This window comes from Pseudoalteromonas sp. BSi20495, assembly GCF_000241185.1.
GTDB lineage: Bacteria > Pseudomonadota > Gammaproteobacteria > Enterobacterales > Alteromonadaceae > Pseudoalteromonas > Pseudoalteromonas fuliginea.
On the sequence record NZ_BADY01000148.1, the window covers coordinates 1 to 57,671 of the forward strand.

At 39.0% G+C, this 57,671-nt stretch carries 46 protein-coding genes and 1 pseudogene (1 of these 47 running past the window's edge); 18 read left to right on the forward strand and 29 right to left on the reverse strand.

All coding sequences use genetic code 11. The features are described 5' to 3' along the window. Positions 1 to 371 precede the first annotated feature (371 nt). Positions 372 to 1,787: an FAD-dependent oxidoreductase gene (locus P20495_RS03880; protein WP_007375839.1), complete on the reverse strand. Its 1,416-nt coding sequence runs from the start codon at positions 1,785 to 1,787 to the stop codon at positions 372 to 374. A 9-nt stretch (positions 1,788 to 1,796) separates the two neighbouring features. Continuing rightward, the gene (gene gltB / locus P20495_RS03875; protein ID WP_008138397.1) at positions 1,797 to 6,254 is read right to left on the reverse strand and encodes a glutamate synthase large subunit; all 4,458 of its coding nucleotides are present in this window, start codon (positions 6,252 to 6,254) and stop codon (positions 1,797 to 1,799) included. Positions 6,255 to 6,950: 696 nt separating this feature from the next. Here gltB and P20495_RS03870 point away from each other — a divergent pair. From P20495_RS03870 to P20495_RS03845, 6 genes are all read left to right on the forward strand, one after another. Next, positions 6,951 to 8,204 (forward strand): efflux RND transporter periplasmic adaptor subunit, encoded by a 1,254-nt coding sequence (locus P20495_RS03870; RefSeq protein ID WP_008138398.1) that lies wholly within the window; start codon positions 6,951 to 6,953, stop codon positions 8,202 to 8,204. Positions 8,205 to 8,246: 42 nt separating this feature from the next. Then, on the forward strand, positions 8,247 to 8,957 hold the full coding sequence (locus P20495_RS03865; RefSeq protein ID WP_008138399.1) for an ABC transporter ATP-binding protein: 711 nt from the start codon (positions 8,247 to 8,249) through the stop codon (positions 8,955 to 8,957). 3 nt (positions 8,958 to 8,960) lie between these two features. Continuing rightward, positions 8,961 to 10,274, forward strand: coding sequence for an ABC transporter permease (locus P20495_RS03860; protein ID WP_008138400.1), 1,314 nt, complete (start codon positions 8,961 to 8,963; stop codon positions 10,272 to 10,274). Between the two features lie 11 nt (positions 10,275 to 10,285). Next, on the forward strand, positions 10,286 to 11,494 hold the full coding sequence (locus tag P20495_RS03855; protein WP_008138401.1) for an ABC transporter permease: 1,209 nt from the start codon (positions 10,286 to 10,288) through the stop codon (positions 11,492 to 11,494). 71 nt (positions 11,495 to 11,565) lie between these two features. Next, entirely contained in the window at positions 11,566 to 12,891 is a 1,326-nt protein-coding gene (locus tag P20495_RS03850) for a sigma-54 dependent transcriptional regulator (protein WP_008138402.1), read from the forward strand. Then, complete coding sequence (locus tag P20495_RS03845) at positions 12,891 to 14,204, forward strand: PAS domain-containing sensor histidine kinase (RefSeq protein WP_008138403.1); 1,314 nt, start codon at positions 12,891 to 12,893, stop codon at positions 14,202 to 14,204. Before P20495_RS03850 ends, P20495_RS03845 begins: the two co-directional genes overlap by 1 nt. 89 nt (positions 14,205 to 14,293) lie before the next feature. On the opposite strand, the gene P20495_RS03840 is transcribed toward P20495_RS03845, so the two are convergent. After that, positions 14,294 to 14,632 (reverse strand): Grx4 family monothiol glutaredoxin, encoded by a 339-nt coding sequence (locus P20495_RS03840; RefSeq protein WP_004335359.1) that lies wholly within the window; start codon positions 14,630 to 14,632, stop codon positions 14,294 to 14,296. 266 nt (positions 14,633 to 14,898) lie between these two features. Here P20495_RS03840 and P20495_RS03835 point away from each other — a divergent pair, with 266 nt between their 5' ends. The 5 genes from P20495_RS03835 (at position 14,899) to P20495_RS03815 (ending at position 21,370) form a co-directional block, all read left to right on the forward strand. Beyond that, positions 14,899 to 15,480 (forward strand): superoxide dismutase, encoded by a 582-nt coding sequence (locus tag P20495_RS03835; protein WP_007375847.1) that lies wholly within the window; start codon positions 14,899 to 14,901, stop codon positions 15,478 to 15,480. 210 nt (positions 15,481 to 15,690) lie between these two features. Beyond that, positions 15,691 to 17,613, forward strand: a complete 1,923-nt coding sequence (locus P20495_RS03830; protein WP_008138405.1) for a PrkA family serine protein kinase — start codon at positions 15,691 to 15,693, stop codon at positions 17,611 to 17,613. A gap of 31 nt (positions 17,614 to 17,644) precedes the next feature. Then, on the forward strand, positions 17,645 to 18,925 hold the full coding sequence (locus P20495_RS03825; RefSeq protein WP_008138407.1) for a YeaH/YhbH family protein: 1,281 nt from the start codon (positions 17,645 to 17,647) through the stop codon (positions 18,923 to 18,925). 19 nt (positions 18,926 to 18,944) lie between these two features. Beyond that, entirely contained in the window at positions 18,945 to 20,459 is a 1,515-nt protein-coding gene (locus P20495_RS03820; protein WP_008138409.1) for a SpoVR family protein, read from the forward strand. 5 nt (positions 20,460 to 20,464) lie between these two features. Further along, entirely contained in the window at positions 20,465 to 21,370 is a 906-nt protein-coding gene (locus P20495_RS03815; protein WP_008138410.1) for a universal stress protein, read from the forward strand. A 213-nt stretch (positions 21,371 to 21,583) separates the two neighbouring features. Here the strand turns inward: P20495_RS03815 and P20495_RS03810 are convergent, their stop codons facing one another. Both P20495_RS03810 and P20495_RS03805 read right to left on the reverse strand, forming a co-directional pair. Next, the gene (locus P20495_RS03810; RefSeq protein WP_007375852.1) at positions 21,584 to 22,555 is read right to left on the reverse strand and encodes a diguanylate cyclase; all 972 of its coding nucleotides are present in this window, start codon (positions 22,553 to 22,555) and stop codon (positions 21,584 to 21,586) included. A 3-nt stretch (positions 22,556 to 22,558) separates the two neighbouring features. After that, the gene (locus P20495_RS03805) at positions 22,559 to 23,563 is read right to left on the reverse strand and encodes a response regulator (protein WP_007375853.1); all 1,005 of its coding nucleotides are present in this window, start codon (positions 23,561 to 23,563) and stop codon (positions 22,559 to 22,561) included. Positions 23,564 to 23,789: 226 nt separating this feature from the next. Here P20495_RS03805 and tpx point away from each other — a divergent pair, with 226 nt between their 5' ends. Beyond that, entirely contained in the window at positions 23,790 to 24,371 is a 582-nt protein-coding gene (gene tpx / locus P20495_RS03800) for a thiol peroxidase (protein ID WP_008138412.1), read from the forward strand. Positions 24,372 to 24,625: 254 nt separating this feature from the next. On the opposite strand, the gene adk is transcribed toward tpx, so the two are convergent. The 12 genes and pseudogenes from adk to P20495_RS03745 form a co-directional block, all read right to left on the reverse strand. Next, positions 24,626 to 25,270 (reverse strand): adenylate kinase, encoded by a 645-nt coding sequence (gene adk, locus P20495_RS03795; RefSeq protein WP_007584076.1) that lies wholly within the window; start codon positions 25,268 to 25,270, stop codon positions 24,626 to 24,628. Between the two features lie 191 nt (positions 25,271 to 25,461). Further along, the gene (htpG, locus tag P20495_RS03790; RefSeq protein WP_008138416.1) at positions 25,462 to 27,375 is read right to left on the reverse strand and encodes a molecular chaperone HtpG; all 1,914 of its coding nucleotides are present in this window, start codon (positions 27,373 to 27,375) and stop codon (positions 25,462 to 25,464) included. Between the two features lie 118 nt (positions 27,376 to 27,493). Next, positions 27,494 to 28,231 carry an RluA family pseudouridine synthase gene (locus tag P20495_RS03785; RefSeq protein WP_008138418.1) on the reverse strand — a complete coding sequence of 246 codons (738 nt, stop codon included), beginning with the start codon at positions 28,229 to 28,231 and terminating at the stop codon, positions 27,494 to 27,496. Between the two features lie 4 nt (positions 28,232 to 28,235). Further along, a complete protein-coding gene (locus P20495_RS03780; RefSeq protein WP_008138420.1) occupies positions 28,236 to 30,137 on the reverse strand; it encodes an MFS transporter in 1,902 nt (633 codons plus the stop codon). A 294-nt stretch (positions 30,138 to 30,431) separates the two neighbouring features. Continuing rightward, positions 30,432 to 31,040 (reverse strand): recombination mediator RecR, encoded by a 609-nt coding sequence (gene recR, locus P20495_RS03775; RefSeq protein WP_008138422.1) that lies wholly within the window; start codon positions 31,038 to 31,040, stop codon positions 30,432 to 30,434. 7 nt (positions 31,041 to 31,047) lie between these two features. Beyond that, a complete protein-coding gene (locus P20495_RS03770) occupies positions 31,048 to 31,374 on the reverse strand; it encodes a YbaB/EbfC family nucleoid-associated protein (RefSeq protein ID WP_002962306.1) in 327 nt (108 codons plus the stop codon). 60 nt (positions 31,375 to 31,434) lie between these two features. Next, complete coding sequence (dnaX, locus tag P20495_RS03765; protein ID WP_008138424.1) at positions 31,435 to 34,023, reverse strand: DNA polymerase III subunit gamma/tau; 2,589 nt, start codon at positions 34,021 to 34,023, stop codon at positions 31,435 to 31,437. Between the two features lie 3 nt (positions 34,024 to 34,026). Beyond that, complete coding sequence (gene apt, locus P20495_RS03760) at positions 34,027 to 34,572, reverse strand: adenine phosphoribosyltransferase (protein WP_007375861.1); 546 nt, start codon at positions 34,570 to 34,572, stop codon at positions 34,027 to 34,029. 159 nt (positions 34,573 to 34,731) lie between these two features. Beyond that, positions 34,732 to 34,854: a hypothetical protein gene (locus tag P20495_RS22705; protein WP_007375862.1), complete on the reverse strand. Its 123-nt coding sequence runs from the start codon at positions 34,852 to 34,854 to the stop codon at positions 34,732 to 34,734. 72 nt (positions 34,855 to 34,926) lie between these two features. Continuing rightward, entirely contained in the window at positions 34,927 to 35,679 is a 753-nt protein-coding gene (locus P20495_RS03755) for a DUF2063 domain-containing protein (protein ID WP_007375863.1), read from the reverse strand. A 36-nt stretch (positions 35,680 to 35,715) separates the two neighbouring features. Continuing rightward, the gene (locus tag P20495_RS03750) at positions 35,716 to 36,543 is read right to left on the reverse strand and encodes a DUF692 domain-containing protein (RefSeq protein ID WP_373462529.1); all 828 of its coding nucleotides are present in this window, start codon (positions 36,541 to 36,543) and stop codon (positions 35,716 to 35,718) included. A 103-nt stretch (positions 36,544 to 36,646) separates the two neighbouring features. Beyond that, positions 36,647 to 36,973: pseudogene (locus P20495_RS03745) on the reverse strand (hypothetical protein); the annotation flags it as partial. Between the two features lie 225 nt (positions 36,974 to 37,198). On the opposite strand from P20495_RS03745, the gene P20495_RS03740 reads away from it, so the two are divergent. Together P20495_RS03740 and P20495_RS03735 are read left to right on the forward strand one after the other, a co-directional pair. Beyond that, complete coding sequence (locus P20495_RS03740; protein WP_008138430.1) at positions 37,199 to 38,179, forward strand: tRNA-dihydrouridine synthase; 981 nt, start codon at positions 37,199 to 37,201, stop codon at positions 38,177 to 38,179. 61 nt (positions 38,180 to 38,240) lie between these two features. Then, positions 38,241 to 38,567, forward strand: coding sequence for a TraR/DksA C4-type zinc finger protein (locus P20495_RS03735; protein ID WP_007375867.1), 327 nt, complete (start codon positions 38,241 to 38,243; stop codon positions 38,565 to 38,567). A gap of 16 nt (positions 38,568 to 38,583) precedes the next feature. On the opposite strand, the gene P20495_RS03730 is transcribed toward P20495_RS03735, so the two are convergent. From P20495_RS03730 to pyrC, 9 genes are all read right to left on the reverse strand, one after another. Then, the gene (locus P20495_RS03730) at positions 38,584 to 39,627 is read right to left on the reverse strand and encodes a hypothetical protein (protein ID WP_007375868.1); all 1,044 of its coding nucleotides are present in this window, start codon (positions 39,625 to 39,627) and stop codon (positions 38,584 to 38,586) included. 61 nt (positions 39,628 to 39,688) lie between these two features. Further along, entirely contained in the window at positions 39,689 to 40,948 is a 1,260-nt protein-coding gene (locus P20495_RS03725) for a tetratricopeptide repeat protein (protein WP_007375869.1), read from the reverse strand. 11 nt (positions 40,949 to 40,959) lie between these two features. Further along, on the reverse strand, positions 40,960 to 41,577 hold the full coding sequence (locus P20495_RS03720; RefSeq protein ID WP_033016273.1) for an energy transducer TonB: 618 nt from the start codon (positions 41,575 to 41,577) through the stop codon (positions 40,960 to 40,962). After that, on the reverse strand, positions 41,577 to 41,981 hold the full coding sequence (locus tag P20495_RS03715) for a biopolymer transporter ExbD (protein ID WP_002961710.1): 405 nt from the start codon (positions 41,979 to 41,981) through the stop codon (positions 41,577 to 41,579). Before P20495_RS03715 ends, P20495_RS03720 begins: the two co-directional genes overlap by 1 nt. A gap of 14 nt (positions 41,982 to 41,995) precedes the next feature. Further along, positions 41,996 to 42,520, reverse strand: a complete 525-nt coding sequence (locus P20495_RS20975; RefSeq protein ID WP_002961709.1) for a MotA/TolQ/ExbB proton channel family protein — start codon at positions 42,518 to 42,520, stop codon at positions 41,996 to 41,998. Then, complete coding sequence (locus tag P20495_RS03710; protein WP_008138436.1) at positions 42,520 to 43,884, reverse strand: MotA/TolQ/ExbB proton channel family protein; 1,365 nt, start codon at positions 43,882 to 43,884, stop codon at positions 42,520 to 42,522. Before P20495_RS03710 ends, P20495_RS20975 begins: the two co-directional genes overlap by 1 nt. A gap of 6 nt (positions 43,885 to 43,890) precedes the next feature. After that, complete coding sequence (locus tag P20495_RS03705) at positions 43,891 to 44,661, reverse strand: DUF3450 domain-containing protein (RefSeq protein ID WP_033016274.1); 771 nt, start codon at positions 44,659 to 44,661, stop codon at positions 43,891 to 43,893. A gap of 1,642 nt (positions 44,662 to 46,303) precedes the next feature. Then, positions 46,304 to 46,507 carry a cold-shock protein gene (locus P20495_RS03700; protein ID WP_002961702.1) on the reverse strand — a complete coding sequence of 68 codons (204 nt, stop codon included), beginning with the start codon at positions 46,505 to 46,507 and terminating at the stop codon, positions 46,304 to 46,306. A gap of 423 nt (positions 46,508 to 46,930) precedes the next feature. Then, positions 46,931 to 47,983: a dihydroorotase gene (gene pyrC / locus P20495_RS03695; protein ID WP_008138439.1), complete on the reverse strand. Its 1,053-nt coding sequence runs from the start codon at positions 47,981 to 47,983 to the stop codon at positions 46,931 to 46,933. 207 nt (positions 47,984 to 48,190) lie between these two features. Between pyrC and P20495_RS03690 the strand changes: the two genes are divergently transcribed. From P20495_RS03690 to P20495_RS03680, 3 genes are all read left to right on the forward strand, one after another. Then, entirely contained in the window at positions 48,191 to 50,560 is a 2,370-nt protein-coding gene (locus P20495_RS03690) for an EAL domain-containing protein (RefSeq protein WP_008138441.1), read from the forward strand. 422 nt (positions 50,561 to 50,982) lie between these two features. After that, positions 50,983 to 51,870: a LysR family transcriptional regulator gene (locus P20495_RS03685; protein ID WP_008138443.1), complete on the forward strand. Its 888-nt coding sequence runs from the start codon at positions 50,983 to 50,985 to the stop codon at positions 51,868 to 51,870. 54 nt (positions 51,871 to 51,924) lie between these two features. Next, complete coding sequence (locus P20495_RS03680; protein WP_193371861.1) at positions 51,925 to 52,689, forward strand: YdcF family protein; 765 nt, start codon at positions 51,925 to 51,927, stop codon at positions 52,687 to 52,689. 78 nt (positions 52,690 to 52,767) lie between these two features. On the opposite strand, the gene P20495_RS03675 is transcribed toward P20495_RS03680, so the two are convergent. Next, positions 52,768 to 53,520 (reverse strand): Nif3-like dinuclear metal center hexameric protein, encoded by a 753-nt coding sequence (locus tag P20495_RS03675; RefSeq protein ID WP_008138447.1) that lies wholly within the window; start codon positions 53,518 to 53,520, stop codon positions 52,768 to 52,770. A 150-nt stretch (positions 53,521 to 53,670) separates the two neighbouring features. Here P20495_RS03675 and P20495_RS03670 point away from each other — a divergent pair, with 150 nt between their 5' ends. Next, a complete protein-coding gene (locus P20495_RS03670) occupies positions 53,671 to 54,027 on the forward strand; it encodes a hypothetical protein (protein WP_007375880.1) in 357 nt (118 codons plus the stop codon). Between the two features lie 196 nt (positions 54,028 to 54,223). Here the strand turns inward: P20495_RS03670 and P20495_RS03665 are convergent, their stop codons facing one another. Then, positions 54,224 to 57,403 carry an amidohydrolase family protein gene (locus P20495_RS03665; protein ID WP_008138449.1) on the reverse strand — a complete coding sequence of 1,060 codons (3,180 nt, stop codon included), beginning with the start codon at positions 57,401 to 57,403 and terminating at the stop codon, positions 54,224 to 54,226. A 104-nt stretch (positions 57,404 to 57,507) separates the two neighbouring features. Then, positions 57,508 to 57,671, reverse strand: the end of a protein-coding gene (locus P20495_RS03660) for a M90 family metallopeptidase (RefSeq protein ID WP_008138451.1). Its footprint extends 661 nt past the window's final position; 164 of the gene's 825 nt are visible here — the last part of the coding sequence; the start codon falls outside the window, past its right edge — the gene reads right to left on this strand; the stop codon is at positions 57,508 to 57,510.

Consider the following 57,671-nt stretch of genomic DNA (forward strand, 5'->3'; position numbering starts at 1 on the left):
GGACGATTAACTCTTTGTTACCTACATAGATTTAGGTAAGGCGCGTTAGCAGGACGCGGAAGATTTGCTCAATTTTTTATTCTTAAATGAATATAAGCCAGTTGGCTAACGCAGGAGCAGTTACCAACAAGCCCACTAGGTTACAAACCCCGCTCCGCGATTAAATCGCCCCAAAGTTGAACACACTTTAATCCTGAAAGATCAACATACCCTAGTTGTTCTAAATAAAAAATCCTTAACGACGTTACAGTGCAATTTAATTCGTTAAATTTCTCAAAAATTTATGCAGGTTGGTCTAAGGCATCATTACGTATAAAAAAAGCAAGCTCGAAAGCTTGCTTTAACGTATATTTAAAGTAACCAAAAAATAGTTATACTTTAAGGTAGTCCATAATACCTTCTGCGGCATTACGTCCTTCAAAAATAGCAGTTACCACTAAATCTGAACCACGTACAATGTCGCCACCAGCAAATATTTTAGGGTTAGTAGTTTGATGTGTAAACTCACCTTGTTCTGGTGCGTTAATACCGCCCCAGTTGTTTATTTCTACATCGTATTTTTCTAACCAATCCATTTTGTGAGGCTGGAAACCAAACGCCATAATAACTTGGTCTGCTTCAATAACATGTTCTGAACCAGGTACTTCTTCAGCACGGCTTCTGCCTTTTGCGTCAGGTTCGCCTAATTTAGTTTTAACCATTTTAACGCCGGTTACTTTACCTTTATCGTTCAATACAATGCCTTTAGGCTGAACGTTATACGTAAATATAACGCCTTCTTCTTTCGCATTTTTAACTTCACGTTTAGAGCCTGGCATATTTTCTTTGTCACGGCGATAAGCACACGTTACTTTTGCAGCATTTTGACGAATAGACGTACGCACACAGTCCATAGCTGTATCACCACCGCCGAGTACAACTACTTTTTGATTAGCCATATCAATACACGGTTGTTTTGTCTCGTCGTAGCCCATTACACGGTTCGTGTTACCAATCAAAAACGGGAGTGCATCGTGAACACCCGGTGCATCTTCATTTTCAAGACCTGCACGCATACTCTGATACGTACCAACCCCTAAAAACACAGCGTCGTAATCAGCTAAAATTTGATCAAGTGTAATATCAACACCTACCTCAACATTTAACTTAAATTCTACGCCCATTTCAGTGAAAATTTCACGGCGCTTTTGCATTACTGATTTTTCAAGTTTAAAAGAAGGAATACCAAATGTGAGTAGTCCACCTATTTCTGGGTGACGATCAAACACCACTGGCTTAACGCCATTTCGTACTAAAATATCAGCACATCCTAAACCTGCAGGGCCAGCACCAATAATGGCTACTTTTTTGTCGGTCCATGTTACATAAGACATATCAGGCTTCCAGCCCATTTTAAATGCCTCATCAGTAATGTACTTTTCAATATTACCAATTGTAACCGCACCAAACTCTTCATCGAGCGTACACGAACCCTCACACAAGCGGTCTTGTGGACAAACGCGGCCACACACTTCTGGTAAACTATTGGTACGATGAGAAAGCTCAGCCGCCTCTATAATACGGCCCGTGCGTATTAACTTTAACCATTGTGGAATGTAGTTATGTACAGGGCATTTCCACTCACAGTATGGGTTACCACAATCTAAACAACGGTCAGCTTGTGAGTTAACCTGATTCTCTGAAAAGGGTTCGTAAATTTCTACGAAAGATTTTTTACGTGACGAGATTGGTTTTTTGCGTGGGTCTACACGCTGCACGTCTATAAATTGATATACATTTTCGCTCATACTGCCCCCTTATTGCGCCTGAACACGTAGTTCGGCACTACTGCGAGCGCGATGCCCGAGTAAACTTTTTACGTCGCTTGATTTTGGTTTTACTAATTTGAACATCGGTAAGTACAATTCAAAGTTAGCTAGAATACTTTCTGCTCTGCATGAACCCGTAAGCTCTAAATGCTCAGCAATTAAGCCGCGTAAATGTTCTTGATGCGATGCTAATTCTTCAAGTGTAACCACTTCTACTAGCTCGGGATTAATGCGCTTTTCAAAATCATTTCGCTCATCTAAAATATAAGCGAAACCACCTGTCATACCTGCACCAAAGTTAACGCCTACGTTGCCCAGTACACATACAACGCCGCCAGTCATGTATTCACAACCGTTATCACCTACGCCTTCAACAACGGCTTGTACACCTGAGTTACGAACTGCAAAACGCTCTCCGGCACATCCAGCTGCAAACAATTTACCGCCTGTCGCACCATATAAGCATGTGTTGCCTGCAATTGTAGCTTTATGACTTTCGAACGACGAGCCAAGTGGTGGGCGAATAACTAGCTTGCCACCAGCCATGCCCTTCCCTACGTAATCGTTAGCATCGCCAACCAATGTCATTTCAAGGCCACCTGCATTCCACACGCCAAATGATTGACCCGCAGTACCGTGTAATTCAATTACGACTGGATCCGCAGCCATACCTTGGTTGCCATATTTATCTGCAATATAGCCAGAAAGCATTGCACCTACAGAGCGGTCAGTATTACAAACACGACTAACAAGCGAGATACCGCTTGACGTATCAATTGCCTCTTGCGCTTTAGCTAATAAACTTTCGTTTAACTTACCTAGGTAATGCGAACTATTAGGCGCACTACAATAAAGTGTTTCACCAGTTGGGTTATTAGGCTGAGCAACTACAGAAGATAAATCAATTTTCTTCTGTTTTGCTGTTTTACCTTCAATGGCTTCAAGCAAATCTAAACGACCAATTAAGTCAGTTAAGTTTACAACACCCAAGCTTGCCATAATTTCACGGGCTTCTTGCGCTATAAACTTAAAGTAGTTCATCGCCATTTCTGGTAGGCCGTGATAATGCTTTTGGCGAAGTGTTTCGTCTTGTGTTGCAACACCGGTCGCACAGTTATTTAAGTGGCAAATACGCAAGTATTTACAACCAAGGGCAACCATTGGGCCAGTACCAAAGCCAAAGCTTTCAGCACCTAGAATTGCTGCTTTAATAATATCTAAACCTGTTTTTAAGCCACCATCTGTTTGCAGGCGAATGCGATGACGAAGGCCATTTTCAACAAGTGCTTGCTGTGTTTCAGCAAGGCCAAGCTCCCATGGGCTACCGGCATATTTAACTGAAGTAAGTGGGCTTGCACCTGTACCGCCATCATAGCCAGAAATAGTAATTAAATCGGCATAGGCTTTAGCAACACCTGTCGCAATGGTTCCTACGCCTGGTTCTGAAACCAGTTTTACAGAAATAAGTGCTTTAGGGTTTACTTGTTTTAAATCGAAAATTAGCTGTGCTAAATCTTCAATTGAGTAAATATCGTGATGTGGTGGTGGCGAAATTAACGTAACACCTGGCACCGAATAACGAAGTTTAGCAATATATGGGGTTACTTTTTCACCTGGTAATTGCCCGCCTTCACCTGGTTTTGCACCTTGCGCTACTTTAATTTGAATAACGTCAGCACTGCGTAAGTAATGCGGCGTTACGCCAAATCGACCTGAAGCGACTTGCTTAATACGTGAATTTTTTTCGGTACCGTAACGCAGCTTATCTTCGCCGCCTTCACCCGAGTTTGAACACCCACCCAAGCGGTTCATCGCAATTGCTAGCGCCTCATGCGCTTCTGGCGATAAAGCACCAATACTCATTGCGGCCGAATCAAATCGTTTATAAAGATTTTCTGCAGGCTCGACATCATCAATGCTAATGCCGGTTTCCGGCAATTTAAGCGAAAGCATGTCACGTAGCGTAGCAATCGGACGATTATTAACGAGTTTTGCATACTCACTGTAATCGCTGTATTCACCAGAACGAACTGCTTTTTGTAGGGTTTGGATTACATCCGGATTATAAGCATGATATTCGCCACCATGAACATACTTAAACAAACCGCCGTGGCTTAATAATTTACGTTTACTTAAAGCAAGTTTATGTAGGCTCTGTTGATCGTCATCAAAATCGGTAAAACAGGCACCCTGTATACGACTTGCCACACCTTTAAAACACATTTGTACAATGGCATCAGATAAACCAACCGCTTCAAACAACATTGAGCAACGATATGACGCAACCGTACTTATGCCCATTTTAGACATGATTTTATATAAGCCCTTGTTAATGGCTTTACGATAAGCAAGCGTTACTTCGCAATACGACTTATCAATAATTTTATTGTCGCTCATTGCAACTAACGATTCATACGCAAGGTATGGATAAATGGCAGTTGCACCAAAACCTAATAAAACTGCAAATTGGTGTGCATCGCGCACACTACCAGTTTCAATAATAATGTTCGATTCACAACGAAGATTATTATCAACAAGACGATTTTGCACCGCGCCCACAGCCATAGCTGCTGGAATAGGTAAATTCGTTTCATCAAAGTTGCGGTCTGTTAGAACAAGCATAATACAGCCCGATGCTGCTTTTTTCTGCGCAATATCACAAATTCGCGATACTGCTTTTTCCAATCCTTCTTCAACTGTATACGTAATATCAATTTTACAGTAGCTGTAATGTGCTTCATCAGCATTTAATAATTGCTGCATGTCTGCGTACATTAAAATTGGCGTATCAAACTGTAGGCGCTTAGCGTGGCCTGTTGTTTCGTTAAATACATTTTGCTCACTACCAATACATGTCGCAAGTGACATTACATGATTTTCACGCAGTGGATCGATAGGTGGGTTTGTTACTTGCGCAAATTTTTGGCGGAAGTAATCATAAAGAGAACGATGCCCTTCGCTAAGCACAGCAAATGGTGTGTCATCACCCATTGAGCCTGTTGCTTCTTGGCCGTTTTCACCCATTACACGAATAACGCTATCAAGCTCTTCGTTGGTATAACCAAACATTTTTTGATATTTAGCTAGCGTTTCATTATCAAAAGAACGATTACCGGCATCTTGCTCAGTAAGTTCTTCAAATGGAACTAAACGTTTAACATTTTCTTCAAGCCATGACTTGTATGGATGGCGAGATTTTAAATCTTGATCGATTTCATCCGAATGCCAAATTTTGCCAAGCTTAGTATCAATAACTAATAATTCACCTGGACCAACACGACCTTTTTCAACCACTTCATCAGCAGTGTAATCCCAAATACCCACCTCTGATGCAAGCGTAATAAAGCCATCTTGTGTAATTACATAACGCGCAGGGCGAAGTCCATTACGGTCAAGGTTACACGCCGCAAAACGACCATCCGACATTACAATACCTGCCGGACCATCCCATGGTTCCATATGCATAGAGTTAAAGTCGTAAAATGCACGTAGATCATCGTCCATTGCACGGTTTTTTTGCCATGCAGGTGGCACAAGCATGCGCATCGCACGGAATAAATCCATGCCGCCAGCTAAAAATAGCTCAAGCATATTATCTAGGCTTGATGAATCAGAACCAGTTTCGTTTACAAACGGTGCCGCTGTTTGTAAATCAGGAATAAGCGGTGACGCAAACTTATAAGAACGTGCGCGTGCCCATTGGCGGTTACCTTCAATAGTATTAATTTCACCATTGTGTGCTAAATAACGAAAAGGTTGAGCAAGAGGCCAACGCGGCTGAGTATTAGTAGAAAAGCGTTGATGAAAAACACAAATCGCACTGGTCATACGAATATCAGCTAAATCTAGGTAAAAGTTAGGTAAATCCGCAGGCATCATTAAGCCTTTATAGATAGTTACCAAACCAGATAAACTTGCGATATAGAAAGCTTCATCATCAACAATACGCTTTTCAGCACGACGACGCGCTACATATAAGCGTCGCTCTAAATCTTTAGAACGCCAACCTTCAGGTGCGCTAACAAAAATTTGTTCAAACCCAGGTAATTGTTGTACTGCTATAGGACCTAACATTGATGGGTCGGTTGGCACTACGCGCCAACCTAAAATATTTAGCGTTTCTTTTTCTAATTCTTCGCTAAGTATTTGTTTTGCAGCTTGTGCTAAAACAGGATCTGAATTTAAAAAAATCATACCTACGGCATAATTTTTACCTAAGTGCCAATTGTTCTCAGCCGCAATAGCACGAAAAAAGCTGTCTGGTTTTTGTAATAATAAACCACAGCCATCACCTGTTTTACCATCGGCAGATATACCGCCACGATGCTGCATGCGATCAAGCCCCGTAATAGCAGTACGAATAAGCCTATGACTAGCTTGACCATTAACTTGGGCTATTAAGCCAAAGCCACAATTTTCTTTTTCTAATTTTGAGTCGTATAACATAGACCCCTCCCCTTGCTGCACTGTTAGCGTGGATGAACTGCTCGACGATTTGCTAACAGACGGACAAAACTAGCCTCTATCGTAAATAGAGTCAATAGCATTTTGAATACATATTCACATTCTTGAATATTTCTCACTTCATAGCAAGATTTCTTTTTCATCATTATTTTTAACATTTAGTCGTATATTAGGCGTTATTTTTTCATGACACTGGTGTCAAGTTTAACATTTTGTAAAAAAACCAAGTAAAAATCTACAGCTTACGTAAACGTAAAGCCCTTATTCAGTGAATAAATATTCAACATACACCGATAAAGTTAGTTAACATTTAGATAGTTTTGTGCTATTTCCGTAATTTTGAGGCTTAACCTCTCTGCTTTTTACTGGTCATTAGTATAGTTATTAATATTTGTGGCATTTTTAATCTCTTAATAGTGAATTTTTATTTACTAATGCGTCCACTGCGGACACTTTTATGTCCGCGGACATATAAAAAACATATAAAATAAAATTTAATCATCTAATTACAGTGAGTTACGCTTTGGCATGCTAATCGTATAGAGCTATACACATTCGTTAAGTGGAATAATTATGTTTATGCTTAGTTTATTTTTGATATCTCCTATTGTCGCTATTTGCACCGCAGTTTTTTTTCTACTGTGTGAAAAATATATAAAAGCCGTGTAGGAGAGCCTAATGATTAAAGATACCAGCGCACAAGACGTACAAGTAAAGGCACCTATGAACTATAAAAAATACGCGGTCATCACTGCGGTTATTTTCATTGTAGCCTCGACAATTGCTTATATTTTTTTAACGAGTCATAGCGCTAAAAGCTCTATTAGCCGCTCAAAAGTACAGGTTGCCAAAGTACACGTTAAAGCGCTCATTCGAGACATTGCCGCCAGTGGTAAAATTGTTGCTGCTAATGCTCCTAAAATCTACAGCCCAGAACGTGGTTTTATAGATTTAAAAGTAAAGGCTGGCGATACAGTAAAGCAAGGGGGCACACTTGCTCTGCTGCAAAGCCCTGAGTTAACTAACGAATTAAAGCAACAGGAGTCTGTACTTAAACGACTACAAGGCGAGCAGCAAAGGCAGCATTTGCAAGCAAGACGCCAAACACTCACTTTAAATAAAACACTTGATATGGCACAAGTTGAGCTTAACGCCGCTGAGCGCGAAAATCGCCGGGCGCAGTTATCAATTCAAAAGCACTTAATTAGCCAAATTGATCTTGAAAAAGCAGTTGATGATTTATCACGTGCAAGACTCACCTATAAGCATGCACAACAAGAGGTATTGCTAGCCAAAGACACGCTCGCCTTTGAGCTACAAGCAGCTAAAAGTGATGTGACCCGCCAGCAACTTATTGTTGATGATTTAATCAGAAAAGTAAGCAACCTATCTATTAAAGCTACCGTTACTGGGATCGTGGGTAACCTATTAGTGCAACAAAAAGCCGCAGTGACGCAAAGCCAACCTCTTATGACACTCGTCGACTTAAGTAATTTCGAAGCAGAGCTCCAAGTACCTGAAAGTTACGCAAACGAATTAGGACTCGGTATGGAAGTAGAGCTTAAGTTAGGCAATGAAACAGTGATAGGGAATTTATCCGCCATATCACCAGAAGTTAATAACCGTGAAGTAACAGCACGCGTCCGATTTAAAGGCGTTACTAACAACATTCGTCAGAACCAACGCTTAACTGCACGTATTTTACTCGACAACCGAGAAGGTGTAATGCAAGTAAAGCGCGGTGCATTTATGCAGCAAGGCGGAATTGTTGCTTATAAGGTACAAGGCAATATTGCAAAACGCATACCTATTACTATAGGCGCCACAAGCATTAACGCGGTTGAACTTTTAAGCGGTCTTAAAGAAAACGATGAAATTATTATTTCAAGCTACAGCGACTTTAAACAAGCCGACACGATTTTATTAAATTAAACAGACGTTCTCAACCAACGCTAAAAATAATTAGGAACACCCATGTTACAAATGAACAATGTAAGTAAAGTATACCAAACAGAAATGGTACAAACCCATGCACTTCGAGACTTTAACCTGCAAGTAAACGAAGGCGAATTTATTGCTGTTACCGGTCCTAGCGGCTCAGGAAAAACAACCTTTTTAAATATTGCAGGTATGCTCGAGCCTTTTAACGAAGGTGAGTACCTGTTGGATGGTGTTAATGTTGGCAGCTTAAACGACAACCAACGTGCTGATTTACGTAATCAAAAAATTGGCTTTATATTCCAAGGGTTCAATTTAATACCTGACTTAAACTTATATGAAAATATTGAAGTACCGCTACGTTATAGAGGTATTAAAGCCGCAGAGCGTAAACGTCGCATTGAAAAATGCTTAGAACAAGTTGGCCTTGCCTCTCGGGCAAAACATTTGCCACAGCAACTCTCTGGCGGACAGCAACAAAGAGTGGCAATAGCCCGTGCGCTTGCTGGTGAACCTCGTTTTTTACTTGCCGATGAGCCAACAGGTAACCTTGACAGCTTAATGGCTCGCCAAGTTATGGAGTTACTTGAGCAAATAAATCGCGACGGTGCCACTATTGTAATGGTAACGCATGATAGCGAATTAGCCCGCCGTGCTCCGCGTAATATTCAAGTAGTTGATGGGCAACTTGCCGACTTTACGCTTTATCAGGGCGCGCAAACTATAAAAACAGCATCGGGGGTTTAACTAATGTTTATTCATTATTTAGATTTAAGTTGGCGCAGCTTCAAGCGCACCCCACTGGTTAGCTTTTTAATGGTACTTGCCATTGCGATAGGTATAGGCATAACAATGACCAGCCTTAGTGTTTATCATATGATGTCGGCCGATCCTATCCCAGAAAAAAGCAGCCAACTTTACAGTGTGCAATTACAAACAATGGACGATGGTAGTACGTGGTGGACAGAAGATAACATGCCACTGCAACTGACCTATCAAGATGCTGAGAACTTATTAAACGCGCCCACGTCAGAGAAAAAAGTGGCTATGATGCGTACCGGCTTTTCAGTTTATTTAGATTCAGATAAAATAAAACCCTTTATTGGCAGTGCACGGATGACAACGCCTGACTTTTTTAGCATGTTTGATTTGTCATTTTTGTACGGTGGGGCTTGGAGCAAAGAGCAAGAAAACTCAGCTGCACCTGTGGTTGTTATTACCCAAGAGATAAACGATAAACTATTTGCAGGAAAAAACTCTGTCGGAGAACTGATTTACTTAGATGATGCAAGCTACCAAGTAGCTGGTGTTATTAACCATTGGCCTCTCAATATTAAATATTATGATTTAAATAACGGTGCATTTAATCAAGTAGAAGAGTTATTTATGCCCTTTAGCTTAATAAAGGCAAAAGAGCTCGTAAGTTGGGGCAATAGCAATGGATGGAAGCACGAAAACACACCAACCTTTGCAGATAAACTGCAATCTGAGCAAGTATGGATCCAGTTTTGGGCAGAGCTAAATACGCTTGAACAAAAACAAGCCTATCAAAATTACTTATTAGCCTATATGCAGGAACAACAAAAACGTGGGCGATTTAATCGTAAAGAACTTGAGTATAAACTTCGCGATGTAAACCAATGGATGCAATACAATAACGTCGTCACCGAAGACAATAAAATTTTAGTGGGCCTGAGCTTTATGTTTTTAGGTGTCTGCTTAGCCAATATTTTAGGTTTACTTTTAGCCAAGTTTTTACGCAGAGCGCCAGAAGTAGGTGTAAGACGCGCATTAGGTGCGAGTAAAAGGCAAATATTTTTACAGCACTTAGTTGAGGTCGCCATGCTTGGCTTTATAGGTGGCATGCTAGGAATTGCACTAGCACAACTTGGCTTAATGGGCGTAGGGCAAAGCTACGACTACTATGAAAATTTAGCGACAATGGATTTAACCATGCTATTGAGCGCCCCATTGATTGCAATTACAACCTGCATTTTGGCTGGTTTGTACCCTGCTTGGCTAGTGTGTAAAACCAACCCTGCCATTTATCTTAAGAGCCAATAAGGAATGTCACAATGTTAGAAATAAAACCTATATTTAACGCCTTATGCCGCTCAAAGGTGGGCGCTGTATTACTGCTAATTCAAATTGCAATTACCACAGCTATAGTCAGTAATGCTGCATTTATCATTCAAGATAGAATTAGTTATTTAAACCAAGAAACGGGCTACCCTGAGCAAGATATATTTAAGTTTAATGTAATGACCTTTGGTACTGATATTAACTTAAGTCAGCAGTTTGAGCTTGATGAAAGCATGCTTAGAAAAATGCCAGGCGTGGTCGATGCCGCATTAAGCAGTAGTATTCCACTATCAGGGAGTGGCAGCGCTTCGAGCTTTAATTTAAAACCTGCCCCACAAGAAGGCCTAAGTGTCAGGGCCGCTTATATTTTTATAGACGATCATGCTATTAATACCTACGGCGTTAACTTAATTGCAGGGCGAAACTTTACCGAAGATGAAGTGCTCGTTACAAACGAAATTACACAAAAGCGCACCAACGTCACTATAGTCACTAAAGCCCTACTTGATGAGCTCTACCCTGATGGAGATGGTTTAGGGAAAATAGTTTATTTTGGTGACCTACCACTTAAAGTTATTGGCGTGATCGGAAAAATGAAAGGCCCGTGGCTCAAAGACAGTAAACCAGATAATTTTGCGTTTATTCCTTATATTAAAGCAGAAAGTTATACACAAGTTGCCGTTCGTACAGAACCAGGTCAGCGAGCAACTGTAATGAAAGAAATAGAAAATGCTATGCTCGAAAATTACAGCAAACGCGTTATTAATAACATTAAAGGGCTTGATGAATTAAAAAATGAGTATACCGCTCAAGATCGCCTCATGATGCGCATGCTCATAGTATTAATCACTATTTTAGTGCTTATAACCGCTCTCGGTATTTTTGGCTTAACCTTATTTAATATTAGCAAACGTACTAAGCAAATTGGTACACGCAGAGCACTTGGCGCAAGAAAGTCAGCTATTATCAGCTATTTTTTAGTAGAAAACGCACTAATTTGTAGCCTAGGTTTAGCCTTAGGTGCAATAACAGCAATACTGCTTGGGAAAATGTTAATGCAGTCTTTTTCTGTTGCCGCACTACCGCCAAGCTATATAGCCGTTACCGCCATTGCTGTATTTTTAATGAGTTTACTTGCGGTGTTAGCGCCGGCTAAACGCGCTGCCAATATTTCGCCCAGTATCGCAACTCGCACTATTTAATAATATGTAAATCACTATGCTACACTGCTTAGTAAGGCAGTGTAGCCATTAAAAAATTATAAAAATAACCTATGACTCATAAAATACTCATTGTTGATGATAACCAAGCAGTACTCGATGCACTTTCGTTATTGCTCGAGATCCACGATTTTTCGGTAGTCACTGCAACAAATCCATTTGATGCTCTGCAAATAGTTCACTATCAACGCATTGAGCTTGTAATTCAAGACATGAACTTTACCAGCGACACCACCTCTGGCGAAGAAGGTAAAGCGTTGTTTTATGAACTACGAGAAATAAACCCACACCTACCTATTATACTTATTACAGCTTGGACCGAACTTGCCACCGCCATTGAGCTTGTCAAAGCCGGTGCTGCCGATTACTTACCGAAACCCTGGGATGATTCAAAACTACTAGTTTGTATCGGTAACTTAATAGAGCTAGGCAGTGCTAAAAAAATAGTGGCGACACATAATCGCCATCAACAAGAACGTGAAGGTACATTTAAAAATGCAGACCTTGCTGGGCTAATATTTAAAAGTACTGCGATGGAACGACTGGTTACTATGGCGCTACAAGTGGCTAAATCTGATATCTCTGCATTAATTACAGGCCCTAATGGGAGTGGCAAAGAGTGTATTGCGCATATTATTCAAAAAAACTCCCCACTTGTATCACAACCTTTTATTAAGGTAAACGCAGGTGCATTACCGCAAGAACTTATAGAGGCCGAACTTTTTGGCGCTGAAGCTGGCGCATACACGGGGATAACTAAACAACGTATTGGTCGATTTGAAGCAGCTGATAGCGGTACGTTATTTTTAGATGAAATTGGTAATTTACCACTTTCAGGACAAATAAAATTACTACGCGTAGTACAAACCGGCGAGTTTGAACGTTTAGGCTCAACGCAAACACGAAAAGTAAATGTGCGCGTTATATCGGCCACTAACGAAAACTTACTACAAGCAATTGAACAAGGTCGATTTAGGGAAGACTTATATTATCGCCTTAACGTAATTGAGCTCAATGTGCCTGCCCTGTGCGAAAGACAAGATGATGTTTTAGCGCTTATTAGCCACTTTTTACCTAACCGAGAGCTGACTATAAACACAGAGCAAGCACTTCAACACTACAAATGGCCAGGTAACGTTCGAGAGCTAGAAAACGCTTGTAAGCGTGTAGCGGTACTAAAACCTACAGGTGCGCTTACAGTCGATGACTTTGCTCTTTCGTCACCGGTCTCTTCCCAACAAAAAGCAGAGCCGACCAAACAGGAAATAGAACACGCAATGCGCACTCATCAAGGTGTTATAGCCAAAGTGGCCCGTGAATTTGGTTTAAGCCGACAAGCACTTTACAGGCGGTTACAAAAAATGGGTATTGATTATTAATGCCAAACATTATTAGCAACTTTACCCTAAGCCAAAAGATTGTATTAATTTGCGGGCTTTGTAGCGCGCTGCCTGTTGCTGTTATTGCCGCGCTAAGTGGCTTTGATATGTATTACACCCTGCTTTTAATATTACTAACGCTTACATTTAGCACCTTGCTTTCAAGAGCCATCACCAAGCCAATAAAGCTTGGCATGCAATCGCTCGAAACCGGATTACTTAATTTTAAAGATGGTGAGCTCTCCAGTTTGCTTGCGTATAAAAGTAATGATGAACTTGGAAAGCTATGCCAACTTTATAATCAAACAGCAAAACAGCTTCGCCAAGAAAAACAATGGATTTACCAGCGCGAGTTAATGCTTGATAAAGTATTGCAAAGCTCGCCGCAAGCGCTACTGCTGGTCAATGATAATAATACGGTGGTATTTAGTAATTTAATTAGCCGTAGTTTATTTAATAGCGCAACTCGCCTTGAAGGTATGCAACTAAGTAAGTTACTCGAAAATTCGCCTCTGCAATTAGTAGCAGCTATAGAGCACGGTATTGATGGCCTCTTTAATATAGAAATAGAGAATCAAGACTCACAAACTTGGCATTTAGCCACTGGGGAGTTTTTACTTAATAATCAAAAGCATCATTTATATATATTTAAACAGTTAACCCGTGAACTTAGTCGCCAAGAAGTTGCAGTGTGGAAAAAAGTAATACGCATTATTAGCCACGAATTAAATAATTCACTCGGCCCCATGTCATCCATGCTACACAGCGCACAATTGCTCGCAAATAAAGTTGATGAGCCTCGCCTTGCCCGTGTATTTGCAACTATTGATGAGCGAATTAGTCATTTAACTGAATTTGTACAAGGCTATGGCAAGTTTGCTAAGCTACCTCAGCCACAAAAAACGCGGGTTAACTGGCAAAACACACTCAATAATTTAAAAAACCACTGGCAATTTAGCTACGAAATAAAAAATTCACACAATGAATTACAAGCTGATCAAACACAACTCGAGCAGCTGCTGATAAACTTATTAAAAAATTCACACGAGTCAGGCTCCAACGCCAATGAAATACATATTCAGGTCGAGTTTGTACCCCAAGCATGTGTTATAAATGTGAGCGACTGCGGCAAAGGAATGAGCGAGCAAGTAATGGCAAATGCTTTAGTGCCCTTCTATTCTACAAAAAGTACGGGGAGTGGTTTAGGGTTAGCCTTATGCAGAGAAATAGCAGAAGCGCACCAAGGGCATATAAGTTTACATAACAAAATAGAGGGCGGCTTAAACGTGCAAGTGAGCCTTCCTTATTTATAAATTCACACAAATTAAAAACAACAAAGCCACTTTTAAAGTAGCTTTGTGTTTAAAGAGCTTAATAACCTGAGTTCAGGTTGAGTAATAAATTACTCTGCGTCAGCTTCTTTGTATTTAGCAGCAGTTTCTGTAATTAACGGCTGTAATTCACCGCGTTGGAACATTTCGATAATAATGTCACAACCACCAACTAATTCGCCATCTACCCAAAGTTGTGGGAATGTTGGCCAATTAGCATATGCTGGAAGCTCAGCACGAATGTCTGGATTAAGTAAAATATCAACGTATGCAAATGGTTCACCACATGACATTAACGCTTGCGATGCTTGTGAAGAAAAACCACAATTTGGTAATTTTGGTGACCCTTTCATGAAAAGGATTATTGGGTTTTCTGAAATTTGCTGTTTAATTTTATCAATGGTTTCCATCTACAACCTCAAAGTAACGATAGCTAAATATATTTTGGTCTTGAAAATAACTCATCGTGACCACAAATATATAACTTAAAATGGGCAAATAAAGCCGCAATTGAAATAGTCTTTCGCAATAGCATTGCTGTTTGCTTAAACTTGAGTAAAATACTCAACAATTATAGTAACACTATATTACCGCTTGGTATAGGTAACTGGTCTGTTTCAACAGGCATTACGTATTACCAAATGGACTATCAACCAAAGAAGATGGAGATAAAAAAATGGCATTTGAACTACCGTCACTACCATATGCAATCGACGCACTTGAGCCACATATTTCAAAAGAAACACTAGAGTTTCACCATGGCAAACACCACAACACTTACGTGGTTAAGCTTAATGGTTTAATCCCTGGTACTGAGTTTGAAAACAAATCTCTAGAAGAGATCGTATGTTCATCAGAAGGCGGCGTATTTAACAACGCAGCACAAATCTGGAACCATACTTTTTACTGGAACAGCTTATCTCCAAACGGCGGCGGCGAGCCTACTGGCGCAGTTGCTGATGCAATCAACGCAAAATGGGGTTCTTTTGATGCGTTTAAAGCGGCATTAAACGATAAAGCAGTAAATAACTTTGGTTCAAGCTGGACGTGGTTAGTTAAGCTTGCTGATGGTTCACTAGACATCGTTAATACATCTAACGCTGCTACACCATTAACTGATGATGGCGTTACTGCAATCCTTACTGTGGATTTATGGGAACACGCTTACTACATTGATTACCGTAACGTTCGTCCAGATTACCTTAAAGGTTTTTGGTCGCTTGTTAACTGGGAATTCGCGAACGCTAACTTCGCTTAATTAGCCTTTAAACGCTAATTTTAAAAAGACGCTTAGGCGTCTTTTTTTGTATGTTATTCTTTTACTTTTTCGTTTATACGTGTTGTTGTGTTCATTAGTTCAACATGATCTTTTTTCACTTAAATTTTTAATTTTATTGCACAAAAATACCAATTCGTGACTAGACTTTAAAAGGTAAGCACCTTTTTACAGCGGGTTTCGGAGGTTATTATGACGATTTTTGAGCATTACCAAGCACGATACGAAGCGGCACAGGAAGAAGAATACAGTATCGCTGAATTTCTTGAAATTTGTAAAACAGATAAGTCTGCCTATGCCAGCGCACCAGAACGTCTACTTATGGCAATTGGCGAACCAAACATGGTAGACACCGCAACCGATGCAAGACTAAGCCGGTTATTTTCTAATAGAGTGGTTGCGCGCTACCCTGCCTTTGCTGACTTTTATGGTATGGAAGACGCCATTGAGCAAATAGTCTCTTATTTAAAACACGCAGCCCAAGGGCTTGAAGAATGCAAACAAGTACTCTATTTACTCGGGCCTGTAGGTGGGGGTAAATCATCCATTGCTGAAAAACTAAAGTATTTAATGCAACAAGTGCCTATTTATTCAATTAAAGGCTCTCCTGTAAACGACCATCCTCTCTCCTTGTTTGATCCTATCGAAGATGCAGACGTACTCAGCAAAGAGTACGGTATTAAACCGCGCTACTTAAAAACCATTATGTCGCCTTGGGCTGGCAAACGCTTAAAAGAGTTCAATGGTGATATTAGCCAGTTTAGAGTGGTTAAACGCTACCCTTCTATTTTAAACCAAATAGGCATTGCCAAAACCGAACCAGGAGATGAAAACAACCAAGATATTTCAGCACTGGTTGGTAAGGTCGATATTCGCCAGCTTGAGCACTTTGCCCAAAACGATCCTGATGCATACGCCTACTCTGGCTCTTTATGTTTAGCTAACCAAGGGCTGATGGAATTTGTAGAAATGTTTAAAGCGCCTATTAAAGTGCTGCATCCTTTACTTACCGCAACCCAAGAAGGTAACTATAACGGCACAGAAGGCATTAGTGCCCTGCCCTTTAATGGCATGATCCTCGCTCACTCGAATGAGTCTGAGTGGCAAACCTTTAAAAACAATAAAAACAACGAAGCATTTTTAGACCGTGTTTATATTGTAAAAGTCCCTTATTGCTTACGTGTAACTGAAGAAGTTAAAATTTACGACAAATTACTTGAGCACAGCGAGCTATACAACGCGCCATGTGCGCCTGGGACACTTAAAACATTAGCGCAATTTACAACATTATCACGTTTAAAAGAGCCAGAAAATTCCAGTATTTATTCAAAGATGCGGGTATACGATGGCGAAACCCTTAAAGACACAGACCCTAAAGCTAAATCGTATCAAGAGTATCGTGATTACGCAGGTGTTGATGAAGGCATGACGGGGCTATCTACTCGCTTTGCGTTTAAAATTTTATCTCGTGTATTTAACTTTGATACCACTGAGGTTGCAGCAAACCCGGTGCATTTATTCTATGTGCTTGAGCAACAGATAGAGCGCGAGCAATTTTCAAGTGAAATAGAAGAGCGTTATTTAAGCTTTTTGAAAGGCTATTTAATTCCTCAATATGTAGATTTTATAGGTAAAGAACTGCAAACCGCCTATTTAGAATCGTATTCAGAATACGGACAAAACATTTTTGACCGCTATGTTATTTATGCTGACTTTTGGATACAAGACCAAGAGTATCGCGACCCCGATACAGGACAACTATTTGACCGAGCCGCGCTTAATGCCGAGCTTGAAAAAATAGAAAAACCAGCGGGTATTTCTAACCCTAAAGATTTTCGTAATGAAATAGTGAACTTTGTACTGCGTGCCCGTGCGCATAACAACGGTAAAAATCCACTATGGACAAGCTACGAAAAACTACGCACGGTAATTGAGAAAAAAATGTTCTCTAATACCGAAGATTTACTCCCCGTTATTTCGTTTAATACTAAAACGTCTGCAGAGGATCAGCAAAAGCACGAAGACTTTGTGAACCGTATGGTCGAAAAAGGCTATACACAAAAACAAGTTCGCTTGCTTTCTGAGTGGTATTTACGGGTTAGAAAATCGCAATAACCTTCATAGTCGTAGTATATAGGAGGTCAATATGGCGCATTTTATAGATAGGCGTTTAAACGGAAAAAATAAAAGTACGCTTAATCGCCAGCGCTTTATTAGGCGCTATAAAAAACAAATTAAAGAAGCGGTTTCAGATGCGATTAACAAACGCAGCGTTACCGATTCAAGCTCTGGTGAGAGTATTTCTATTCCACAACGCGATATCAGCGAACCTACATTTCATCAGGGAAAAGGCGGGAATAGAGAACAAATTCACCCTGGTAACGATCAGTTTTCTACAGGTGATAAAATTGAGCGCCCTAAAGGCGGACCAGGTGGTTCAGGAGAAGGTGACGCCAGCGATTCGGGCGAGGGACAAGATGAGTTTGTATTTTCAATATCAAAAGACGAATACCTTGATTTACTGTTTGAAGATTTAGAACTCCCTAACTTACAAGAAAACCAACTTGATAAGTTAGTGCAAATGAAAACCCACCGCGCAGGATTTTGTAGCGACGGCATGCCAAGTAATATTGATATTGTCCGCTCACTTCAAGGCTCGCTTGCGCGCCGCGTGGCAATGAGTGCAGGAAAAAAACGCCGACTAGTCGAGCTTGAAAAACAACTTGATGCATTGCTTGATGAGCAACATAGCGATAATGCGGCGATTGCTTTATTACAAAAAGAAATTGCAGCATTAAAAGTACAAATTAAATCGGTCCCGTTTATTGATAACTACGATTTACGTTTTCGTAATTACGAAAAGCGCCCTCACCCCACCAGTAAAGCGGTGATGTTTTGTATTATGGATGTGTCAGGCTCAATGGATCAGCCAACAAAAGACATGGCAAAACGTTTTTATATTTTGCTCTATCAATTTTTAACGCGCAGCTACAAAGACATAGAAGTTGTTTATATTCGCCACCACACACAAGCTAAAGAAGTAGACGAACAAGAGTTTTTTTATTCCCAAGAAACTGGCGGCACTATTGTTTCGAGTGCTCTTAAATTAATGAATGAAATAATAAAAGAGCGTTATCACGCAGATGAATGGAATGTGTACGCTGCACAAGCATCCGATGGCGATAACTGGGCGGACGACACACCGCAATGTGGTGAAATTTTGCGTAATAAGCTCTTAAGCGCAGTACGTTATTTTGCTTATATTGAAATAACCACTCGTGCTCATCAAAGCCTATGGCGCGAATATGAATCTATAACACACAGCCATAATAATTTCGCCATACAGCATATTCAAAGCGTTGAAGATATTTACCCAATTTTTAGGGAGCTATTTAAAAAAGGTCGTCAACAGCAAAACTCTGCATAGCCAAAAGCGAGGTAGCATTATGAATGATAAACGATTGAGTGATGGCCCAGATTGGACCTTTGATTTATTAGATGAGTACCAAGGTGAAATTGCTCGCGTTGCTGCTCATTACAGATTAGACACCTACCCTAATCAAATTGAAGTGATAACGGCTGAGCAAATGATGGATGCTTATTCAAGCGTTGGCATGCCTATTGGCTACAGTCATTGGTCTTACGGTAAGAAGTTTATCCAAACAGAGCAAAATTATAAGCGCGGGCAAATGGGCCTAGCTTACGAAATAGTGATAAATTCAGACCCTTGTATTGCGTACTTAATGGAAGAAAATACCCTACCTATGCAAGCGCTTGTAATGGCGCATGCATGTTACGGACATAACTCATTTTTCAAAGGTAATTACTTATTTAAAACCTGGACCGATGCAGGCTCAATTATTGATTACTTGGTATTTGCTAAAAATTACATAAGCCGCTGTGAAGAAAAACACGGTATTACACAAGTAGAAGCCCTACTCGACTCATGTCATGCATTAATGAATTATGGGGTCGATCGCTATAAACGTCCACAGCAAATATCACTCTTTGAAGAGCAAAAACGCCAACAAGAACGTGAAGAATACTTACAATCACAAGTAAACGAATTGTGGCGTACGATTCCCGAACAGCAACAGGAAACTAAAAAGAAAGAACGCCATTTCCCTACTGAGCCTCAAGAAAATATTTTGTATTTTATTGAAAAAAATGCCCCATTACTCGACTCTTGGCAACGTGAAGTGATTCGTATTGTCCGTAAAATTTCGCAATACTTTTACCCACAAAAGCAAACTCAAGTAATGAACGAAGGTTGGGCAACATTTTGGCACTACACCATCCTTAATCACTTATATGATGAAGGGAAGCTCACCGACTCATTCATGTTAGAGTTTTTACAAAGTCATACCAACGTAGTTTATCAGCCACCTTATAACAGTAAGTATTATTCAGGCATTAACCCATATGCTTTAGGCTTTAATATGATGGTTGATATTCGCAGAATATGTGAACATCCAACTGAAGAAGATAAAAAATGGTTTCCTGAGTATGCAGGCAGTAATTGGCTAGATACATTGCACTTTGCCATGGAAAACTTTAAAGATGAAAGCTTTATTAGCCAGTTTTTATCGCCGAAGTTAATTCGTGATTTCAAATTATTTACTATTATTGACCATACTAATAATCCCCATTTAGAGATTGGTGCGATACACGATGATAGCGGCTATAAAACAGTTAGAGAAGTGCTCTCCGCGCAATATAATTTAAGTAATCATGAACCTAACATTCAAGTATATGATGTTGATATTAGAGGTGATAGAGCACTTACACTTCGCTATGTACCTCATAATTGCATTCCATTGGCAAACTCACATGAAGAAGTGCTAAAACACCTTTACAGGCTATGGGGCTTTAAGGTAAAACTGGAAGAAGAGTCTAATTCTGGTGAGATTTCAACTATTGGTCAATGTCCAACAGATGACACTCGTCATACAACAGAGTGAATATAATGGATAAGAAAAAGCTTCTCGTACTGATCGACTCAGTAAATTGTGCAAAAACAGCATTAATACACGCAAAACAAAAAGCACTACAAGACAGTAAACATATTGATATTGTTGCGTTTAGCTATGAAGACACTGGTAATATATTATTTTCATTATCACCAGAACAAGTACTTGCGATTCAAGACAAACAACTTTCATTACTCAGAGCAACATTAGAACCTCTATTAAAAAAAGAGCTAACTGATTGTGAGTATACATTTCAAACGGTTTGGCATGAATCACCAGAGCAATGGTTAAATAACGAAATAAACGCAACTAATTATGATATGGCAATAAAAACTAGGCATATTGATGCTCAAACTCAATTTAGCGAACTTGACTGGCAGCTTATTCGATTTTCACCAATACCACTTTATTTGGCCGCAGATAATAAATGGAGAAATAACTGTAATGTGTTAGCTGCTCTTGATTTAGGCAGCGAAAAGGCATCTAAGCATCAGTTAAATAAAGCTATTATTAACTGTGGCCTAGATTATGCTAACTCAGAGGGCTGCGAATTTTATGCATGTTATACCGTGCACGTCTCACCTATTTTGAGAGACTTAGGTATTGTATTTTCAGATGAACAAGTACTCAATGCATTCGAAAAATTACCGGAACTACAACGTGATCTGATTAATGAATACAACTTGCGTGATAAATTACACATTAAAGCGGGCTTAGCGGAGCAAGTCATACCAAGCTTGGCAGCAAAACTTGATGCTGAGTTAGTGATTATTGGCTCAGTAGGCAACGTGGGTATTAAGGGAAAGCTTATTGGCAACACAGCGGAAAAAATAATGCGCTTACTTAAAACCGATTTACTTATTTTACCCCCCACTCAATTTAATACCAATTTTCTTAATTAAGTGCTCTATTTTGAGGTAATAAAATCGTATCAATAACAAGGCAAAAATTCGTTATTTAGTTGTCATCGCTAATTACTCCTACATTGCTCTACCTTCTGCATCAATGCAGTCGTATATCAGAAGTTTTTAACGCAGTTAACGTCAGATTTAATCACTCAAATTAATTAAATATTATTGCGCATTGGTATAAAGAGTGATTAATAAAAATGATGCTTAAGCGTCATTTTTTATATCATCAAAAACAGTGACTTTATTGCGTCCATTATTTTTAGAAAAGTAAAGAGCCCTGTCAGCGGCTTCAATCCAACGTTCATGATCTTTAAATTCATTACTAAAGCACGCAACTCCGATACTTATTGTCATCTTGATTTCAACATTTTTATAAAAGGCAGGGCTTGATTCAATCAACACCCTTAAGCGCTCAGCAAATATTTCAGCCCCTTGCTTATCGGTATCAAGTAGAGTTAATACAAACTCTTCACCACCGTAACGTCCAGCAATATCTGTTTCACGTAATGTGGTACGTAATAACTTTGCAATATGGCGTAACGCCTCATCACCACAACTATGACCATGCTTATCATTCACCTTTTTAAAGTGATCAATATCAAACATTAACAGAGAGCTACACCCTGCATTACGTTTTGTTCGCAAATACTCTTGTTTAAGCATACTTTCCCAATAACCACGATTGTATAACGTCGTTAAGGCATCGGTTTGGCTTACTTGCTCAAGTCTTTTATTTAGCTCTTCTAACTCTTTTTTGTTAACTGCAATATCAGTTACATCATAAAGAATGATACAAATATGGCTAACTTCTGCTCGTATATTAGTAAGCGGTATAAATGTCGCATTTTGATACATATACTCAGCTTTACCAGTAATTGGGCGATAGTTTTTAAAGCGAAATATATAGGGCTGTTGTTCCCAAATGGTAAACGAGCGGTTTTTTAGTACAAATACTGGCTCTGATTTACTTCTAAACCACTTTTCATCTATAGCAGGAAATAAATCAAATAAATCTTTATTTTTTACAGCACTTGGTAATAACCCCGAATGGTTTTCCATAAAACCATTCCACACACACACCTTATACTCCCTGTCGAGTACAACTAAACCTACATCAACGGTGTTAAACATATCCATTAACCAATGGATTTCATTCATATCTAAATCAGCAGCCATAACTTAGTCTTCTAATAGGTAAGCAACTTTGTATTTCAAAGTTTTAAGTGAATCTTCAGTAAATAACAGCATAAGGTCACAGTTAATATCGTGATTTTCAATACCATAGCTAATTTCTATAGCAAGCGTACGCTGCCAGCGCGACTTATTCGCTTTCACTAATTCAGATACATCTCTGTGCTGGCCAAGTACGATAGGATGACCTTGGCTAAACGACATATCGAGTTGTTTTGAAAGACCAGTCAAAATAGCCCCGATTAAAATATTACTTATATCCATAAGTAACTCAAGTTCCACTTTGTCATTAAGCTCACCATCGTAATTCATCAGTGAGGCTATCTCTTTAAAGCTAGAGTCATTAAGTAATAATAATGCTTCTCCAGATACACCTCCTCCAATAAATCCCTGACAAACTCCCGAAGTGGTTGCATTATTATCAATAGAGCGTAGCGCCATATCGAGTTCACTAACCTCTAAGATATTCACATTTGGGATTGGCAGCTCAACAAACACATTAAGTAATCGCGCAAGTAAATCACCGGCTTGACCCATAGCAACATTAGTTAGCTCTTGGTATATATCTCGCACATCTGGGTCTACTTGCTCACCTAGAGAATGAGAAAGACGTTCACGCATGGCTTTATCTTTAATGCCATGGTGTTCAATAATATCGGCTAATTTTTGAGGGGAACATGGCTTTTGGATGAAATCGATAGCCCCCAGTTCAAGCACTCTTTGATGAGCATTAGGCTGTATGTCACCTGAAACTACAACTGTAAGTATATTGAGCCCAAGCTCTTTCATGGCCATTAAAACTTCATAGCCATCCATTTCTGGCATGTTTAAATCAAGGAAAAGGATTTCAGGTTCAGTTGACTTTATTTGTTTGATGCAATCAACACCATCTATCGCAAATTCAACTTTAATATCCCAATCATCAGGTAGAGAACGGGCTAATTGACGCCTCGCTAATTTTGAATCATCACATATTAATACAGATGTTGACATACTATCTCTCTATTTTTAACCAGTTATACATACCAAAAGTGATACACGCATTTTTATTATAGAAGATATTTTTGTAACTGCATGTTAACCAAAGTATAGCCTATTTACAGTTTTTTTATATGACTGAATCATTACCAATTTTATAGAGACACAGATAATACCTTGGTTACTCCAACGCAGTATAATACACTGACGCCTATTGCGTTAATTTAAAAAGGAAACTCCTATGCTCCGCTCATTAACTTTTGCCTTAAGTATTTTTTGTTCTATGGCTTTCGCTTCTGATATCCCAGAAAACACTCTCGATATAGGTAAAGTCTCTGCACAGGGTAAGACGGTTACTTTACTCGGTAAAGGTGTATCAGTTGGTGATAACGCACCTAATTTTAAAGTTGTCGATGGAAACTTTACACCTGTCACACTGGATAATTATAAGGGCCGAGCTATTTTAATTAGTGTAGTACCAAGTTTAGACACAGGTATTTGTAGTCTACAAACAAAACACTTTAACGAAAAAGTTGCGACGCAATTTCCTGCAGTTGTCATGCTTACTATTAGTGCCGATTTGCCATTCGCTCAAAAAAGATTTTGCAAAGCTGAGAACATAGACAAAATAACTACATTATCTGATTCTGTTTGGCGCGATTTTGGCCAAAAATATGGGTTAATTATTAAAGATATGGGGTTACTAACTCGCTCAGTAATAATATTAGACGAAAACCACAGCATTATTTATAAACAACTCGTTAGTAGCCTTTCAACTGAACCAGAATACAACAGCGTAATTAAGAAGCTTAAAACGCTGTAAAGTTAATATACCCATTCGCTTAATTAAGTGATCTATTTTTAGATAAGAAAATCGTATCCATGACAAGGCAAAAAATTCGTTATTGAGTTGTTATCACTAATTGCTCCTGCATTGCTCTACTTTCGGCATCCATGCAGTCGTATATCAGAATTTTTAACGCTGTTAACGTCAGATTTAATCTCTCAAATTGATTAAGTATTCTAGACTTAAAACAAAAACCGCCAATTGGCGGTTTTTTTAATAGGCTTTTAAATTTAACCTAAAAGCTCACCAAGTTGTGAACTTACAGCTTCAACAGCTTGTGTACCATCTAGTTTGTGGTATTGAGTGTTACCAGCCGCCGCTTCTGCTTGGTAGTAATCAACTAATGGCATCGTTTGCTCGTGGTAAATACCTAAACGTTTACGTACTGTTTCTTCAGTATCGTCCGCGCGAACAATTAAGTCATCCCCAGTTTCATTGTCTTTACCTTCCACTTTTGGTGGATTATAAACAATGTGGTAAACACGACCAGAACCAGGATGAACACGACGTCCGCCCATACGTTCAACAATCACTTCGTCAGCCACGTCAAATTCAATAACGTGATCAACCACTACGCCATTTTCTTTCATTGCATCGGCTTGAGGAATTGTGCGCGGGAAGCCATCAAGTAAAAAGCCTTTCTCACAATCCGCTTTAGTAATACGCTCTTTTACTAAACCAATAATAATATCGTCAGAAATTAGTTGACCAGCATCCATTACTTTTTTTGCTTCTAGGCCTAATGGCGTACCTTCTTTAATTGCTGCACGTAACATATCGCCAGTAGAGATTTGTGGAATACCGTATTTGTCCATTAAAAACTGAGCTTGAGTACCTTTACCTGCACCCGGCGCGCCCAAAAGAATAATGCGCATATTATTGTCCCCTAGTATGGATATTTATTTTAAAGCCTGAATTCTTCCACAAGCGCCGCCGATACTCAAGCAACTTATACTAATTGATGAGTTGTTGATGTATTTACAGCGCATTAAAAAAGGGAACACACGTTCCCTTTTATTTAAAGTACATAATTTATACTTTATCGACTGAGTAAATAGCTATTTGCTTATTTGCTTAGTTCAAGCATTAGTTTATTTAAGCGAGTAACAAACCCTGTTGGATCTTTAAGTGTACCGCGCTCTGCAAGTAATGCTTGGTCTAGTAAAACATGTGACCATTGTGCAAACTTATCTTCATCTTGTTCGTCATTTAAGTGCTTAACAAGTTGATGCTCTGGGTTTAGCTCAAACACTGGCTTTGCTTCTGGTGCTGCTTGACCAACAGACTCCATTAGCTTTTGCATTTGTGAACTCATGTCGTTATCGTCGCTTACAACACATGCTGGAGAGTCTGTTAAGCGGTGCGTAAAGCGCACTTCTTTAACGTCATCACCAAGTGCTGTTTTAATACGTTCAACAAGGCCTGCCATTTCTTTTTCAGACTCTTCTTGTGCTTTTTTAGTTTCTTCGTCGTCAAGCTTACCTAAATCTAAATCACCACGTGTGATTGACTGTAGTTGCTTATCAGTAAATTCAGTTAGGTGACTCATCATCCACTCGTCAACACGGTCACTTAGTAGTAATACTTCAATGCCTTTTTTGCGGAAAATCTCTAAATGCGGAGAATTTTTCGCAGAAGTAAATGTATCAGCAACAACGTAGTAAATTTTGTCTTGGCCTTCGTTCATGCGCTCAACATATTGCTCAAGCGACACATCTTGTGTTTCTGAATCAGTATGAGTAGACGAAAAACGTAGTAGCTTACATACGGCTTCTTTATTTGCCGCATCTTCAGCTGGGCCTTCTTTCATTACTTGGCCAAACTCATTCCAAAATACTTGGTAATCGTCAGCTTTGTTTTTAGCCATACGCTCAAGCATTTTAATAATGCGCGATGTACACCCTTTACGAATAGCTTGCGTTACTTTGTTATCTTGTAGAATTTCACGAGATACGTTTAGCGGTAAATCGTTTGAATCTAGTAAACCTTTTACAAAGCGTAGGTAGCTTGGCATAAACTGCTCAGCATCATCCATTACAAATACACGTTGTACATAAAGTTTTAAACCACTTTGACGTTCACGGTTCCATAAATCGAAAGGTGCTTTTTTAGGGATGTATAAAAGGCTGGTGTATTCAGTTTTACCTTCAACTTTATTGTGCGCCCAGCTAAGTGGATCTTCCCAGTCGTGGCTTACGTGCTTGTAAAATTCTTTGTATTCTTCATCAGAAAGCTCTGACTTATCACGTGTCCACAATGCAGTTGCGCGGTTAATGCTTTCCCATTCACCTGGTACTGCTGGAATTTTTTCGCCGTCTTCGCCTTCAGACTCTGGTACTTCTGCTTTAAACATTTGTACCGGCGTTGAAATATGGTCTGAGTATTTAGTTACGATGCCACGTAGGCGGTAATCGTCAGCAAATTCTTTTTCTTCATCACGAAGATGTAAAATAATGTCGGTACCACGGCCTTCTTTTTCAATTTCTTGAAGCGTGTATTCGCCTTCACCTTGAGATTCCCACTCGTAAGCCGTTGTTTCACCCGCTTTACGTGTACGAACAGTTACTAAATCGGCAACAATAAAGGCTGAGTAAAAACCAACACCAAATTGACCAATCAGCTGTGAATCTTTACTTTGATCCCCTGTTAAGTTTTTGAAAAACTCAGCAGTGCCTGACTTTGCAATAGTACCTAGTGAGCTAATTACTTCATCGCGCGTCATACCAATACCATTATCTGAAATGGTAATTGTATTTGCTTCTTTATCTGCGCTAATACGCACACGTAAATCAGCGTCACCTTGGTAAAGATCGCCTTGAGATAGTGCCAAAAAGCGTAACTTGTCTGCCGCATCTGATGCGTTTGACACAAGTTCGCGTAAAAATATTTCTTTATTAGAATAAAGAGAATGAATCATTAAGTTTAATAATTGTTTTACTTCTGTTTGAAAGCCTAATGTTTCTTTTTGAGCTGCAGTCATTTATTTATCTCCAATTTGCAAAGTGTCTGCGTTATGCACTTAATATGGGGTGAGGTGTTAGAACTTCAAGGGAAAAAATTAAAAAAGATGGAACGAAAACAAAGAACCATAAATTTATTTAAAACGGATGCGGGCAATTAATATGAATTCTCTCGCCGCTGACGGGGTGCTCAAAATATAAATCGCTTGCATGTAATTGTAAGCGCCCAGCCATATTTTCACTTTGCGCACTTTTATATAAATCGCAACCTAAAATAGGGTGGCCTATAAACTGGCTGTGTATTCTCAATTGATGAGTACGCCCAGTAACGGGCGTAAATTGCACTAAGGTTCTGTATGGTTGTTTTAGCCGCTCCAGTACTTTATATTCACTCACCGCTACTTTTCCAGTCGCTTGGCAAATTTTAACTCGAGGAAAAAGCAGCTTATCTTTTGCTATTGGTGCAGTAATTGACCCCTCATCAACAGCTAAGCAGCCTTCTAACATGGCTACATAACGCTTTTGAATAGTACGCGCCTGAAACTGTTTATTAAGGTGCTTTGACGCTTTGGCGTTTAATCCAACAATCATAATGCCCGATGTACCCAAATCTAACCGATGCGGTAACTTAGCCTCAGCAAAAGCGTCTGTTAACCCTTTTTGACCATGTACTAAACGGTAATGCACTGAATCCCAATTAAGCGTATTTTTGCCCGACAAACTCAATAACCCACTGGGTTTATTGATCAATAAAATATCGTCATCTTGATATAATATTTCAATAAACCCGTCGCACTTAGGCGCTACAAAATCATCAACAATAATATGTGGTTCTGAAGGTGTATGCGATGTTGAGTTATCTATTAAATTAATCATTAAATTAATCAACACCTTTAGAGTGAAGCGCTTTCAAAGCTAAAACATGCTCACGTAAATCGTCTGCTACTACTTTGTCAGCTGCAATCGGGCCACCTACCGCAACAGACACCAAAGACCATTTTAATCGCGGTAATTGCCACTTAGCTTTACGGCTAAACATACTCCCCCACAAGCCCCCTAAATGCACAGGAATAACGGGCACAGGTGAGCGTTCAATAATACGCTCTATTCCACGGCGAAAAATATCGATAGAGCCGTCACTGGTTAGTTTTCCTTCAGGGAAAATACCAACAAGCTCGCCTTTTTCAAGCGCAGCAGCCACTTCATCAAACGCTTTTTTAAACGCTTCAGGATTGGTTTTTTCACTATCAATGGGAATAGCTTTAGCCATTTTAAATAACCAATGCAGAGCTGACGAATAATAAATAGGGGCAAATACCATAAATCGAATAGGCCTTGGTGAGGCGGCTAAAATAAACATCCAATCAACAAAACTCACGTGGTTGCACACAATAACAGCAGCGCCTTCATCTGGTATATTACTTTCACCTTTAGTACGCACTCTGTACATACAAATGGCCAAAATATAAATAACAAAGCGTAAAAAGAATTCAGGTACTTTGGTATAAATATAAGCAGAAATAAGTAAATTTAGCCCCGCAAGTAGCAATAATAGCTCTGAAATACTCCACTGAAAAATAGACAACGTGACAATACTTAAAACAGCACTACCGACCATAAACAAGGCATTTAATACATTGTTAGCCGCTATTACTCGTGATCGACTCGCTTCTTCAGTCCGTTGTTGAATAAGCGCATATAGCGGTACAGTGTAAAAACCGGCGCCAATGCCTATGCCTGCCATCCATATGAAATGCCACATCATATCGCCTGTTTTCAATACCTGTTCGAGTGTTAATAATTCAGTATTTTGAGGTTTATAGGTACTAATAGCGGGCTCTTGGCTCAGTAAATATAAAAACAAGGTAATTAAAATAGCGCCAAAGGGCACAATGCCTAGCTCAATACGAGAGCGAGATAACTTTTCACACAGTAATGAACCAATAGCAATACTCAATGAAAACACAACCAGTGCACTGGTTACCACCAATTCATCGCCGCCCATTACATGTTTTACATAATTTGGTAGGGACGTTAAAACGATGGCGCCAATTAACCAAAACCAGCTGATCCCAAGCACTGACTTACCAACCGATTCTGTTTGCGAATTAAGTGCTGAAAATACGTTTTTTGTGGATGAAAATATATTATAGGTAAATTTTAAGTTAGGCTCGTTCGCCTCACTAACGGGTATAAAGCGACTGCTTACGTAACCCATAACGGCCAGTACTAATACTGCTATACTTATAAGCGTAGGACCTACCGATTGAGTAATATAGTAAGTGCCAAAAATTGTACCAATCAGTATTGCTACAAACGTGCCCGATTCAACCAAGGCATTCGCTTTTGTTAATTCGCTAGGTGCTACGTGCTGGGGTAAAATAGAGTATTTTAATGGCCCAAAAAACGTACTTTGTACACCCATTAAAAATACGGTGGCTAACATTAACCACACATACTGAGTTAAAATAGAGACTGCCCCTACAACCATAATAGGGATTTCACATAGCTTGACGACTCTGATAAGTTTGGATTTTTCTGTTTTTTCAGCAAGCTGCCCCGCCATCCCTGAAAATAAAAAGAACGGAAGAATAAATAATCCCGCAGCAATATTAGAATAAAGTGCCCCATCTGCAAGCGTTGCAGCCTGAAATATCAATAGAATAAGCACTGATTGCTTATACACGTTATCGTTTATTGCTGAGAAAAACTGCGTAATAAAAAGCGGTAAAAAACGCTTACTACGCAGTAATGTACCTTGGTAGGGTTGATTATCTTTCATTGTATTCCTTACGAATTAGAGACATAGCCCAAAAATATATTATACCAATTCGTTTAATTAAATGATCTACTTTTAGGGCGGAAAAACGTGTTGATAGCTAGGCAAAAATTCGCTATTTAGTTGCTCTAACTGAGAACTTTTTAACGCAGGTAGCGACACGTTTAGCCCCGCAAAATGATTAAGTATTATTGCGGATTGGTATTAGACTGCTTCTAAGCTTACCTTAAAAACAAAAAGCCTACATAAGTTAATCATGTAGGCTTTTACAATATGTTTTCAAATAGTGACTTTAAGTTAGTCTTGAGTAACAGCGCGTCTGCCACTAAAGGCATGCATCAGCGTTCTACCATCAACCAAATCAAGCTCGCCCCCCACAGGAATACCGTGAGCAATACGCGAGGCATCTACTTTATATTTATGACAAAGCTGCGCAATATAATGAGCAGTAGTTTCACCTTCAACGGTAGGGTTGGTCGCTAAAATAACCTCATTAATACCGCCTTGAGCAAGTTTTTGCTCTAAAACGTCTAAGCCAATTTCTTTAGGACCTATGCCATCTATAGGCGATAAATGACCCATTAGTACAAAGTACAAACCTAAATATTGGCCAGTTTGCTCAATAGCAAGCACATCCGTAGGCGATTCAACAACGCATAATATCCCGCTGTCTTGACGCTTTGTGCTTAAACAAATATCGCATTGAGCTTGTTCGCAAAAAGTACGACAAGACTGACAATGCCCTACGGCGGTCATTGCTTTAGTCAATGCATTGCCCAGCTGAGTGCCTCCCTTTCGGTCGCGCTCTAGCAAGTGAAAAGCAATACGTTGCGCTGACTTTGGACCAATACCCGGTTGACAGCGCAGTGCTTCTATAAGCTGATTTAAACTATCTGAAAGTTGCATTATTTACTTAAAACGGCATTTTCATACCTGGTGGTAATTGCATACCGCCAGTTACTTTACCCATGCGCTCTTGTGTTTCTTCTGCAACACGGCGTACAGCATCGTTACATGCTGCTGCAAGTAAGTCTTCAATCATGTCTTTGTCGTCTTCCATCAAGCTCTCATCAAGCTGAACACGACGTACATTGTGGTTACCAAGCATAGTTACTTTAACTAAACCTGCACCGGCTTCACCAACAACTTCAAGAGTTGCGATTTCGTCTTGGGCTTTTTGCATGCGATCTTGCATTTGCTGCGCTTGCTTCATCATGTTGCCCATTCCACCTTTAAACATAACTTTCTCTCTTTCTTTTAATACATTAATTAACATGAACATAAGGGCGATTGTAAGTAATTACAATGCCTGAATACTGTTTTCGTCAATTTCGGCGCTAAATACTTGCTGAAATTGTACTATGTTTTCATCCGATGTGATCACATCGATTGCTTGTTGATGACGCCCTGCATCAATTTTTTGCTGAATAAGATAAGGAGAATCAATAACTCCCTTAGCAAAATTAATACTTAACGACACGTTATGCTCATAAATACTCGACAATGCGGCATCTAACCTTTGGCGAAGCATCGGTGTATCTAAATGCTTTTGTGATTCATCAACGTCTATATGTAAACTGTTGCCTTGCTTGGTAAATATTGAATGCAACGCAAATTGGCGCATACGACCGCCCAGTCCCATACGTTTAATTAAATAAGCCCACTCATCTTGTTGGTGTGCAAACCTAATTTCACTAATTGGACTTTGAAAATCATCAGGCACGGGAATGCTAATTTCCTCGGGCGCTGCTTCAGGTACTTTTTGAGGGTTTATTTGCTCAAGCAGCTCTGGCGCTAGATTTTCAGTAATTGTTTGGTGCTTTGCTTTAAAATCTATTTTTTCAGGTTTGTCAAAACCTTGATTATTAGCCGGTGTTTGGCTCCCCGTTACTGGGAGCGGTGGCTTTTTTTCACTTTCACCTACTGTATCAGTAGCCCAAGGCGGGTTGTCTGACTGTGTAGGTACTGACTTATGGTTTTGTGATACCGCGCTATTTGGCCGCTCAGCTGACTGAGCCACTGTATTTTCATTTTTTGGCACTTCACCGACATTATGAGTACGGCTAGTAACAGTACTGTTAGATACGTTTGATGAACTAGCCTTTGCCGTATTTAAGTTTGTCCCAGAAAGCTTTCCTGAGCCTGATATATTACGATCACGCAATATGCGCGCAATAGCGGATTGCGCTTTTGCCTCGCGTTCAACTATCGAAGCATTTTCATCGTGTTGTTGCTGGTTTTGCAAGTCTGATTGCGGGTCAAAACTATTTTTTTCAATACTTGTTGAGTGTTCCGGAAAATGATTTTGCTGATTAGCACTTATATCTTTTTGTGGATTAAACCCCTGATCAACAGCGCTACTCATCACATCATCAAACTGCGCGGCCAATGTTTGCTCTACATCACTGTGTTGCATGTAAGCTTCATCTTCACTTTGACGCTGTGTTTGAGCATCCGAAACAACATTGGTTTGCGGTAGCTCATTAGCTGAAGCCTGTTGCTTTGAAGCGTTTTCACTTTGTTGAACTGGTTGAACTACTGCAACTTGGGCTGGCTCATTATTACTTTGCACGACGTCATTATTTGATGTCTGAGCGGCAGCATTAGGTAAAGGCTCTATCTCAACGGTTCTAGGCTGTTCTGTATTGCTAACTGGCTTAGTATTATTTACTGGAGCACTGCTTTGGCTAGCTACGGTGTCTTGCGATGTTTTGTTTTTATTTAATATATCTCGCAGTGCATTTGCTCGGCCTTGTTTATTTTGGACGGGCTCTTCGTTGGCTGTGTGTACAACTTGTTGGGCATCTGTAGGCTTAAATGCTAATAATCTTAGCATAAGCATTTCAAAACCTAATCGAGGCTCTGGTGCCCATTGTAAATCTTTTTTACCGTTTAAAAGTAACTGGTAATAAATTTGTATTTGTTGCGGACTCGTATGCTGTGCAACGTGCGTTATGTAATCAGCGTTCGTCTCATCAAGCCCTGCTGCCTGTGGTACTAATTGAGTTAGTTGAGTTAAATGTGTTAACGCAATTAAATCATCAAGTAAGGCAATATAGTTTGGGTTTCTGCTCGCAACGTGTGCTATTTCGCTCATTAAAGCTGTGCCATCTTGGGCAAGTAGTGCAGCTAATAGGCTTTGGCTATAATGTGTATCCATCAAACCAAGCATTGTTTGTACTGCTTGATTATTAATATCACCATTTGTTTGTGCTATAGCTTGATCGGTTAAGCTCAGTGCGTCACGCATACTGCCGTCAGCGGCTTTTGCAATAATACTAAGTGCATCATTGTCATAGCTGAGCTGTTCTTGAGTAAGTACGTGCTCAAGCTGTGCTTTAATTTCACTTTGCGACAAGGCATTTAAGTTAAATTGTAAACAACGAGATAAAATAGTAACTGGTAACTTTTGCGGATCGGTGGTCGCTAATAAAAATTTCACATGCTCTGGTGGTTCTTCAAGCGTTTTTAAAAGCGCATTAAAACTGTGCTTTGAGAGCATGTGAACTTCATCGATTAGATATACTTTATAACGTCCACGCGTTGGCGCATATTGAACGTTATCGAGTATTTCGCGGGTGTCCTCTACTTTAGTTCGAGAAGCCGCATCTATTTCGAGTAAGTCAATATAGCGTCCTGCTTCTATATCTAAACAGCTGCTACATTGACCACACGGATTTGCAGATATACCTTCGTCGCAATTTAAGCTTTTAGCAAAAATACGCGCAATGGTCGTTTTACCCACACCGCGGGTTCCAGTGAATAAATAAGCGTGATGCAGTCTATTTTGTGTAAGCGCATTTACAAGCGCTTGCTTAACATGAGACTGCCCAACCAATTCATGAAAGGTTTGAGGACGCCATTTTCTCGCTAGAACCTGATAACTCATCGATTACTCGCCTTCGAATTCAACCAATTTTAGGATTTTAATACCCATTTTCTTGATGCGCTGCTCGCCACCTAGTTCTGGTAATGACACAACAAATGCTGCATCTGTAGCTTCGCCACCTAGTTTATGAACTAATTTAGCGGTGGCTTCAATTGTACCGCCAGTAGCTAATAAATCATCCACTAACAATACTTTATCGCCAGGTACAATTGCATCTACATGCAGCTCTAATGTATCTTCACCGTATTCTAGCAAGTAATCTTGACGAATAACTTCGCGTGGCAACTTACCTGGTTTACGTACTGGAATAAAGGGAATGCCTAACGCGTAAGATAACGGCGCACCAAAAATAAAGCCACGCGATTCTGTGCCAATTATTTTAGTAAAACCTTGATCTTTATATTCAGCGATAAAAGCGTCAATTGTGGCTTTAAAGGCTTCTGGATTTGCCATTAAAGTAGTTACATCGCGAAACATAATGCCCGCTTTTGGATAATCAGCAATTGTAGTGATGCTGTTTTTGATAATTGCTGGTGTTACTTGAGTCATAATTTTAACTGCTCAATTATTTATATTACAAAGCAGGTGATTATAACCTTAACTGACCTTTAAATGCGAGTTTGACGTTATTATAGTTTAAGCGGGGTAATTAAAAATAAAGAGGTTCAAGGCTGAAGTAAACAACAGCCTTAATAAACGCTATGCATTTTAGGTTAAGCTAGTGATCCAACCTAAAATTGCATTTAAACAACCAATTCCTGCAAATATAGCTAAAAATGCAAGAAAGTAAGTAGCGTTGAACGGATCTTTAAAGTCTTTATCATCTGACATTGGTACAACCTTTTATTAAGCACGGCAAATAAGGCTGTCATAATAGACGATGTAAAATTATCAATAAAGACCTTAATCTTGATTTTTTGTCACAATGACACCGCGTTCAACCATTGCATTAAGGGTAACCAACGCACCTTGAGCAATTTGCTCTGCATTAAATTGTGGAGCGTGAGCTAATACCTGTTGGCAAACGTTGTCAAATGTCGCACCTTCACTTACCTCTATGATTGACAATAGCAAAGCTGTCATCGCATTTGTTGCTAAAAACTGCACATCATCATTTTCGTCTCTATATACAACAAAGTAATTAGGCTGAGTTGATGGCTCTTTAGGTATAAACTCTGTGCTGATATTTTGAACCGGAAATTGATAACTTAAATTTCTTGCAGCGTTAGATAAATACAAAGCAGAACTAGTGAGTGCTGTTGTTTGTAATTTTTGCGCTTGCTCATCTTCATGTGCAATCGATACATCTAGCTCTACCCATTCGTAATGAGCAAGCTCTAGCATAAACACGGGGTCGTGTTTTTTCATTTTATAATCACTTGATAAGTAATTAATAAACTCCCCTGCTATATCTAAAAAGTACGGCGAATGACAATCATATTCGCTAAAGAACTGACGTACGAGGGAATGCCATTGTTTGTCTGTGTATAAGGTTTTTAACACCGGAAAACCTGATGATACAAAACCTTCAATATTATTAAAAAATAGATCGCGATAAATGGCCATACGTCTATCTTCAATACCGCTGGGCCGTTTATTTTTTTTAGGCTCGCGAATATGCGCCATAAATTCGTTTTGTATTTCAATAAAGCTCATCACTAGGCACTCTTTTAATGTTTATAAAGGCTTATATTAAGCTCGTTGTTTTGAAACACTTGAATTAAGGTATTTAGCTTGCAGCCCATGAATTATATCCAACTCTTTGGTTAGCACATTCATAGTAGGGATATTAAAGTCACGCTCAAGCAAAGTTGGAAACACACCATGTACTTCGTACGCCTTATCAAGTAGCTTCCACACAGGATCAATGACATCTGCGCCATGTGTATCAACTATTAAGTCATCAGCCTCATTGTAGTGCCCTGCAACGTGTCCATAAGCAATACGCTCAGAAGGTAACCCTGTTAAAAATGCTTGCGCGTTATAGCCATGATTTATCGAATTAACGTAAATGTTATTCACATCGAGTAAAAGCTTACAGTCAGCTTGCTCTAAAATAGTATTCGTAAATTCAAGCTCTGATAATTGCTGCCCAGGAGCACCATAATAAGAAACATTTTCTATCGCAATTTGTTGCTCAAGTATATCTTGAACTTGCTTAATACGTGGTACAACGTGTGCTATCGCATCTTGAGTAAACGGAATTGGCATTAAGTCATACATATGGCCCGCGCCAGAGCAGTAACTTAAGTGCTCACTAAAAAATTTTATATTGTGCTCTTTAAAAAAAACTTTTAAAGATTTAACAAATTCAACATCCAGTGGCTCGGGCGAGCCGATAGAAAGTGACAATCCATGGCACACAAAATTATTTGCATCTGTTAATGTTTTAAACTGTTTCTTAAAGCGCCCACCTAATTTTAGCCAATTCTCTGGTGCAACTTCTAAAAAATCTACTTGATTAGGTACGTGTTCAAGCAGTTCATTAAGCATTTCTCGTCGGAGGCCAAGACCAACCATTCCGAAATCTATACTTTTAGTTTGTGTCATAACTACCTCTAACTTAACAAAAAAGGGCCTTAAGGCCCTTTTAGCATACCTTATTTAAAATAAGATATTAACGGCCACCACATTTACCTTCGCCGCACTTACCTTCTTTTTTACCTTTTGCGTCGCCGCCACATTTACCTTCGCCGCACTTGCCTTCTTTTTTACCTTTTGCATCGCCGCCACATTTACCTTCGCCGCACTTGCCTTCTTTTTTACCTTTGGCATCGCCGCCACATTTACCTTCACCACATTTACCTTCAGCAGCATCTAGTTGATAACCTGTCACTAACTGTTGAAACTCAAATGGGTTAGCTTGTACATCAGCAGATACAAAACTTGCAGAGCCAACAACTACTGCACCTAAAGTTAACGCGATTGTATTTTTTCTAACTGTATTCATTTTATGACTCTCTTTAATCAAGGATTGTAAATCTCAGCAATATAAATGTATTTTTAAATTGCTTGTATGCTTAAGTAGACCCGCACAAAAATAAAAACTTTCAATTATTTTCATAATATTTGCTTTTGCACTTACTTCATTAAATATGGTCGGTAATTACAGATTTATCAATGTAAGATTTACAGGTAAACTATGCGTCCTGTTTTTCTCAGAAATAATCACCTTATGAAACTTGTTTTAGCGCCTATGGAAGGTGTTGTCGATTTTAAAATGCGTCAATTACTCACCGACATCGGTGGGTTCGATTTATGCGTTACCGAGTTTGTAAGAGTGGTTGAAACATGTTTACCCGATAAAGTTTTTCACCGCTATTGCCCTGAATTACATAATAATGGTTTTACGCGAGCAGGAACGCCTGTGCGTATCCAACTACTCGGACAAGAAGCGAACCCTTTAGCAGAAAATGCGATTAGAGCTATAGCATTAGGTTCTCACGGTGTTGATCTTAATTTTGGCTGTCCAGCAAAAACGGTTAACCGTAGTCGAGGCGGGGCTGTGCTGCTTAAAGATCCTGACCACATGTATACGATTATTAAAGCAGTCCGAGACGCTGTAGATGATCAGCATGAAGTTAGTGCAAAAATCCGCTTAGGATTTGATGATGATAGTAACAGCCAAGAAATTGTAGATGCGGTTGTCAGTGCTGGAGCAAATAGCATTGCAATACATGCTCGCACCAAACGTGATGGCTATAATCCGCCTGCTTATTGGGAAAAAATTCCACCAATAACAAAAGATAAAAATATTGCCGTTGTTGCCAATGGTGAAATTTGGCAAGTAGAAGACGCAATGCTTTGCCAAAAACGAAGTGGATGTACTGATTTAATGCTTGGTCGTGGCGCCCTTTCGCACCCTGATTTAGCAAAAAAAATTAAAGCTCATGTAAATAATGAACAATACGATGGACTTGAGTGGGAGCATATTATTTATCACTTAATCCACTCTGCTATCCATCAAGACCCTGCAAAAGATGAAAAGTATTTTGCGTCACGTACTAAACAATGGCTTGGTTACCTAAAACGCCAATACCCACAAGCTATCGATTTATTTGATGAAATCAGACGTTTAAAAAGTAAAGAAGATGTGGCAAGCGTATTAAATAAATACGCCAAAGCACCGCAACTTGATTCAAATCATAACAGCTAACTTAAAGCCTATAGATAATATCAGTATAACGTAAAGCCAATTTAATAAGGTTGTACTGATAATGCATCATCAACAAAGACTGAACGATGAAATAGCGCAAGTTAAATTAAATATATTAACTATGCTTTCTAAATCAGCCTACCCTGCACATCACCATTTAATACAAATTTTAGATAATAAAGCCAACAATGAATGGTTAGACTGTGCGGCAGAAAAGTTAGGTCCGGAGTATGCTATTTTAATTAGTCGCATGACTAAATTAGAAGCTGCCGTTAGCCAAATAGAGATTGGCCAATATGGTTACTGTTGTGACTGCGAAGAAAAAATATCAGCAAAGTTACTTGAGCAAGACCCTGCAACTCAACGATGTATAAAGTGCGCACCATAAGCGCACTTTCACATCATTACATCATTTGCTTTATAAAACTAAATGATTGCCCAGGGTAGAGAATTATATCTTCAACTAAATACTGAGCCTCTTCTGGACTCATTTTTAGGCGCTTTACAAGGTTCACCTTTGCTTGAGGCAAAGTCCACGCATGATAGTGAATACCTATATCTGATTCCATCATCGCAAGCATCAATGTTTTATCTTTATCAGACATGTCCATATTGCTCGCCATTGCAGGTAAGTCTTGATAGTTAGCCTGCCAATCCAAGCCTTCTATTAATTTTTCATCAGATAAATACTTAACTAAAAACGATTTCTGGTGAGAAGTTGGCTGTTTACTGTCGAATGCAACACGATCTAATACTTTTATTTTTTCATTTAAAAGAGTAACCCATTCTAATGGTGAATGTACTTCGCCACTAAAGTAATTAAGTTTGCTCTGATACCACTGGGTTCCATTTGGCAGGCCTCTTAGACCAACACTCCCCCTGGGCCTGTAACTAGCTAAATAATCGCTAAAAGCTCTTATATGGCTCTTAAGCGCTGGTTGAACGTCGTTAGTGCCTATCGCACTCAATACATAACTTTGTAACAATGCAAGTTCAACTTTATTCAGTTTTAAATTGCTTTGTTTAGCACTGTCTAACGTTTCTTGGGTTAACTTAAGCCAGGTAATAACATTATCCGGTGTGTTTTTTGTGCCTTCAAAAGCAAGCATGTTCTTTAATACATCTACTTGAGCCGGCCAATTAAAATAGCGCTCAGGAAAACGCTCTGCAATAACCAAGTAATTTACTTGCGCTATTTGATTGAGATTAAGCTCCATGCCCATTAAGTTCTGATAAATAGTATGGCGTTTAGCTAAATATGCATCAGAAAAGACCAATTGCTCTTTAGTAATTTTATCTGTTTTATTAGCGCCTGATAGTACAAGCGCCATGTTTAAAGTTTTTAAACCGACTTGTGCATCTTCAAATGACTCGTAAGGTTGAGGCTGCTTTGAACATGCGACTAAAAATAGACACAGTAGTAATGAAAAAGAGAGCTTTTTATACATAGTAATTCCAATAAAAAAAGCCCCAGAGGGGCTTTTTAAAAGTTGCTTTAGCTAATAAAAATTAAATTTTAACACCGTTGCGAGCGGCTTTATCTTTAATGTATGTAGCCCAACCCTTTGCAAACTTGCGAGTGCGTGGGTCATCCATGGCTTTAGTAATAGCAGCATGAGCTTGCTTGTACTTGCCTTGGTAATAATATGCTTCAGCTAAATCTGAGTAAATAGTGCCCTTTTTATCAGAGCCTAGCTCTAATGCTTTGTTCAAACGAACAACAGCAGCACTAAATTTTTCAGACTGTAAAAGTAATGAACCTGCTTTGCGGTAAAGCTCAGCGTCTTCATCAAATTTAGCAGCTTCTTCATAATACTTAGCAGCTTTAACGAGATCTTTAGAACGATGGTAATTACTAGCAATCGCGCTAACGTTTTGCTTAGTACGTTTAACATTCTTTTCTTTAATAGCCTTCTCAAGCGTAACAGCCGCTTTAAAAGGAATTTCATTTAAAGAATAGAAGTTAGACAATACTTTGTAATCGACTTCAGCTTCAAAAAAACCTTGGTTGAATGCTACTTCCATGGTCGAAAGACCTTTTTTGTAGTTTTCAGTTTGTAGGTAATATTTACCTAAACTAACCCAAGCTTTTTTATCATCAGGCCAAACACGAACAATTTCTTCACCAACTTTGACCATATTATTATAGTCTTTAAGCTCGAAATAAGAGCCTAACTTTAATTGGTAAGGAGCTTTGTTCGGCTCCTTTTGAAGCGAAATTGCTTTGTCTGCTGGACCGAAAACATCACGAAATTGTTTTAACTCGTAGTTAGCTTGCGCAATACGTGTGTAAACTTTCGGATCTTCATCGCCCGTAAAATCAATCCATGCTAAATATGCTTTTTTAGCTTCTTGATACTTTTGAGTACCAATAAGTAAATCGCCTAATAACTTAAGGGATTGTTCCTGATCAGCAAAGTTTAAAACATCTGGCGCAACCGCCTGCTTAGTATATTTAATCGCTTCATCATACTTTTCTACCTGCGCGTACATGCTACCTAAGTAACGATTTACAGTCGCCTTATCAAAGTCATTAGATGGATCAATATCTTTTAGCAGAACAATTGCTTCTTCAACTTTTTCTTCACCGTACAAATCAAACGCTTTAATTACCTTTTTACCAGTACGCTCGCCCATGATTTTAGTTTTTGCTTTCTTACGCTCTTCAATCTTTGCGTAGTCTGGCGCCGCTAAAACAGATGCTGTTAATGTAGCACCTGACACAGACATAAGAATCGCAAGAGCAGTTACTTTAGAAAAATTTCTCATTACTCGCCTCCTTAATTGCCTTGGTTAAGTTTAAAGTCTAATTGAACTTGTAAACCCGGTTGTATTTGAGGTTTTCCGTCAATGATCTTAGGACGGTACTTCCACTTACGCAATGCGCGCTTAGCTTCACGGTCAAAGATACGTTTTGGATCGGCGTCAATTACTTCAACGTCAGTCACTCCACCTAACTCATCAATTGTGAACGAAAGTTGAACCCAACCTTCTTTACCATCACGTGCTGCTTGCGTTGGATATTTTGGTTCTATACGAACGATAGGTGTCGCATCACCATCACGTCCAAATGCACCAGGACCACTTAGTCCACCTGCCGAACTACCAACATCAATGCTTCCCATATTAAATGACATAGCACCAGGTGTTGGACTGTTATTTTCCGGCTGTGGCGGCTGCGGTTTAGGCGGCTGCTTTGGTGGCGGAGGAGGCGGAGGCGGTACACGCTTCCTCTCCTGCACCTTAGATTCAGGCGGATTCGTCATTATTTCGACTATGATCTGCTCTTTTTGTTCCGTATTACGGTCAGCCCCACCAGAGATGAGGAAAGCCATGAAGTAGAACAAGCCGAAAGTAACTGCCCCACCTGCAATCAGTGAAAACAGAAAACGAATCATTACTGATCTCCAGCTATTGAAATTCTCAGGTTATCACCCGTCGCTTTAATCTGGTCCATAACTTTAACCACTACGCCATGTTTTGCTTCTTTATCAGCTTGCAAAATCACAACTTCAGTAGGTTGTTCTGCTAATAAACTTTCGATTTTTGCTGAAATACGTTCAACATCAACCTGCTGTTTATCAATCCAGATTTCGCCGTTACTACGGATAGCAATAAAAATGTTAGCATTTTTTTGCTTAGTAGCTTGGGCAGCTTTTGGTTTATTGACCTCGATACCAGCCTCTTTAACGAACGATGTAGTTACGATAAAGAAAATAAGCATGATAAATACGATGTCAAGCATTGGCGTCATATCAACCGCTGCTTCTTCTTCTTCACGAAAACGTTGTTTACGTGCCATATTTAATTCTCTCTCTAGTGATGAGGCATACTATCAATAAGTTTGGCTTTCACCATTTTAGCTTTTGTCTCAAGACGTGAGCTAAAAAATACTCCAGATAGTGCCGCAACCATTCCAGCCATTGTCGGGATTGTTGCCATTGAAATACCTGATGCCATTAATCGTGCGTTACCTGTACCCTGGTTGGCCATGGTTTCGAAAACCGAGATCATACCAGTAACAGTACCAAGTAAGCCTATTAAAGGACAAACAGCTACTAATGTCTTAATCAACAACATACGCTGATCTAATTTTTCAGACGCTTCAGAAATCCATGCTTCACGGATTCTGTGTGCGTACCAAGACGTAGTGTCTTGGCGGGCATCCCACTTTGCTACAATTTCTTTCGCTGTGCGAGGAAACTCTGCAAGTAAGAACCAATAGCGCTCAATCATTAAAACCCACATCAGAAAGAGTGCTATCGCGACCACGTATAAAACCTGGCCGCCTGTGCCAACAAAATCCCTGATAGATTCCCATATCTCCATCAGGACTAGCATTAGGCTTTCTCCTTCTCCGCGTGAGTAGCAACGATACCCGCGCTTTGCTCATCAAGGATGTGTAATACCGACTTACTACGACCAGCTACTAGAGCATGAAGTAGAATTAGTGGTAATGCAGCAATTAGACCTAGCGCTGTAGTTACAAGTGCTAGAGAGATGTTACCTGCCATGATCTTCGGATCACCCGTACCGAACAATGTGATTGTTTGGAACGTTAAGATCATACCGATTACAGTACCTAGTAGACCTAGTAATGGTGCGATTGCAGCAAGAATCTTGATTATATTGATACCAGCTTCGATGCGTGGCGTTTCACGTAGAATCGCTTCATCAAGTTTAAGCTCAAGGTTTTCAACATCTTGGTTCTTGTTGTCATGGTACACTTTAAGAATACGACCCAGTGGGTTATTTGTATTCGGTGTAGCAACATTTTTAAGTTGGCTCTTAATCTTACTAGTAGTAAGCGTAAGGTCAACAAAGCGAATTAGAGTAATTAGCATACCTAGGCCTAGTAAGGCTGTGATGATATAACCAACTACGCCACCTTGATGGAAGTATTCCATAAGGGTCGCTTTTTGAGTATTAATACGTAAGATAGCACCACGAGTCGGGTCAATATAAACACCAGCGTAGTTATCTGGAGTTGTATTTTCAAGCGCTGTGATACCGTCTAAAATGTAACCATCTGGTTGCTTACCTAGAGGCTGGATAGACTTAGTCTCTGGTGAATAAATTAAGTAACCATCGTCTGTAACTAAGTTAAAGTTACCGATACGCGTTACTTTCTTCATTGACGGGTTACCATCAAGGCCAGCAACTTCAGTTTCGAATGTTGAAACTTTAGCTGATTCAGTCATTTCTGTTTGTAGTGAAATCCAAAGTTCTTCTAATTCACGAACAGTTGGAAGTTCTTTAGCAGCAGCTAATGAACGTAATATTTCAGCACGACCTGGCTTTTCAGCACTAACAAGTGATGCTTCGATCGAACCGATAGCGTCTTGAGCTGCACGACGTACAACACCAAACATTTCACCTAAAGTACCTTGTGCGCTTTGAAGAGCTTGCTCTTTCTCTGCTAAAGTATTTTCATTTTGTGCATATTGCTTAGCTAAACTAACGCCACGTGCTTTTTCAGAAGCAAGTTGGCTTTTAGCTTTGTTAAGTAATGATTGCTTGTCAGCACGTTCAGATAAGAACTCTTGCTCACGTTGCTTATTAATTTTACCTTCAGAGATACGCTCTTGCTTTACTTGCTCAAGGATTTTATCTAGAGCTCCAGTATTTGCATGTGCATTAAGCGCGGTACCTGCAGAAACAGTTAGTACTGCTGCAACAGCAAAACCTTTAAATAGTTTCTTCATTATTGATTACTCCGCGCCAAAGATAGGTAGTTTAACAAGTTCTAATGTCGCTTGCTTACGCGCCATACGAATAACTTCTTTAACAGGTTTTAGGTATTCTTCACCTAATTCTTTCCACTGTTTAGTGTTGTTATCCCACACCCAAGCATGTTTCAAGTCAAAAGATTGAGCAACGTAAGTTATACGACCTAATTGACCGATATCAACGTTAATGCTCTTACCATCAACTTCTAATGTACCTTGTGAAGCAGATACAAGTGAACTGTATGCTGTTTCAATAGTGTAAGCTTCAAGTACTTGACGGAATTTTTCAGACGTCGTTACAGACGCAGAAACCATGATTTCACGTAGTCTTTCAACACGTCCTAAACGCGTTTCAAGATTAAATGGAACGTCCGCTTTGATGAATTGCTCAAGCGTATCGATCATGCGATACATCAAAGGCACAACGTTTTGTTTAGTGTTATCAATAGTAGCGATTTGACGATCAAACGATTCAATAGACGCATTTTGGCTATCAACCAAGCGTGATACATGATCGTTATACACTTTCATAAGTTCAGTCTCATCAACGATGCTACGGTACTCAGCGATTAGCTCTTGAGTTTGACCATATACATTGTCAATTTTAGTTTGAGACTTAACAGCAGCCTTTTGAATTTGTTGACCTGCTTTTTGCACGTCATTCAAAGGATCTGCAATCACATTGCTGCTTGCAAATGCAAATGCGCCAACCAACGCAGTTGCTACAAGACTCTTTCTGATTTTAACAGACATAGTTCCCAACCAATTAAGTAATGTTACTTTTATAATTTAATTATCAACCCATAAGGAAGACAACCCTGATATCTTTTAATAGATATCAACCTTCCAATAATGCTAAATGCAATAAGCGCTGTCAACTTGATGTTTGCTTATCTCAGTAAATAAATAGCCAGTTCAAAGCTTACACTAAAGGACTGCATACCAAATGTTAACAATATTGTAACCAGTCTTATTCTTAATATTTCTATCAAAGCCTTTTAAGGGGTATGTTTATTGGGTGTCGCCCTTATAAAAACAACAAAAATGCAACATTCAATTGAAAATGAATTCGCCCTGAAAAAAAACAAAAAAAATATACTTATTTCTTATATAAGTTTTTTTTGGCCAACTTCATGCCTTTTTAACTGGTTTTAAACGCTTCATCTGAAAAAACAAACCGTTTATCGCACAAGAAAACATCACAAAATGCCTTTATATTGAATTAATATTCACTTCGAATATCGTATATTGATATTTCCATTACCCAATATTAATGGAGAGTAAAGTGGTTGGTTACGAACCAAATGATGCACAGTGTGCAATTAGTTATTAATTTATTACTCTCAGAAGTTGTCCAAATATTTGAATTTATCTTTTGCTGGGCATGTATTAGAGATGGCTAATTTTAGGAACAAGCTTTCAATGAAATACCATACTCCAATCTGAGCAGCTTGAAGTTGTTACTACAATCAACGTTAGTCACCTATCTTGAATATGATCTATTTAATTCAATTACAATTTTTATGGTAGGCTCTGTGAAAACTATATCATTTCACCTCGTTACATAGCTCGCTACTATGCTTTAAAGGTAGTCTTATAATAACTAAAAGCAGTTGAAGTTTAATTTTTTAATTTTAATACCGTAGCTCAATCACACACAGCAATGCTTACTGTAGTGCCGTTATGCTAATAAAGGCGATAACAATGCATAAATGCCAAATACATTTTATTCAAAGGGTCTTGCTAGAGGTAATTGACTCTTTGTTGTATGCTTAGATAAGGGCTGAAAGTAGCAAATGAAGCTTTACTTGTTCGATTTATGATAAAAGTCTGCTTAGAAATGGGGTCAATTTAACGCCAAGAAAATTGCATAATAGCAATTCGCTTAATTAAGTGATCTATTCTGATATAAGAAAATCGTGTCGACAAAAAGAATAAACTTCAAATAGGTTAAATGGTTATTTTATTCGTTGAATTGATAAAGTGCTTATGTAGATCGATATGACTATAAGGAATGTAAGGCTTTAGCCGCTAACGAGAGCATTAGATAAAAAATCGTGTCGCAAAAAAATCTCTAAGAATAAAATTTAACTCAGAAAAATAATAAACTTTAATAGCAAAAAGATAATCCTGTCATTTAATACACGTGGTATTTAATACACGTGGTATTTCGCTTGACGACTTGATCAACCAAATGCTCAAAGAATATTGCTAATTGAACAATAAAGATGCATTTAGCAAATGTCAGCGCTTTAAAATTAATTAATTTAAGTATGCAGTGTAATAATTGATAGCTTTATAGGAGATAGTGAGGAAGATTTAATAGTATTAACAAAGGAATTATGGTGAAACAGATAACTGTTTCACCACGTTGAACGAAGGTTCACATAATAAATTATGCTGCTTCTACGTTCTCAGCTTCAGGGCCTTTTTGACCTTGCTTGATGCTGAATGTCACTGCTTGACCTTCGCTAAGAGTGCGAAAACCAGAACCAGTGATTGCGCTGAAATGTACAAACACGTCAGGACCATTTTCTTGTTCAATGAAACCAAAGCCTTTAGCTTCGTTGAAAAACTTTACTTTACCAGTAACCGACATACTAAATTTTCCTGTAAGTCAATAATTAAAATTCAGCCATATTATTATGGCAATATCCTCCCCGAGTCAATGCCCACAAAATGGAGGTATAGTACAGGAAGAAGTAATAACCTAACCGGTAACCTTAAACGCAGCACAATATCCGTAAATTCAATACGCAAAAACTCAAAGCAAGTTAAGATTAACACATTATTTTTTATTTCGCTCTATTAATTAGACATTATTTATTAAAAATATATTTTTTTATTAAATAATGTCTAAACGGCTAATTTTAATACAAAAAAATACTATTCGGTTACTCTTTTTAGAATCAGTCGCGTATTTTAAATGCGAAATATTTGATCAAAACAAAAATTGTACAATGATCAGCGCAAGTAAAAATCACATAATAATTTATAAAGTTTAAGCTGATTTACTGAATGATTAACTCACTTCCCATTCAATCATGTCTTCGGCTTTAATGGGAACAACATGCGAATCACCTAGCGAGTAGCTAGCGGGAACTCTCCAAGGATTTCTTTGTAGTGTTATTGTATCTTGATTACGCATAACACCATAAAAATCAGGACCAAAGTGACTAGCAAAACCTTCTAATTTATCCAGTGCACCAGCTTCTTCAAATGCCTCGGCGTATAATTCAATCGCAGCGTGAGCAGTGTATGCCCCAGCACAACCGCAAGCAGCTTCTTTTTTGTCTTTATAATGCGGAGCCGAATCAGTTCCTAAAAAGAATTTTTTATTGCCACTTATTGCTGCAGCCATTAATGCTTGTTGGTGTGTATTACGTTTTAATATTGGTAAACAGTAATAATGGGGACGTATCCCCCCTGCTAACATATGATTACGATTATAAAGTAAATGATGAGCTGTAATAGTAGCCGCTACATTATCCGGTGCATTTACTACGAACTCTACTGCATCTTTCGTCGTAATATGCTCTAGTACAATTTTAAGTTCAGGGAAATCGCTAACAACATCACCTAAAATTGTATCTAAAAATACCTTTTCTCGATCAAAAATATCTATCGACGAATCAGTAACTTCACCGTGAACCAATAAAAGCATCCCCACTTCTTGCATTGCTTTTAGTACTGAGTAAATATTTTTAACGGAAGTCACACCGGAGTCAGAATTTGTTGTAGCGCCTGCTGGGTAAAGTTTAGCCGCAACTATTTTACCTGTTTCTTTAGCTTTTTTAATTTCTTCAGGTGTTGTTTTATCAGTAAGATACAAAACCATTAATGGCTTAAAATCACCTTGAGGACCTGCCGCCATAATACGTGCACGGTATTCAAGTGCTGTATCAGTACATGTTGCCGGAGGAACCAAGTTAGGCATAATAATCGCACGACCCATATAACGACTAATATCGCGAACGGTATCTTTTAGCTGATCGCCATCACGTAAGTGAACATGCCAGTCATCTGGTCGAGTTATAGTGAGTGTTGTGATTGCATCTTTAGTTTTACTAATCATTTTTTTATTCCACGGCTGAATTTATCCGATCATAGGCATAGGAGGTTTTCGAGTAAAGACCTTATTAAAAATAATGGACTCAGCTCCACTATTAAATAAAACTTTACAGCTCATAAAAAGCATTCATCGTTTTATTTTGTAGAAAGATAAAGTTTACGTTAACTTAGTCGCTGTGTTTATAAATATAAAGAATAAAATTAGCTGCCTATGTCGAACAAAGTCGATACCAATGAAGCTCTGGAAATAAAAACTGAACAGCTTAGTATCATTAATCAGTTTTCATCTAGTTTATTACAGCTTGATACTCTAGAAGAGTTACTAGAATACGTAACAACTCAAGTCGTTAATAGACTTGGCTTTGTTGATTGTGTTATCTACCTTGCCGATGACTCAGCTTCTATATTAAACCAAGTTGCATCTATGGGGATCCCCCATCAACGCTACAAATATAGAGCGCAACGAAAGGTAATACAGTTTAGTGAGGGGATTTCGGGCTTTGTTGCACGCACCGGTGAAGCAGTGATGCTTGGTGATGTAAGTACTGATAGCCGCTATATAGCAGATGAACGCCCTGCTCAGTCAGAATTATGTGTTCCTCTTATATATAAAGAGCAAATTTTAGGGGTAATTGATTGTGAACATCCCATTAAGAACTATTTTACTAATGCCCACCTTGAAATACTCACCACTGTCGCACATTTACTTAGTGCCAAAATAAACCAAGTTAATACTGTCAATAATTTACAACAAACTGTTGAGCAATTAAATAATGCGCAAAAACTTGAAAATAGTCTTTTGCAAATAGCTAACTTAACTTATAAAGCCAGTGACCTAGATACTTTTTTTGAATCTCTTCACGCTATAATTAATAGCTTGTTACGTGCAGATAATTTTTTTATTGCACTTTACGATAAACAAGTAGATATACTCGACATTGTCTACATTGTTGAAGAGGGTATTCAAACAAGCACCCATCAAAAATTTTCAAAAGAGCAACTTAAAGACACTGCCTCATATTATTTACTACAAAAAGATCAGCCATTACTTTTTACAAAAAAAGATTACAAACAACAAATAGCAGATGGCCACTTCAAAATGATAGGCCGACAATCCGAGTCTTGGTTGGGCGTACCATTTAAAGCAAATGAACGTATCAGTGGTGTTATTGTTGTTCAAAGTTATGATAAGTCTTTACATTACAGTGAGCATGACAGCTCATTATTAACGTATGTGAGCCGTCAAATTAGCATGGCAATAGATAGGCAACTTGCTCGCCAGGAGCTTGAACACCGTGCTTTACACGATGAATTGACTGGACTAGCTAATCGTTCACTATTAATAGAACGTGCGAAGCACGCTATATTAAGACTAACACGTGCCAAAAAAGGCACCAGCCATGCGTTGTTATATTTAGATTTTGACCGATTTAAGAGTATTAATGATTCTCTAGGCCATGAAGTTGGTGACCACTTCTTAATTCGAATATGTGACTTAATTAAAGCCACCGTTCGTAATACCGATACCTTTGCCCGTTTAGGTGGCGATGAGTTTGCTATTTTCATGGAAAATATTACGCATCGAAACCAAGTCAACGAAGCGCTTAAACGGATTCAAACTGTACTTTCAAAACCAATCGATGTTGATGGTCATTTATTACAAGCTTCAACCAGTATCGGTATTGCATATAGTGATAATATAAATGATAAAGCTTATATATTACTTCAACAAGCTGACGCCGCTATGTACGAGGCTAAATCGACAGGTCGTGGGCAAGTTAAGTTTTTTAATAATACCATGCGTAAAAAGCTTAAGACTCATGCTGATATCGAAAACGATTTGCAACACGGTATTGAGCACAACGAATTTGAACTCTATTTTCAACCAATTTTTACCATCGCTGAAAGTGAAGTCATTGGTTTTGAAGCCTTAGTTCGTTGGCATCACCCTAAAAAAGGCTTTGTTTCACCGAATGACTTTATTCCTATTGCTGAAACCACTGGGCAGATTATAAACCTTGATTTGCACTTGCTCGATTTAGCTGCCCAACAAATTTCAGACTGGCACCAGCAAGGTCATCGATTCTTAAAAATTACAGTTAATGTATCATCTCGGCATTTTGCTAGTCTTGATTTTGTTGCGCAAATTCATGCTATTTACAACAAATATCAATTGCCTTTGGGTTCTTTATGCCTAGAAATTACAGAATCAGGTTTAATAGAGAATTTAGATCTAGCAACGCAAATTATAGAAGGCCTATCCCCTCTAAAAGTTAAGCTCTGTTTAGATGATTTTGGCACTGGATACTCTGCATTAGGCTATTTACATCAACTTCCGATTCATGTTTTAAAAATTGATAAGAGTTTTATTGACCACCTTCAAGATTCAACTAACCCGTTGGTTGAGGCTATTTTATCTCTGGCGCAATCATTAAAATTTGCTGTCGTAGCTGAAGGGATAGAGACTGTAGAACAACTAACTATATTACAATCGACGCAATGCGATTTTGGGCAAGGATTTTTGAAATCAAAACCTGTCAGCGCAAACGAAGCCATATTATTAATAAATAACCCCCTATAATATAGCCGATTTTACTCTTTGTTAATCGGTTTTACTTATTCTTACATGGATGTAAGCCTCTAAAGTAACGCAGAAGTAGTTATCGAGCTCACTACACAATTCACACCACGATTAAATCATCCTTAGATAACCTGAACTATGGATAATAAATCTATCTCGAGCAGTTATTTTCGACGCTAAAAATTACGTCCAGTTAAAATATATATTATTTTTCCTTCCTTTGATTCAACATGAAGCAAACTCATATAAAACTTGTAAAGTCAGTATTAAATGACTTCTATCATTAGAAATTTAAATTTTTAATAAATTTATGACAATAAACAGCAAAACTTTAGCCATCTAGACGTTGAAACGTTTTTTATATAGGCGTAGTATGTAATTAATCTGAGCTAAACTCACTTTTTCCATGAGAATTTTTAAAGATGATTGGTATTAAACATTTAAAAACCATAGCAACCCTAAAAGAAACAGGATCTTTGGTTAATACAGCACGAGAATTATTTTTAACACAGTCTGCTTTATCTCATCAAATCAAAGATTTAGAGAATAAATTAGATTGCCAATTATTCGAACGTAAAACTCAGCCAGTCCGCTTTACGCCCCAAGGAATGTTATTACTTGAGTTAGCTCACGAAATATTACCAAAAATGGAAGCGACTAAATGCCGTTTAAAAGAAAGCTTAAACCAGCCTATTTCTCAACTGCGTTTAAGTGTGGAATGCCATGCATGTTTTCATTGGTTATTACCTACTATTAAAGAATTTAATAACTTTTGGCCTGATATAAAAATTGATTATGAACGTGGCTTTAGTTACGACGCTATTCCTGACTTACTAAGCGATGAGCTCGACTTAGTTTTGACGTCTGATATACGTGAACCCGACACATTAGAATACGCGCACTTGTTTGATTTTAAACTGAAGCTTATTGTGGCGCCTGATCATGAACTTGCTAAAAAAGCATATGTAACAGCACTTGATTTGAAAAACGAAACCATTATTTCATACCCTATCCCGCGCGAACGCCAAGATATTTTTAAATACTTTATTCAAAATGCACGTTTCGATGGCACCTTAAAAACAGTTGATCAAGGACTCCTTATTTTTCAATTAGTGAGTGCTGGTATGGGTGTTGCTGCATTACCTGATTGGCTAGTTACCCCTTATGAAAGCCAAGGTTTAATAAAGTCCATCCCGCTAGGTGCGCTTGGGCTTACTCGACCGATGTACTTAGCAATGAAAAAAGATATGAAAGATAACCCTGTTTATCGCCATTTTTTAAATACCTGTAAGCTAAATAACGGTCGATAAATCGCAATCTAATGAGTAACATAAAGCAATACTCTTGTTTTTATGTTGCTTATTATGTTTGTTATTAAAAAAATGATTGGTGGTTTACTTATGCCACTACCTCTATTTGGTTTATTTGCGTGTCTAATGCTCCTACTCGCATTTAAAGGCCGCAAATCAGCTCTCTTCTTATCTACTTTAAGCTTAATTGTATTACTTGCATTGAGTACACCCTTTATCGCCAATTTAATTATCCAAAATAATGAACCTGCGTCGCTTGCATTTAATACCCTAAAGCACTCTAAAATAGACAAAATAGTCGTGCTAGGTTGCGACATAAACCCAAATTCGGCTTTAAGTTCAAATAATCAATTAGGTAATTGTGCGCTAACGCGCTTAGTCGAAGGTGTAAAACTTGCCAAGTACTACCCTAATGCAGAGCTTATAGTTTCAGGCGGGGGCTATCAAAATACCACTAATAGCGGGCTTATGTATCAAACAGCGGTGAGTTTAGGAATTAATAAAAGCCGTATATTCCAAAACCCAAAAGCAATGGATACCGGTGAAGAAGCTAAGTTACTCGCATCAAAATTAGTCGACTTTAAAGTTGCACTAGTAACATCTGTACTGCACATGCCCCGTGCCAAAGACTTATTTAGTGCTCAAGGCATTAAAGTCATAACCGCAGCCACTGATTACCATAATTTTGCAGCGCTGCCGTGGAGCAAGCAGTTTATTCCAAATGCTCAAGCCTTACTTGTGGTTACGCAATATAGTCACGAAGTAGTAGGAAATACATGGATAAGTTTGCGCCGCTGGATAGATCCAGAGGCGCTGTAACTTATATAGTCCTAACCTGAACTCTGGACAATAAAATCTATTTCAACCAAAGTTCAGGTTAGCTAATAGATAGCCTAGTTAAACTGGGTTATCTATATCTATAAATATCACCTCAAAACCATGCTCTTGCGCTAATAACTCACCCAAAGCTTTTACACCATAGCGCTCTGTTGCATGATGCCCTGCTGCAAAAAAATCAATATTTTGCTCACGAGAGCTATGAATTGTTTGCTCTGATGCCTCACCGGTTAAATACGCGTCAATACCTTGCTCTGCAGCTAAATCAATATACCCTTGCCCTCCACCGGTGCACAGTGCAATAGTTTCAATTTTAGCTGAGCGTACTAAGCTTGTGAGTGGGGCCCGATTAAGTACTTTTGCTATTTTATTTGCAAAATCTTCACCATTTAGAGGCGTTTTTAAACGTCCTTTCATTGCTACGCTATTTGTAACTGGCTCAAGCCCAGCCTCTATTTCAATATCTAATAACTTTGCCAGTTGCGCGTTATTGCCTATTGCCGGGTGAATATCGAGTGGTAAGTGATAGCAAAATAAATTAATATCATTAGCTAGTAGCGCGCCTATACGACGCTTTTTCATTCCCGTTATAGGTTGGGATTCCCCCTTCCAAAAAAAACCATGGTGAACCAAAATAGCATCTGCTTGTTGCTCAATAGCAGCATCTATTAATGCTTGACTCGCGGTTACACCCGTCACAATTTTTTTAATTTTATTTTTACCTTCAACTTGTAAACCATTTGGGCAAAAGTCTTTAATTAAATGAGGCTTTAAAATGTCATTTAGGAGTTGGTTAAATTCTCTACGTTGCATATAACTTACCTTACTTTGCACTGAATTTTGTGCAAATTTTGGCGTTTATAGGTTTAAAATGGAAGGAAAATCGCAAAAAATTGAAAAACTGTTTTAAAATAGGTATAAATACGTCTTCTTTATCTGTGTTCACAACGTATAGGGTCTCTGATGAGCAAACTAGACAAAACAGAAGTGTTATCTGCCTTTGAATCAGCGTACGAAGCTGCCAATGGTAAAAAACCTGAAATCACAACTAAACCTGGCTGGTACAGCATCGATGGCGGGAAAAACTTACGCCTAGCTGATTTAGTAGAGCTAACTGAAGAATTAAGCTCTGGTAAAACGACACCCAAAGCGCCTGCTAAAAAAACTAAAACCAAAGCGGCTGCGCCTGTAAAAGCACAGAAAAAAGCCCCATTCACTGTTGTTACCGAAAATGAAGAAGGCTACACAGCGGAAGAGCTTTGGATTGTAATTTTAGCTCGTAAAGATCATGATTGTCGCTTACCGCGCGGTGTTGTTTAATCAACATTTATGATTTTTAAAAGAAACCGCGTTAAGCGGTTTTTTTATGTGCGTTATTTGCTAAAAAATATCTAAAAATTATATTAATTATCGTCTTCCAACCTTAATTGCACCATTTAATCAAAAAAATAGAGCCTTATAAGTTGAGTAAGACTAAAAAAGCGGCTAATAGCCGCTTCCAAAAGATCAAAATAAATTACAGTTTTTCAAAATAAAGTGGTTCGCGCTCTTTTTTACCCACTTCATTCATTGTCTCTGCATTGAATAATCGACCATTGATCATGGTGTAATCTACTTTATCCGAATCTCGAATATTTTTAAGCGGATCGCCATCTATAACCATTAAATCCGCCAGTTTGCCCACTTCAAGCGAGCCTACGTTTTTATCAAGCCCTAAATACTTAGCCGGATCGAGTGTCGATGCACGTATTACCTCAAGCGGTGTCATTCCGCCTTGTGCAAACATCCACATCTCCCAGTGTGCACCTAAGCCTTCACGCTGACCGTGAGCACCTAAGTTAACTAATACACCTAGGTCTTGCAGCTCAGCAGCAACGCGTGCGTTATTAAAGTGATTATAGTGATGATCGGGCGCTTTAATGCGGCGCATAGAGCGCGGTAATAATTGATTTTTTGGCACAAATTTACTTAAACGCGGATGATTCCACACATCAGTTTTATCGTACCAGTAATTTTCACCCCAAATGCCACCATAAGCCACTACAAGTGTTGGTGTATAACCAACATCACTTTGCGACCATAACTGCTTTATATCGTCGTATATGTGCTCTACAGGGATTGAATGTTCAATACCTGTGTGTCCATCTACAATCATACTTAAGTTATGTTGTAATAATGAGCCGCCTTCAGGGACAACCATCATTTCAAGCATCCGGCCTGCTTCAATAACTTGTTGGCGCTGCTCACGACGTGGCTGGTTATACGACTTAACACTAAACGCCCCTACTTTTTTAAGGCGCTCTAAATGAAATTTAGCATCGTCTAACGAGTCAATATGCGACGTATAACCTGGCATATTTGCGCCATATAAAATAGTACCCGTTGAGAAAATACGCGGGCCAACAATCATGCCTGCCTTTTGCATTTCGCTTGCGGTAAATATTTCAGAGGTATCGTTTGATGGATCGTGAATTGTAGTTACACCCAGCGCTAAACCTGCAAAGTTTTTCCAGTTTTGCTCAGGTATAATTTCGTCACTTGCTTGCGAGCCATGTGCATGAGCATCAACAATACCAGGCATAATAGTTTTACCTGTTACATCAATAACCTCAGCACCTTTAGGGATGCTTATCTCGCTGGCTGTACCAATTGCTTTAATATGCTTGCCATCAGTGATAATTACACCATTTTCAATAACCTTTTCGCCGTCCATCGTTATAATTTTTGCACCAGTGAGCGCAATCATGCCTTTAGGCTCTGCCATTTTTTTACTGAAACCAATATTATCGCCACTTTTCACTTTAAAGTCGGCATCTTCGGCTTTGTTAATGGCAAACATCCCCTCAAGGCTTGCATGATAAAGCTCAGGCCCTAATGTCCAATAAAGTTTGTTGCTCTTAGCACTCCAGCTAATGTTTTCACCAGCACGTACCGATAACTGCTCTATTGGAAATTGACTGTCTTTAGGCCCAACATTAATTGTTTTACCACTTTGTACAAACGGGGTTACAAATACTTTAAATCGCTCTGCAAACGCTAAATATTTGCCATCTGGTGATACTCTAAATTCTGTCGCATGCTCTGACTCGTATAGTTTGCTAACTTTTTTACTTTCAAGCTCTACTACACTTAACGTTGGTTTTGGCCAAGGACTCATAATGAAAACACGATCGTTTGCATCTCCAAATTGTGGTTGATAACCACTTTTTGAAATAAGCTCACTTTTACCGCCTTTAGCGCTTACGCTATAAACCCCCGGATTAAGTGACCACTTAGGGTTTAAAATACTGCCGCCAGTGGCTTTACGATAAACAACCGTTTTACCATCTGGGCTAAACGTAGGCTCTACATATTTCCCGGGCTCTTTAGTAATTGTATCGCCACGACCACTACGCGCAGAAACCACTCTTACAGACCCTTGTTTGTTATCATCCCATGTGGTGTAAACTATTTTTTTACCATCGCGAGAGAACTGTGGAAATAATTCGTAATGATCAGTTTGCTTTGTTAAACGCTTAATTTTACCCGACTCTAAATCACGTTTATAAATATGCCCAAGCGCTTCAAAAATTGCAGTTTCGCCATCTGGGCTTACTTGCACATTACGCAGCATTTTTACATCAAACTCGTCGGTATCTAAGTTTTGTGTAAAGCGCACTGCTTTTTGAATTTTTTTACTTGTTTGCACTTTAAAAGGTATGGTTTTAACAGATTTGTCTGCAACATCTAGCTTGTGAATTGTGCCACCAGCCCAAAATACTAACTCTTCGTTATCGGGTGTCCATGCAATGGTTGGGTATACACCATGAATAGCCCAGGTTTCTTGCATATCTCGCTCAAGCTTATCGTAAAGCTTAGTGTGCTCACCGCTGGTTAAGTCATATAAATAAAGACTAGTTTGAAAATCATCACGCTTTATATACGCCAGTTTTTTACCATCAGGTGACGGTGTAGGCCTAATGGCACCGCCCATCGTATCGATTATGGTTTCAATTTCACCCGTTTCACGGTCGTAGCGCTTAATTTTATAAATGCCCGCTACAGAATCCTTTGAATAATGAAAGGTTTTACCGGGTGTTGCATCATGTGAGAAGTATACATAACGACCATCAGGTGAAAACATTGGCTCACCTAAATCTTTTTGATCGTTCTCGCGTTTTGTAAGCTGCACGCCTTTGCCACCCGCTTTATGATACAACCACACTTCACCGGCACCTAATGAGCGGCTAGCTGTAAAGTGTTTACGCGCAACTAAGTAGTCGCCATCAGGACTCCATGCAGGGCTATTTAGTAATCTAAAGGTTTCATCGGTAACAGCGTGTTGATTTTCGCCATTTAAGTCCATTATCCAAATGTTATCGCCACCACCTTGGTCGGAGGTAAACGCAATACTTTTGCCGTTAGGACTAAAGCGTGGTTGCATTTGCCATGCAATATCAGAGGTGAGCTTTGTAGCTGTACCACCACTCATTGGCATAGTGTAAATATCGCCAAGTAAGTCAAACACCACGGTTTTACCATCAGGGCTAATATCTATATTCATCCATGTGCCTTGCTCAACGCTAATTGCAGCGTCAACAAATTGCCCCTTAGGTGAATCTACTTGCCATTTTTGTTCGTCTTTTTCGGCGGCATTCACTTGCCCTATCGCTAATGACACCGACAATGCCAATACTGTATGAAGCATTTTTTTCATGCGTTTCTCGCTTGTTTTTGTTGCTGTAAAACTATTTTACACAATTGCAACAAAAACAAGCACAACTTGCCAGTGTTATATGATAAAGCGCGGTTTATATAAGTTTAATGCCAAACTATAGGGTCAAATTGATAGTAATTAACGAGCATACTATAAATTTCAGGATCGTATCGGCGCAGCTCTGCGGGTTTTTCGAGGAAGGTTTCGGTGATAACAGCAAAAAATTCGGCTTCATTAGTTGCACCATAGCTGTGAATAACGTGTGGCA

Coding starts and splice junctions, on each gene's coding strand:
- P20495_RS03670 (WP_007375880.1), top strand. CDS start 53,671: ATGAGCAAACTAGACAAAACAGAAGTGTTATCTGCCTTTGAATCAGCG.
- P20495_RS03730 (WP_007375868.1), bottom strand. CDS start 39,627: ATGTATAAAAAGCTCTCTTTTTCATTACTACTGTGTCTATTTTTAGTC.
- P20495_RS03845 (WP_008138403.1), top strand. CDS start 12,891: ATGCCAAACATTATTAGCAACTTTACCCTAAGCCAAAAGATTGTATTA.
- P20495_RS03680 (WP_193371861.1), top strand. CDS start 51,925: ATGTTTGTTATTAAAAAAATGATTGGTGGTTTACTTATGCCACTACCT.
- P20495_RS03705 (WP_033016274.1), bottom strand. CDS start 44,661: ATGTCTGTTAAAATCAGAAAGAGTCTTGTAGCAACTGCGTTGGTTGGC.
- P20495_RS03770 (WP_002962306.1), bottom strand. CDS start 31,374: ATGTTTAAAGGTGGAATGGGCAACATGATGAAGCAAGCGCAGCAAATG.
- gltB (WP_008138397.1), bottom strand. CDS start 6,254: ATGTTATACGACTCAAAATTAGAAAAAGAAAATTGTGGCTTTGGCTTA.
- P20495_RS03690 (WP_008138441.1), top strand. CDS start 48,191: ATGTCGAACAAAGTCGATACCAATGAAGCTCTGGAAATAAAAACTGAA.
- P20495_RS03850 (WP_008138402.1), top strand. CDS start 11,566: ATGACTCATAAAATACTCATTGTTGATGATAACCAAGCAGTACTCGAT.
- P20495_RS03720 (WP_033016273.1), bottom strand. CDS start 41,577: ATGATTCGTTTTCTGTTTTCACTGATTGCAGGTGGGGCAGTTACTTTC.
- P20495_RS03855 (WP_008138401.1), top strand. CDS start 10,286: ATGTTAGAAATAAAACCTATATTTAACGCCTTATGCCGCTCAAAGGTG.
- P20495_RS03710 (WP_008138436.1), bottom strand. CDS start 43,884: ATGAAGAAACTATTTAAAGGTTTTGCTGTTGCAGCAGTACTAACTGTT.
- apt (WP_007375861.1), bottom strand. CDS start 34,572: ATGACTCAAGTAACACCAGCAATTATCAAAAACAGCATCACTACAATT.
- P20495_RS03805 (WP_007375853.1), bottom strand. CDS start 23,563: ATGTCAACATCTGTATTAATATGTGATGATTCAAAATTAGCGAGGCGT.
- P20495_RS03870 (WP_008138398.1), top strand. CDS start 6,951: ATGATTAAAGATACCAGCGCACAAGACGTACAAGTAAAGGCACCTATG.
- P20495_RS03830 (WP_008138405.1), top strand. CDS start 15,691: ATGACGATTTTTGAGCATTACCAAGCACGATACGAAGCGGCACAGGAA.
- P20495_RS03780 (WP_008138420.1), bottom strand. CDS start 30,137: ATGAAAGATAATCAACCCTACCAAGGTACATTACTGCGTAGTAAGCGT.
- tpx (WP_008138412.1), top strand. CDS start 23,790: ATGCTCCGCTCATTAACTTTTGCCTTAAGTATTTTTTGTTCTATGGCT.
- P20495_RS03700 (WP_002961702.1), bottom strand. CDS start 46,507: ATGTCGGTTACTGGTAAAGTAAAGTTTTTCAACGAAGCTAAAGGCTTT.
- P20495_RS03820 (WP_008138409.1), top strand. CDS start 18,945: ATGAATGATAAACGATTGAGTGATGGCCCAGATTGGACCTTTGATTTA.
- P20495_RS03815 (WP_008138410.1), top strand. CDS start 20,465: ATGGATAAGAAAAAGCTTCTCGTACTGATCGACTCAGTAAATTGTGCA.
- adk (WP_007584076.1), bottom strand. CDS start 25,270: ATGCGCATTATTCTTTTGGGCGCGCCGGGTGCAGGTAAAGGTACTCAA.
- P20495_RS03725 (WP_007375869.1), bottom strand. CDS start 40,948: ATGAGAAATTTTTCTAAAGTAACTGCTCTTGCGATTCTTATGTCTGTG.
- P20495_RS03880 (WP_007375839.1), bottom strand. CDS start 1,787: ATGAGCGAAAATGTATATCAATTTATAGACGTGCAGCGTGTAGACCCA.
- P20495_RS03840 (WP_004335359.1), bottom strand. CDS start 14,632: ATGGAAACCATTGATAAAATTAAACAGCAAATTTCAGAAAACCCAATA.
- P20495_RS03865 (WP_008138399.1), top strand. CDS start 8,247: ATGTTACAAATGAACAATGTAAGTAAAGTATACCAAACAGAAATGGTA.
- P20495_RS03735 (WP_007375867.1), top strand. CDS start 38,241: ATGCATCATCAACAAAGACTGAACGATGAAATAGCGCAAGTTAAATTA.
- htpG (WP_008138416.1), bottom strand. CDS start 27,375: ATGACTGCAGCTCAAAAAGAAACATTAGGCTTTCAAACAGAAGTAAAA.
- dnaX (WP_008138424.1), bottom strand. CDS start 34,023: ATGAGTTATCAGGTTCTAGCGAGAAAATGGCGTCCTCAAACCTTTCAT.
- P20495_RS03675 (WP_008138447.1), bottom strand. CDS start 53,520: ATGCAACGTAGAGAATTTAACCAACTCCTAAATGACATTTTAAAGCCT.
- P20495_RS03750 (WP_373462529.1), bottom strand. CDS start 36,543: ATGGTTGGTCTTGGCCTCCGACGAGAAATGCTTAATGAACTGCTTGAA.
- recR (WP_008138422.1), bottom strand. CDS start 31,040: ATGCAACTTTCAGATAGTTTAAATCAGCTTATAGAAGCACTGCGCTGT.
- P20495_RS03755 (WP_007375863.1), bottom strand. CDS start 35,679: ATGAGCTTTATTGAAATACAAAACGAATTTATGGCGCATATTCGCGAG.
- P20495_RS03785 (WP_008138418.1), bottom strand. CDS start 28,231: ATGATTAATTTAATAGATAACTCAACATCGCATACACCTTCAGAACCA.
- P20495_RS22705 (WP_007375862.1), bottom strand. CDS start 34,854: ATGTCAGATGATAAAGACTTTAAAGATCCGTTCAACGCTACTTACTTT.
- P20495_RS03740 (WP_008138430.1), top strand. CDS start 37,199: ATGAAACTTGTTTTAGCGCCTATGGAAGGTGTTGTCGATTTTAAAATG.
- P20495_RS03810 (WP_007375852.1), bottom strand. CDS start 22,555: ATGGCTGCTGATTTAGATATGAATGAAATCCATTGGTTAATGGATATG.
- P20495_RS20975 (WP_002961709.1), bottom strand. CDS start 42,520: ATGCTAGTCCTGATGGAGATATGGGAATCTATCAGGGATTTTGTTGGC.
- P20495_RS03715 (WP_002961710.1), bottom strand. CDS start 41,981: ATGGCACGTAAACAACGTTTTCGTGAAGAAGAAGAAGCAGCGGTTGAT.
- P20495_RS03665 (WP_008138449.1), bottom strand. CDS start 57,403: ATGAAAAAAATGCTTCATACAGTATTGGCATTGTCGGTGTCATTAGCG.
- P20495_RS03835 (WP_007375847.1), top strand. CDS start 14,899: ATGGCATTTGAACTACCGTCACTACCATATGCAATCGACGCACTTGAG.
- P20495_RS03860 (WP_008138400.1), top strand. CDS start 8,961: ATGTTTATTCATTATTTAGATTTAAGTTGGCGCAGCTTCAAGCGCACC.
- P20495_RS03685 (WP_008138443.1), top strand. CDS start 50,983: ATGATTGGTATTAAACATTTAAAAACCATAGCAACCCTAAAAGAAACA.
- P20495_RS03825 (WP_008138407.1), top strand. CDS start 17,645: ATGGCGCATTTTATAGATAGGCGTTTAAACGGAAAAAATAAAAGTACG.
- pyrC (WP_008138439.1), bottom strand. CDS start 47,983: ATGATTAGTAAAACTAAAGATGCAATCACAACACTCACTATAACTCGA.